At 54.7% G+C, this 57,671-nt stretch carries 49 protein-coding genes (2 of these 49 running past the window's edge); 27 read left to right on the top strand and 22 right to left on the bottom strand.

Features of this window, described 5'->3' with window-relative positions; genetic code table 11:
* The 6 genes from tkt to L1D43_RS13445 form a co-directional block, all read left to right on the top strand.
* Window positions 1–1,742 carry the 3' portion of a transketolase gene (gene tkt, locus L1D43_RS13470; RefSeq protein WP_239852338.1) on the top strand. It extends 253 nt beyond the left edge of the window, so the window shows 1,742 of its 1,995 coding nt (coding positions 254–1,995); the start codon falls outside the window, past its left edge; it ends in the stop codon at window positions 1,740–1,742.
* Window positions 1,743–1,869: 127 nt separating this feature from the next.
* On the top strand, window positions 1,870–2,886 hold the full coding sequence (epd, locus tag L1D43_RS13465; protein WP_239852336.1) for an erythrose-4-phosphate dehydrogenase: 1,017 nt from the start codon (window positions 1,870–1,872) through the stop codon (window positions 2,884–2,886).
* 102 nt (window positions 2,887–2,988) lie between these two features.
* A complete protein-coding gene (locus tag L1D43_RS13460) occupies window positions 2,989–4,164 on the top strand; it encodes a phosphoglycerate kinase (protein WP_239852334.1) in 1,176 nt (391 codons plus the stop codon).
* Window positions 4,165–4,318: 154 nt separating this feature from the next.
* Window positions 4,319–5,383, top strand: coding sequence for a class II fructose-bisphosphate aldolase (fba, locus tag L1D43_RS13455; RefSeq protein ID WP_041508528.1), 1,065 nt, complete (start codon window positions 4,319–4,321; stop codon window positions 5,381–5,383).
* A gap of 215 nt (window positions 5,384–5,598) precedes the next feature.
* Window positions 5,599–6,339: a DUF481 domain-containing protein gene (locus L1D43_RS13450; RefSeq protein ID WP_041508529.1), complete on the top strand. Its 741-nt coding sequence runs from the start codon at window positions 5,599–5,601 to the stop codon at window positions 6,337–6,339.
* Window positions 6,340–6,583: 244 nt separating this feature from the next.
* Complete coding sequence (locus L1D43_RS13445) at window positions 6,584–7,039, top strand: winged helix-turn-helix domain-containing protein (RefSeq protein ID WP_239852333.1); 456 nt, start codon at window positions 6,584–6,586, stop codon at window positions 7,037–7,039.
* A gap of 325 nt (window positions 7,040–7,364) precedes the next feature.
* Here L1D43_RS13445 and L1D43_RS13440 read toward each other — a convergent pair whose 3' ends face one another.
* Both L1D43_RS13440 and L1D43_RS13435 read right to left on the bottom strand, forming a co-directional pair.
* Entirely contained in the window at window positions 7,365–7,889 is a 525-nt protein-coding gene (locus tag L1D43_RS13440; RefSeq protein WP_239852332.1) for a hypothetical protein, read from the bottom strand.
* A gap of 11 nt (window positions 7,890–7,900) precedes the next feature.
* Complete coding sequence (locus tag L1D43_RS13435) at window positions 7,901–8,722, bottom strand: cytochrome c3 family protein (RefSeq protein WP_239852330.1); 822 nt, start codon at window positions 8,720–8,722, stop codon at window positions 7,901–7,903.
* Window positions 8,723–9,179: 457 nt separating this feature from the next.
* Between L1D43_RS13435 and L1D43_RS13430 the strand changes: the two genes are divergently transcribed.
* The 3 genes from L1D43_RS13430 (at window position 9,180) to L1D43_RS13420 (ending at window position 12,006) form a co-directional block, all read left to right on the top strand.
* Window positions 9,180–10,001, top strand: coding sequence for a helix-turn-helix domain-containing protein (locus L1D43_RS13430; protein WP_239852328.1), 822 nt, complete (start codon window positions 9,180–9,182; stop codon window positions 9,999–10,001).
* Complete coding sequence (locus L1D43_RS13425) at window positions 9,994–10,515, top strand: hypothetical protein (RefSeq protein ID WP_041508532.1); 522 nt, start codon at window positions 9,994–9,996, stop codon at window positions 10,513–10,515. The genes L1D43_RS13430 and L1D43_RS13425 overlap by 8 nt, the downstream gene beginning before the upstream one ends.
* Window positions 10,516–10,584: 69 nt before the next feature.
* Window positions 10,585–12,006 (top strand): hypothetical protein, encoded by a 1,422-nt coding sequence (locus tag L1D43_RS13420; protein WP_239852327.1) that lies wholly within the window; start codon window positions 10,585–10,587, stop codon window positions 12,004–12,006.
* A 498-nt stretch (window positions 12,007–12,504) separates the two neighbouring features.
* On the opposite strand, the gene L1D43_RS13415 is transcribed toward L1D43_RS13420, so the two are convergent.
* Both L1D43_RS13415 and L1D43_RS13410 read right to left on the bottom strand, forming a co-directional pair.
* The gene (locus L1D43_RS13415; protein WP_239852326.1) at window positions 12,505–12,954 is read right to left on the bottom strand and encodes a hypothetical protein; all 450 of its coding nucleotides are present in this window, start codon (window positions 12,952–12,954) and stop codon (window positions 12,505–12,507) included.
* 568 nt (window positions 12,955–13,522) lie between these two features.
* Window positions 13,523–15,700, bottom strand: a complete 2,178-nt coding sequence (locus tag L1D43_RS13410) for an OmcA/MtrC family decaheme c-type cytochrome (protein ID WP_239852325.1) — start codon at window positions 15,698–15,700, stop codon at window positions 13,523–13,525.
* Window positions 15,701–16,218: 518 nt separating this feature from the next.
* On the opposite strand from L1D43_RS13410, the gene L1D43_RS13405 reads away from it, so the two are divergent.
* Together L1D43_RS13405 and L1D43_RS13400 are read left to right on the top strand one after the other, a co-directional pair.
* Window positions 16,219–17,196 carry a LysR family transcriptional regulator gene (locus L1D43_RS13405; protein WP_239852324.1) on the top strand — a complete coding sequence of 326 codons (978 nt, stop codon included), beginning with the start codon at window positions 16,219–16,221 and terminating at the stop codon, window positions 17,194–17,196.
* Window positions 17,183–18,136: a LysR family transcriptional regulator gene (locus L1D43_RS13400; protein ID WP_239852323.1), complete on the top strand. Its 954-nt coding sequence runs from the start codon at window positions 17,183–17,185 to the stop codon at window positions 18,134–18,136. The genes L1D43_RS13405 and L1D43_RS13400 overlap by 14 nt, the downstream gene beginning before the upstream one ends.
* A 59-nt stretch (window positions 18,137–18,195) precedes the next feature.
* Here the strand turns inward: L1D43_RS13400 and L1D43_RS13395 are convergent, their stop codons facing one another.
* From L1D43_RS13395 to L1D43_RS13370, 6 genes are all read right to left on the bottom strand, one after another.
* Window positions 18,196–20,412 carry a PAS domain-containing protein gene (locus tag L1D43_RS13395; protein ID WP_239852322.1) on the bottom strand — a complete coding sequence of 739 codons (2,217 nt, stop codon included), beginning with the start codon at window positions 20,410–20,412 and terminating at the stop codon, window positions 18,196–18,198.
* Between the two features lie 84 nt (window positions 20,413–20,496).
* A complete protein-coding gene (locus tag L1D43_RS13390) occupies window positions 20,497–21,099 on the bottom strand; it encodes a TatD family nuclease-associated radical SAM protein (RefSeq protein WP_239852321.1) in 603 nt (200 codons plus the stop codon).
* 150 nt (window positions 21,100–21,249) lie between these two features.
* Window positions 21,250–24,387, bottom strand: a complete 3,138-nt coding sequence (locus tag L1D43_RS13385) for an efflux RND transporter permease subunit (RefSeq protein ID WP_239852320.1) — start codon at window positions 24,385–24,387, stop codon at window positions 21,250–21,252.
* Window positions 24,387–25,601, bottom strand: coding sequence for an efflux RND transporter periplasmic adaptor subunit (locus tag L1D43_RS13380; RefSeq protein WP_239853221.1), 1,215 nt, complete (start codon window positions 25,599–25,601; stop codon window positions 24,387–24,389). The genes L1D43_RS13385 and L1D43_RS13380 overlap by 1 nt, the downstream gene beginning before the upstream one ends.
* 236 nt (window positions 25,602–25,837) lie before the next feature.
* Window positions 25,838–27,058, bottom strand: coding sequence for an ATP-dependent RNA helicase SrmB (gene srmB, locus L1D43_RS13375; RefSeq protein WP_239852319.1), 1,221 nt, complete (start codon window positions 27,056–27,058; stop codon window positions 25,838–25,840).
* Window positions 27,059–27,147: 89 nt separating this feature from the next.
* Window positions 27,148–27,879 (bottom strand): methyltransferase, encoded by a 732-nt coding sequence (locus L1D43_RS13370; protein WP_239852317.1) that lies wholly within the window; start codon window positions 27,877–27,879, stop codon window positions 27,148–27,150.
* Window positions 27,880–28,336: 457 nt separating this feature from the next.
* Between L1D43_RS13370 and brnQ the strand changes: the two genes are divergently transcribed.
* The 4 genes from brnQ to recJ all read left to right on the top strand — a co-directional run bounded on the left by brnQ (window position 28,337) and on the right by recJ (window position 33,451).
* Window positions 28,337–29,668 (top strand): branched-chain amino acid transport system II carrier protein, encoded by a 1,332-nt coding sequence (brnQ, locus tag L1D43_RS13365; RefSeq protein ID WP_239852312.1) that lies wholly within the window; start codon window positions 28,337–28,339, stop codon window positions 29,666–29,668.
* A gap of 82 nt (window positions 29,669–29,750) precedes the next feature.
* Complete coding sequence (gene xerD / locus L1D43_RS13360) at window positions 29,751–30,662, top strand: site-specific tyrosine recombinase XerD (RefSeq protein ID WP_239852311.1); 912 nt, start codon at window positions 29,751–29,753, stop codon at window positions 30,660–30,662.
* Between the two features lie 219 nt (window positions 30,663–30,881).
* Window positions 30,882–31,607 (top strand): bifunctional protein-disulfide isomerase/oxidoreductase DsbC, encoded by a 726-nt coding sequence (gene dsbC, locus L1D43_RS13355; protein ID WP_239852309.1) that lies wholly within the window; start codon window positions 30,882–30,884, stop codon window positions 31,605–31,607.
* 119 nt (window positions 31,608–31,726) lie between these two features.
* Window positions 31,727–33,451 (top strand): single-stranded-DNA-specific exonuclease RecJ, encoded by a 1,725-nt coding sequence (gene recJ, locus L1D43_RS13350; RefSeq protein WP_239852307.1) that lies wholly within the window; start codon window positions 31,727–31,729, stop codon window positions 33,449–33,451.
* Window positions 33,452–33,586: 135 nt separating this feature from the next.
* On the opposite strand, the gene L1D43_RS13345 is transcribed toward recJ, so the two are convergent.
* Complete coding sequence (locus tag L1D43_RS13345; protein ID WP_239852305.1) at window positions 33,587–34,471, bottom strand: DMT family transporter; 885 nt, start codon at window positions 34,469–34,471, stop codon at window positions 33,587–33,589.
* A gap of 579 nt (window positions 34,472–35,050) precedes the next feature.
* Here L1D43_RS13345 and L1D43_RS13340 point away from each other — a divergent pair.
* Both L1D43_RS13340 and L1D43_RS13335 read left to right on the top strand, forming a co-directional pair.
* The gene (locus tag L1D43_RS13340; RefSeq protein ID WP_239852303.1) at window positions 35,051–35,893 is read left to right on the top strand and encodes a hypothetical protein; all 843 of its coding nucleotides are present in this window, start codon (window positions 35,051–35,053) and stop codon (window positions 35,891–35,893) included.
* 275 nt (window positions 35,894–36,168) lie between these two features.
* Window positions 36,169–36,396 carry a DUF4279 domain-containing protein gene (locus tag L1D43_RS13335; RefSeq protein ID WP_345773714.1) on the top strand — a complete coding sequence of 76 codons (228 nt, stop codon included), beginning with the start codon at window positions 36,169–36,171 and terminating at the stop codon, window positions 36,394–36,396.
* An 871-nt stretch (window positions 36,397–37,267) separates the two neighbouring features.
* On the opposite strand, the gene L1D43_RS13330 is transcribed toward L1D43_RS13335, so the two are convergent.
* Both L1D43_RS13330 and L1D43_RS13325 read right to left on the bottom strand, forming a co-directional pair.
* Window positions 37,268–38,425, bottom strand: coding sequence for a membrane dipeptidase (locus L1D43_RS13330; RefSeq protein ID WP_239852299.1), 1,158 nt, complete (start codon window positions 38,423–38,425; stop codon window positions 37,268–37,270).
* A gap of 132 nt (window positions 38,426–38,557) precedes the next feature.
* On the bottom strand, window positions 38,558–39,229 hold the full coding sequence (locus tag L1D43_RS13325; RefSeq protein WP_239852297.1) for a type 1 glutamine amidotransferase domain-containing protein: 672 nt from the start codon (window positions 39,227–39,229) through the stop codon (window positions 38,558–38,560).
* 110 nt (window positions 39,230–39,339) lie between these two features.
* On the opposite strand from L1D43_RS13325, the gene L1D43_RS13320 reads away from it, so the two are divergent.
* Window positions 39,340–40,221: a LysR family transcriptional regulator gene (locus tag L1D43_RS13320; protein ID WP_239852295.1), complete on the top strand. Its 882-nt coding sequence runs from the start codon at window positions 39,340–39,342 to the stop codon at window positions 40,219–40,221.
* Here L1D43_RS13320 and L1D43_RS13315 read toward each other — a convergent pair whose 3' ends face one another.
* Window positions 40,222–40,806, bottom strand: a complete 585-nt coding sequence (locus tag L1D43_RS13315; RefSeq protein ID WP_239852293.1) for a TetR/AcrR family transcriptional regulator — start codon at window positions 40,804–40,806, stop codon at window positions 40,222–40,224.
* Window positions 40,807–40,818: 12 nt separating this feature from the next.
* Window positions 40,819–42,243: a coniferyl aldehyde dehydrogenase gene (locus L1D43_RS13310; protein WP_239852291.1), complete on the bottom strand. Its 1,425-nt coding sequence runs from the start codon at window positions 42,241–42,243 to the stop codon at window positions 40,819–40,821.
* Between the two features lie 250 nt (window positions 42,244–42,493).
* Between L1D43_RS13310 and L1D43_RS13305 the strand changes: the two genes are divergently transcribed.
* From L1D43_RS13305 to L1D43_RS13295, 3 genes are all read left to right on the top strand, one after another.
* On the top strand, window positions 42,494–42,871 hold the full coding sequence (locus L1D43_RS13305) for an STAS/SEC14 domain-containing protein (RefSeq protein WP_239852289.1): 378 nt from the start codon (window positions 42,494–42,496) through the stop codon (window positions 42,869–42,871).
* A 400-nt stretch (window positions 42,872–43,271) separates the two neighbouring features.
* Entirely contained in the window at window positions 43,272–43,703 is a 432-nt protein-coding gene (locus L1D43_RS13300; RefSeq protein WP_041508556.1) for a universal stress protein, read from the top strand.
* Between the two features lie 100 nt (window positions 43,704–43,803).
* Entirely contained in the window at window positions 43,804–44,247 is a 444-nt protein-coding gene (locus tag L1D43_RS13295) for a universal stress protein (protein ID WP_239852287.1), read from the top strand.
* Window positions 44,248–44,343: 96 nt separating this feature from the next.
* Here the strand turns inward: L1D43_RS13295 and L1D43_RS13290 are convergent, their stop codons facing one another.
* The gene (locus L1D43_RS13290) at window positions 44,344–44,922 is read right to left on the bottom strand and encodes a TetR/AcrR family transcriptional regulator (RefSeq protein WP_239852285.1); all 579 of its coding nucleotides are present in this window, start codon (window positions 44,920–44,922) and stop codon (window positions 44,344–44,346) included.
* Window positions 44,923–45,054: 132 nt separating this feature from the next.
* Between L1D43_RS13290 and L1D43_RS13285 the strand changes: the two genes are divergently transcribed.
* Window positions 45,055–46,095, top strand: coding sequence for an alkene reductase (locus L1D43_RS13285; protein ID WP_239852283.1), 1,041 nt, complete (start codon window positions 45,055–45,057; stop codon window positions 46,093–46,095).
* Window positions 46,096–46,196: 101 nt separating this feature from the next.
* Here the strand turns inward: L1D43_RS13285 and L1D43_RS13280 are convergent, their stop codons facing one another.
* A complete protein-coding gene (locus L1D43_RS13280) occupies window positions 46,197–48,368 on the bottom strand; it encodes a TonB-dependent siderophore receptor (RefSeq protein WP_239852281.1) in 2,172 nt (723 codons plus the stop codon).
* A 270-nt stretch (window positions 48,369–48,638) separates the two neighbouring features.
* On the opposite strand from L1D43_RS13280, the gene L1D43_RS13275 reads away from it, so the two are divergent.
* Window positions 48,639–49,637: a zinc metalloprotease gene (locus L1D43_RS13275; protein WP_239852279.1), complete on the top strand. Its 999-nt coding sequence runs from the start codon at window positions 48,639–48,641 to the stop codon at window positions 49,635–49,637.
* A 4-nt stretch (window positions 49,638–49,641) separates the two neighbouring features.
* Window positions 49,642–50,031, top strand: coding sequence for a hypothetical protein (locus tag L1D43_RS13270; protein ID WP_239852277.1), 390 nt, complete (start codon window positions 49,642–49,644; stop codon window positions 50,029–50,031).
* Between the two features lie 29 nt (window positions 50,032–50,060).
* On the opposite strand, the gene L1D43_RS13265 is transcribed toward L1D43_RS13270, so the two are convergent.
* Genes L1D43_RS13265 through L1D43_RS13250 form a run of 4 tightly spaced genes read right to left on the bottom strand, consistent with a single transcriptional unit; the run spans window position 50,061 to window position 53,557 of the window.
* A complete protein-coding gene (locus tag L1D43_RS13265) occupies window positions 50,061–50,822 on the bottom strand; it encodes a sulfite exporter TauE/SafE family protein (RefSeq protein WP_239852274.1) in 762 nt (253 codons plus the stop codon).
* A 43-nt stretch (window positions 50,823–50,865) separates the two neighbouring features.
* Entirely contained in the window at window positions 50,866–51,420 is a 555-nt protein-coding gene (locus L1D43_RS13260) for a DUF924 family protein (RefSeq protein ID WP_239852272.1), read from the bottom strand.
* 19 nt (window positions 51,421–51,439) lie between these two features.
* Window positions 51,440–52,990 (bottom strand): PH domain-containing protein, encoded by a 1,551-nt coding sequence (locus L1D43_RS13255; protein WP_239852269.1) that lies wholly within the window; start codon window positions 52,988–52,990, stop codon window positions 51,440–51,442.
* 3 nt (window positions 52,991–52,993) lie between these two features.
* A complete protein-coding gene (locus L1D43_RS13250) occupies window positions 52,994–53,557 on the bottom strand; it encodes a PH domain-containing protein (protein WP_239852265.1) in 564 nt (187 codons plus the stop codon).
* Between the two features lie 145 nt (window positions 53,558–53,702).
* Here L1D43_RS13250 and L1D43_RS13245 point away from each other — a divergent pair, with 145 nt between their 5' ends.
* A complete protein-coding gene (locus L1D43_RS13245) occupies window positions 53,703–54,002 on the top strand; it encodes a winged helix-turn-helix domain-containing protein (RefSeq protein ID WP_275659150.1) in 300 nt (99 codons plus the stop codon).
* 28 nt (window positions 54,003–54,030) lie between these two features.
* Here the strand turns inward: L1D43_RS13245 and L1D43_RS13240 are convergent, their stop codons facing one another.
* Window positions 54,031–54,354: a DUF2956 domain-containing protein gene (locus L1D43_RS13240; protein ID WP_239852264.1), complete on the bottom strand. Its 324-nt coding sequence runs from the start codon at window positions 54,352–54,354 to the stop codon at window positions 54,031–54,033.
* Window positions 54,355–54,541: 187 nt separating this feature from the next.
* Between L1D43_RS13240 and L1D43_RS13235 the strand changes: the two genes are divergently transcribed.
* Both L1D43_RS13235 and L1D43_RS13230 read left to right on the top strand, forming a co-directional pair.
* On the top strand, window positions 54,542–55,852 hold the full coding sequence (locus L1D43_RS13235) for a short-chain fatty acid transporter (RefSeq protein WP_239852262.1): 1,311 nt from the start codon (window positions 54,542–54,544) through the stop codon (window positions 55,850–55,852).
* Window positions 55,853–55,961: 109 nt separating this feature from the next.
* Window positions 55,962–57,671, top strand: the 5' portion of a protein-coding gene (locus L1D43_RS13230; protein WP_239852261.1) for an ABC transporter transmembrane domain-containing protein. Its footprint extends 120 nt past the window's final position; only the first 1,710 of its 1,830 coding nucleotides appear in the window; the start codon lies at window positions 55,962–55,964; the stop codon falls past the right edge of the window.

Here is a 57,671-nt window from a genome sequence, read left to right as displayed (position 1 = left end):
ATGAGCTAAAGAGCTTCCGTCAGCTGCACTCTAAGACCCCAGGTCACCCTGAGTATGGTTACACCCCAGGCGTTGAAACTACTACGGGTCCTCTGGGCGCGGGTATCAGCAACGCCGTAGGTATGGCGATTGCCGAGAAGACTCTGGCGGCGCAATTTAACCGTCCTGGACACGATATCGTTGACCACTTCACCTACTGTTTCCTAGGTGATGGCTGTCTGATGGAAGGTATCTCTCACGAGGCCTGTTCACTGGCGGGTACCCTAGGCCTTGGCAAGCTGATTGCCTTCTGGGATGACAACGGCATCTCTATCGACGGTCACGTCGAGGGCTGGTTCACCGACGATACCGCTAAGCGTTTCGAATCTTACGGCTGGCACGTGATTGCCGGCGTCGATGGTCACGACAGCGACGCGATTCGCGCGGCTATCGAAGAAGCTAAGTCTGTTACCGATAAGCCAAGCATGATCTGCTGCAAGACCATTATCGGTTTCGGTTCACCAAACAAGTCTGGCAGCCACGACTGTCACGGCGCGCCACTGGGCGATGCCGAAATCGCTGCGGCTCGTGAGTTCCTGGGTTGGGAGCATGGTCCATTCGAGATCCCTGCCGACGTGTACGCAGGTTGGGACGCTAAAGAAGTGGGCGCGGTTAACGAGTCTGCCTGGAACGAGAAGCTTGCTGCCTATGAAGCCGCTTACCCAGAGCTGGCTGCCGAATATAAGCGCCGCGTGATCACTGGCGAATTGCCAGCCGATTTCGAAGAGAAGGCACAGGCCTTCATCAAAGAGTGCCAAGAGAAGGGCGAAAACATCGCCAGCCGTAAGGCATCACAAAATGCCATCGCGGCCTTCGGCGCAGCCCTACCTGAACTGCTCGGCGGCTCTGCCGACCTGGCCGGTTCTAACCTGACCCTATGGTCTGGTTCTAAGGGTATCCAGGAAGATCCTGCCGGTAACTACATCTACTACGGTGTGCGTGAGTTCGGTATGAGTGGCATCATGAACGGTGTGTCACTGCACGGTGGTTTCATCAACTACGGCGCGACCTTCATGATGTTCATGGAATACGCCCGTAACGCGGTACGCATGTCTGCACTGATGGGCATCCAAAACATCTTCGTTTACACCCACGACTCTATCGGTCAGGGTGAAGATGGCCCGACTCACCAACCGGTTGAGCAGCTGGCAAACCTGCGCATGACACCAAACATGATGGTATGGCGTCCATGTGATGCGGCGGAAACTGCCGTGGCATGGAAGATGGCTATCGAGCGTCGTAATGCGCCGACTTCACTGGTGTTCAGCCGTCAGGGTCTGCCTGCACAGCCACGCACCGAAGAGCAACTGGCTAACATCGCCAAGGGTGCTTATGTGTTGCAAGACTGCGCCGGTACACCAGATCTTATTCTGATCGCAACCGGTAGTGAGGTGCAGCTGGCACTGGATTCAGCTAAGGCGCTGACCGAGCAGGGCAAGGCGGTACGTGTGGTGTCTATGCCATCTACAGACGTGTTCGACGCACAGGACGCAGACTACAAGGCCTCTGTACTGCCAGCTTCTGTCACCAAGCGTGTCGCCATCGAAGCGGCTCACGTCGACTACTGGCACAAGTATGTCGGTTTCGACGGCGCTATCGTCGGCATGACCACCTTTGGTGAGTCTGCACCAGGCGGCGCGCTGATGAAGCACTTCGGCTTCACAGTGGAAAACGTGGTAGCCAAGGCTAACGCCATACTATAAGGCATTGCCACCAAGGGCGTAGGGCAAGCAGTTGCCCTATGCCATGATGACTCGGCTTATCGATGACGATAGGCCGTTGTCGCATAAGAAGCCTATCTCAGGACGGTGTTAGGAGTGGAAGCAATTAATGATTAAAGTTGCGATTAATGGTTATGGCCGGATTGGCCGCTCGATTCTTCGTGCCCTCTATGAGTCAGGCAAGCGGGATCAGATCCAGATTGTCGCCATTAATGAACTTGCCAACCCCGAAGCCATGCTTCATCTGACCCAATACGATACTACCCATGGTCGCTTTCAGTCTCCCGCGTCACTCGACGCCAATACGATGACCATAGGGGATGACCATATCCTGCTGCTGCATGAGGAAGATGCCGAGAAGCTTCCCTGGAAATCTCTGGATATCGATATCGTGTATGAGGCCACGGGTGCCCTCATCGACCGTCAGGCCTGTGAGGCCCATATCAAGGCGGGCGCCAAACAGGTGCTGATCAGCCACCCCTCATCCGGCGACGTAGACGCCACCATAGTCTATGGCGTGAATCATCAAGATCTCAAGGCGGAGCATCAGGTGGTCTCCAACGCCTCATGCACCACCAACTGCCTGGTGCCCATTATCCAGGTGCTAGACCGTGCCTTTAAGGTGCGCAGCGGCGCCATCACTACGATTCACTCGGCGATGAACGATCAACAAGTGATCGACGCCTATCATGACGACCTCAGACGTACTCGCGCGGCGGGGCAGTCGATCATTCCGGTCGATACCAAGCTGGCCAGAGGGATTGAGCGTATCCTGCCCGAGATGAAGGATAAGTTTGAGGCGATATCTGTGCGCGTGCCGACAATTAATGTGACTGCAATTGACTTATCGGTCACCTTAGATAAACGTGTCGATATCGATACAGTGAACCAGGTATTATCTCAGGCGGCAAATGGCTCATACCAAGGGGTTGTGGGCTATACTAATGCGCCATTGGTATCGTGCGATTTTAACCATGATCCCAGATCCAGTATCGTCGACGGCACCCAGACGCGGGTGAGCGACGGCCATCTGGTGAAATTACTCTTGTGGTGTGACAACGAGTGGGGCTTTGCCAACCGTATGTTGGACACCAGTTTAGAGATGATAAAGGCCGTAAGAGCCTGATTTGAATGTTTTTAGCCTAGTGCCGGTGAAGCGTCCCGGCGGTGGGAAATCCAGTTTTGCTTTAACTTTTATTTTTAACTTTAAACTTTAAGGAAACGTGAAATGGCGATTATCAATATGTCAGCGTTAGATCTTCAGGGCAAGCGCGTGCTTATCCGTGAAGACCTCAATGTCCCTGTAAGCGATGGTGTGGTCACCAGCGACGCGCGTCTGCGTGCCTCTCTGCCAACCATCAAGCTGGCGCTCGAGAAAGGCGCGGCCGTGATGGTGATGTCTCATTTGGGGCGTCCGACCGAAGGCGAGTACAACAGCGAGTTCTCTATGCAGCCGGTTGTCGATTACCTGGACAAGGCGCTGGACTGCCCGGTACGTCTTGCTAAAGACTATCTCGATGGCGTAGAAGCCAATGTCGGTGAAGTCGTGGTATTCGAGAACGTGCGCTTCAACGTGGGCGAGAAGAAGAACGACGAGGCGCTGGCCAAGAAGCTGGCCGCCCTGTGTGATGTCTATGTAATGGATGCCTTCGGCACCGCTCACCGCGCTCAGGCATCGACCCATGGTGTCGGCCTGTATGCCCCTGTGGCCTGCGCCGGTCCGCTATTGGCCGGTGAACTGGAAGCCCTGGGTAAGGCGATGGACAACCCGGCGCGTCCTTTGGTAGCCATCGTGGGTGGCTCTAAGGTATCGACCAAGCTGACCGTGCTCGAGAGCCTCTCTGGTGTGGTTGACCAGCTGGTCGTGGGTGGCGGTATCGCCAACACCTTCATCGCCGCAGCCGGTCACAACGTGGGTAAGTCCCTCTATGAAGCAGACCTAATCGACGAAGCCAAGCGTCTGGTGGCTAACGCCCAGAGCCGTGGCGGCGATATCCCAGTCCCTACCGATGTGGTTGTGGCTGGCGAGTTCAGCCCAACGGCGAGCGCGACCCTTAAGCCGGTCGATCAGGTGGCTGACGAAGACATGATCTTCGATATCGGTCCCGACAGCGCCGAGGCACTGGCCGAGATCCTTAAGAATGCCGGCACCATCGTCTGGAACGGCCCTGTAGGCGTGTTCGAGTTCGACCAGTTCGGTGAAGGCACCAAGCGCATCGCTCAGGCGATTGCCGACTCTTCTGCCTTCTCTATCGCCGGCGGTGGCGATACCCTGGCGGCGGTCGACAAGTATGAGATCGCCGACAAGGTCTCTTACATCTCTACCGGTGGTGGCGCCTTCCTGGAATTCTTGGAAGGTAAGGAACTGCCTGCTGTGGCTATGCTGGAAAGCCGCGGCGAATAAGTAAAAAAGATAATTAGTATTATAAGAAACCGCCGATAGTCGGGCCGCATGGAATTGCAGGTCCTGCTATCGGTATAAAAATCTGTCCAAACGATAGTGACCTCGGTGGTTAAGCGGGCTGCGCCCGATGACCACCCTATTATTGGAGTTAAAAATGGCCTTAATTTCCCTACGTCAACTGCTAGACCATGCCGCAGAGCACGGATACGGCGTTCCCGCGTTCAACGTTAACAACCTGGAGCAGATGCGCGCCATCATGCAGGCGGCAGAAGCCACAGACAGCCCGGTTATCGTTCAGGCGTCAGCCGGTGCACGTAAGTATGCTCGTCCTCAGTTCCTTAAGTATCTGATGGCGGCGGCGCTCGAGCAGTACCCAGATATTCCTGTGTGTATTCACCAGGATCACGGTACTCACCCTGACGTGTGTCAGCGTTCTATCCAGCTGGGTATGTCTTCAGTCATGATGGACGGCTCGCTGATGGCCGATGGTAAGACACCGGCTACATACGAGTACAACGTCGACGTGACCCGTAAAACTGTTGCCTTCGCCCACGCCTGTGGTGTGTCGGTAGAAGGTGAGATCGGTTGTCTGGGTAGCCTGGAAACTGGCCAAGCCGGTGAAGAAGATGGTGTTGGCGCCGAAGGTATCCTGAGCGAAGAGCAGCTGCTGACTACGCCGGAAGAAGCGGCGCGTTTCGTGGCCGACACTCACGTCGATGCCCTGGCTATCGCTATCGGTACCAGCCATGGTGCCTACAAGTTTAGCCGTAAGCCTACCGGTGACGTGCTGCGTATCGACCGTATTAAGGAGATCCACGCGCGTATCCCTAACACTCACCTAGTGATGCACGGTTCATCTTCTGTGCCACAAGAGTGGCTGGAAGTGATCAACCAGTATGGCGGCGCCATCCCTGAAACTTATGGTGTACCACTGGAAGAGATCGTCGAAGGCATCAAGCACGGCGTGCGTAAGGTTAACATCGACACTGACCTGCGTCTGGCCTCTACCGGTGCGGTACGTAAGTTCCTGGCGGAAAACCCAAGCGAGTTCGACCCGCGTAAATTCCTTAAGGCCTCTATGGAAGCGATGGCAGACATCTGTACCGTACGCTACGAAGCCTTCGGTGCGGCTGGCATGGGCTCTAAGATCAAGCCTAAGTCACTGCAAGCCATGTACAAGGCATACCAGTCTGGCGAGTTAGATCCACAGGTGAACTAATTCGGTTTGATAGCCATAGGTAGTTTGACAAAGGCCCGCCATTTCGGCGGGCTTTTTTATGGCCAAAGCGCAATAAAAAGTAAGGACTAACTCTCGCCGTTAGGTGAGTGGCTAGTTCAAAATACTGCAAAGGCAAGTGCAATTTTCATTTCTGTGCGCCGAATGATACTATTGCGCCAATTTTTAAGGGACTTAGATAAATAGGTAAACAAATAATGAAAAAACTGCTGACAGCCACGGCCATCCTGATGGCGGCTCCTTTTGCTGCCCATGCGGGTGCCGATTTTGTTAAGGGTGACAGAACCTTTGCCGCCGACGCCGAACTGGGTGCGACGGTTACCACAGGTAACACAGAGACGACCTCGCTCAAGGGCCGTCTGGACATGAAGCACGAGCTGGGCAACTGGGAAAACCAGTACCTGTTAGAAGCCCTCTATAAAGAAGATAGCGGCGAAGAGACGGGTAAGCGCTATTACGGTCTGGTACAGGGCAACTACAAGTTCAGCGACGTGAACTATATGTTTGCCAACGCCAACCACGAGATCGACCCATTTACCGGTTTCGATTCTAAGTCTACGATTTCTGCCGGTTATGGTCACAAGTTTGTCGATACCGAGAAGACGACCTTAGCTATCGAAGTGGGTCCTGGTTACCAGTACAAGCGTCTGGACGATGAGAGCGCCGCCGAAGCGGGTTATGACACCGAAGATAGCTGGGTGGCACACGGCGTGATGAACTTCGAGACCGAGATCACCGACAACTCTAAGTTCAAGCAGCTGTTTGTGGCCGATTATGGTGAGAGCCTGGAAGGCCGCTCAGAGACTTCTATCACGGCCAACATAGTTGGCGCGCTGGCGATGAAGTTTGCGGTTATCGTGCGTTACAACAGCGAGCCGCTGGACGACAAGAAGAGCACTGATACCGAAACTAACATGACCCTATTGTACTCTTTCTAATAGGGTTTTTATTGGATTCAAGAGACGCCTTTCGGGGCGTCTTTTTTTTAGCTGAAATCAGCCTGAAATTAGGCCTAGGCCAGCTTAAATCTGTATCGGGATGTATCATAATTATTTAAATAATTTAATGGGTTATGTGCTGATTGTCACGAAAGTCGCCGGGCTTAAGTGTCACACTAGCAAAGAGACGATAGCCAGGTTTGGCGTCGTGATTTTTGTGTGATTCCCTTAATGTGAGACCCCGATGCAAATAGGTTGCTGTTGGTTTGAGCCGTCTCAGTCGACGCTGTCAAATCAAGACAATGACACCAGCTGGCGTATGCCGGGTGCGGAGTTTGCCGTGCTTAAACTATTGACCGAGCGCCGTGGACAGGTGATGTCCAATGCCGACCTCTTGGCCTGCCTGCCAGCGGAGGAGGCTAACATGGCGCGTCTGGTGCAGGCGGTGGATCGCATTCGCTTCTTTCTCGGTAGCCCGTCGGGCAAGTTGCTGGAGTCGGTGGGCGATCAGGGTTACATACTGCACGTCAAACTCTCACCTCACCGCGAGCTGTTGGGCAGCGGCCCAATTCGCCGCATGACCAAGCAACAATATATCCTGCTGATCTCTCAGCTGTTGCTGCTGTTTCTGCTCATCTATTCCGTATTTGAGCCCTCCAACTATCTGCCTTCCCTCGGCGAACTGCTCGGCGAACAATAGCCTCCTCCCGATCTTTGGTTAGGCCGGTTCATGCCCATACTCATACTGATGTTTAGTCTAGATGCATAGTCTCAGCCTTGGCTGACACGGGATGCTTTCTAATACCAATCACAGTAAATATGGGATCAGAAATAGCGCAGAAAAAACGCTTGAGAACAAAGCAGGATTTTTAGATAAGTAGTTATTCTACAATTAAAAATACTAATACAGTTATCGAGCGTTTTAACAAGCTAGAATGATCAATTATTTATTACGATTGGTATAAAATCGGGACGTAAAAAAAGGGCCACACGCCAGGCGGTGACCCTCAAAGTGGTGCAGTGGGTTAAGTGGAGGGGAGCAGAACCAATTCGTTGGTCGCCTTGGCACCTTTTATCTCGATACCGACCTTATATTCCTTTACCGAACCAGGCGCCGTGTTGGCGTCCCAGTTTAGATCGGTTGCATCGAAACTGTACTGACCCTTGTCAGTCTCTGTTAGCACGCCCTGGCAGTCGCCTTCGGCGCTGTCACACAGATAGCTCTGGGTCACGTGCCAGTGTTTCCAAGCCTTGGCGTTAGATGACGCGCTCGTGCTGTCGGGGAAGCCGAAGTAGACGATGCGATAATCCTTGGCATTGGTGATGGCCAGGCCGTCAGCATCCTTCAGGGCAAAGTTCAGTGCGCCCGTTGCGCCGTCAAACTCGGCCAGGGTCAGGTTGATGGCTAAGGCCTCACCGGCATCTATGGTGTCGGCAACCGGCGGCGGAGTAATGTTACCGCCGTCGTCCTTATCATCGTTGTCGTCGCTACCGCAGCCGCCGCAGATAAGCGCCGTTGCCAGTAGGGCAGTTAATAACTTCTCATTCATGACCTGCTCCTTTAGTTAAAGTGGCCGGTATGGCAAGTCGTACATTCCATGTCAGACTTCACGCTGGCGGCGCTGCCCATGGTGGTCTCTACGCCGTGACAGCTTTGACAGCCTTGGGCCTCGCTTGAAGGCTTTGACTCAGGTAGTGCTGAGATATCTTCGCCTGCATGGGCACGGTTAAGCAGTTCGACTAGATGATAGGCCACAGAGGCCGACAGACGCTTACAACGCTCGCCCTTCTGGCTGAAGGTGAAGCCGGAGGCCTTAGACCAGTTACTGATAGAGGAGTGACACAGGATACTGTTGGCAATCGATGACTTACCGACCAGGGCCGTCTTCTCGGCGGTAGAGCCGATACCAGCCACGAACTCGTCGCTTGAATAAGGCAGCTCGGTCACCTCGTAGTAGCGGAAAGAGGCACCGATCACGGCAGAGTTTTGACCGTTGATGTCGTCTAAGATGTTGACCAGCATGCCGGTGGCGTTGTTGTTACCACACACTGTGCCCTGGCCCACGATACCCGCCCAGCCATAACCGGCCAGCGCCGTTGGAATTGTCTTAAACTTGTCGGCGTCGGCGCTGCTTGAGTTAGCCAGCATGGTCACTAAGGCGTAGAACACCTGGTGCATACATCCGCCGCCTGTCTCATAGGCCAGCTTGGCCGTCGCCATAGGATCGAGTGGAACATACTTGAGCTTTTCACCCAGTTCTAGTTTGTAGTTGCCTTGCTCGTCGGTGGCGGCGAAGGCCGATGTGCCCATTAGGGTAGCGCCTGCCGCGGCGGTGCTGATGCCGATGATTTGGCTAAGTGCTTGGCGTCTATTGATGGTCATGACAATGTCCTCACTTGGATAGATGTTATTTTTGTTGTTGGCGTGGTTAAAGGGATACGCCGGTTTGAACTTGGGGTCAGTGTGGTCCGAGTAGATTGCAAATAGTGTGATTTGGGCTGGATGAAGCCTTGGGACAGATGAGCATCTGCTGGCAGGCGTTTTTTGGGTGCCTTGCATCGATTTGTTCAATTAATGCGTTGACTTGGTATTGTTTGGCACGATTGCGCTGTGGGCTAGATCACCTTATTTGTAACATTCATGTTAATTTGCGGCTTTCGCGTGGCGATAAATAATGGGCCTATGGACGTGAAGAAGAGGGCAGGGATCACATAGCTTATTATTCCCTAGCGATTGTAAGGGCATTTTTTAGATGAGTTTCGAGGAGATAGAGGGGATCACAGATTTTTTTACTGCGTTTGCATAAGCTTATTAGCAATGAAACGACAGAGTAACAAAGATGCAACTGGGTGATTGCCGATTCGACAGACATGCTGGCGTGCTCACCAACGAGCTGACGGGTGAAGAGTGGCATCTACCGCGCGCCGAACTGCAGGTGCTATCGCTCCTGCTGGCCAATAGCGACAAGGTGGTGGCTAAGCGCGTCTTGGGTGCCGGGGATGACGAGCATCCGCCGCTAAGCGACTCGTCGGTGGCGCGGGCGGTGTTTATGTTGCGCTCCTTCCTCGGCCCGCTGCATGAACATATGATAGAAACCGTCAAGGGCAAGGGCTATCGCCTGCGCCTGGATAGCGCCGTGCCATCAAGCGTACATCATGCCGATAACGCGCCTGCAAAGGGAGAGCTCCATGGTGTGGGCGAGCGCATCGAGGCGGTTTTAGCCTGGCTGTTTGGCAAACGCCATCGCTGGATCAAGCTGTGGATAGGGCTGATCGTCCTGCTACTGGGCGCTTTGGTCTCCTTGCAGCTCTTCTCTTCGGTGAATCTCGAGGTGCAACATAGCGAACCCTATCTGCGCCACGGTATCACCCTGGAGTCGGGGCAGAAGATGATGTTTATCAGCTACGCCAAGTCCAAGACCAATAACACCTCTTTGCTGCGCCTGTCGGAGAAGATGTCTCAGGCGTTTGAGCGCTGTGAGTCTTCGCCCTGGAAAGAGGTCTATATGTCGCTGTCCCACGACAAGCAAGTGTTTAACATCACCATGCGAGGCGAGAAGATGGGGCAGTCATTGGTGCGCAACCTTAAGTTAACCGATTACAGGCAGCAGAAGCGGTTTATCTCCGAGGCCTGGTTTAAAGAGGTATCTCTGTGTGAATAGAAAGGTACTGTGGGCGATCAATATTATTGTGCTGGGGCTGCTGGCGATAAGCATCACCATCAGTTATCGCTATCTCTATCCCAGCGAAAGCATCATGCTCAGCTGTAGCTCCGAGCTGTTCGATCGCCGCGACGAGGCTCAGGCCGAGGGACGTCACTATCTGCTGGTGGATATCATGGCCAAGAAGCAGCAGGCGCAGATCAACTATCGCTACTTTAACCTCGACGGCACTTCGGCGGGCACCATACGCATGCAGGGCAGCTTCCTCGATTTCGATAAGGCCAACGGCCGTTATCACTTCTCGGTAGAGACCAAGGAGGAGATAGGTACCGAATCGGCCGAGACCATGCCAAGGCATATGCAATATCTCTCCTATATCAGCTCGTTTAACTTAGACAGCAAGGGGATGCATAACCTCTCCATCGAGACATTGGAATTAGATCCCCACAGGGACTATGCGGTGGTATTATTCCAGCCGAGTAATACCGTCTGCGGTTGCCGTATAGTGCAATAGTCGCACTTAGGCTATACTCAGGATGTGCATTTCTAAATTACTGAAATAATTCTATTATTCTGAGGTTTTGTGTCTAAGGTCAATATCAAGCAGGAAGAGTCTCTGTCGATCAAGTTTACCCATCAGATGAAGGTGGGTGACCATAGGCGGCTCGACCTCTATTTCTTTCTGCCCAAAGAGATGGGGATCAATCCCCAGAGCCTTGACGAAGAAGAATATTATCATGCGGCCATCGCCGGCCGACGCTCCTATTACTCCTCAGGCTTGCATCTGCCGCTGGTGCAGGGGCGTTTCATCAGTCAGAAGAAGCGTACCGTCGAGGAGTTCAGACTCTACCTCAACCTGTTTGCCTATCAGTTTGCCGTGGCCATCGAGACCGACAGCAAGGAGCTGGCCCAGGTGGAGGATGTGGAGCAGTTTTATGCCTCCCTCAAAGATCTCAGCGAGATCGTCACTCAGCTGCTGAAGAAGTTTCGCCGTAACGAGCCCAGCGACCCTAAGTGGAAGCACTACTTCGAGAACGCCGACAACTACCTCTCCTGGTTCTGTGAGCAGCGCCTGTTGAAACTCATGTCCCACGCGCCCCGCAGCAGCGACTACAGCGAGGTGACCGAGGAGGTGATCAACCTGTGCCGCAGCGAGAGCAGCTATCGCGACAGCAAGAACTATAACTCCTCCCAGACTCTCAACGATCCCAACCGCATCTCCAACAAGATGTTGCTGCTGCGCCGCCTGATCCAGCAAGGGGTTGTGTTGAAAGAGGAGCAGAAACGATTAGGTGTGGGCCTGAAGAAGATGACCACGGGGATCGCCACCGCCTTCGTGATGTTGGTGGTCTCGTCGCTCATCATCAAGGCCCAGGGGATCTTCAGCGGCCTCACCATGGCCTTGGTGTTCACCCTGGCGGTGATCTATGGCTTTCGTGAGATCTTCAAGGAAGATATTCGCAACGCCCTGTGGCGGGTGATCCAGAAGGGCCGTCCCCGCTGGAGCCGCATCCTGCGTGATACTACCAGCCAGGCGATGATCGCCAGGCAGCATGTGTGGATAGACTTCATCAAGTCTAAGGATCTCCCCGAGGAGATAGACGAGATATTGAAGCGCCGCCACAGCCAGAATAAGCTGGACGCCGACATACTGCACTATGGCATCAACTCGCGTATCGCCAGCAAAGACTTCCTCGCCGGCTACTCCACCATACAGGAGCAGGTGAACTTCAGCCTGGCTCCCTTCGCCCGCTACCTGGAGCGCGGCAAGGCCAAGATCTACAAGGAGGCCGATGGCAAGATCAGCAGCGACTCGGTAGAACGCCGCTACCAGATCAACCTGGTGCTTTCCCTGCAGGAGGGCCGCAAGCCCCCCCAGTTTGCCCGCTACAAGATCACCATGAACCGCTCCATCATAGTGGATATCAGCGAGAGTGCCATGCCAGATGGCGTAGAGGGGATAGGGTTAGAACATGATGAGGAAGGCGCTAGTCCAAGCGCCTAGATTTGGGTTGGGGTCTAGTCTGGCTGATTTTGATTTGAATTTAGCTAGTTGTAGCGTTAACCATCTTTGTTTTGAATTGCCTGCGGAAGGTGCAGTGCATGGATGCACCAATGTCGCGATCACATGGATGTGAATGAGCGACCTTACGTGCAGATACGCCTGTGAGACGCCGCAAGTACATTCCCTGTAGGCTCTACCGTGACATCCCTGTCACGGAAGCTCACCGGCGTATCTACACCTAGTTATTCATCTCTTCGATTTAGCCGCATTTGATCTTTGCAATTGTTCAAGTTAAGCCATTTTTGGACATTTCCGAGTTAAAGCCTTAACTCTAACTTGTCAGTTTCGGATAAAAATTTCTAAGGGCTAACGCCGCGTTAAGTGCTGAGCAACGCTACCCCCTACCTAAACCATTGTGCCGTAAACACTAAAACTGAATCAAACGGAGAATACCAAGCGTTGGGAATCCGCCTTAAACGCCTTATTATACGAAACTTGCTACATGTTTAAATATTTCTCTAATTTACTGCTGAGAGATTTGACGGCTTCAACTGACCAGTTAACTACCTCTAGAGACTCTTGTGCCGCTTTGCTGAATATTTCAGGGCTGGACTCAAGTTCTTTACGATGACCTTTGAAAGCTTTTACCTTAAATGACTTTTCGTGCAGTTCATTGAGCAATTCGTAAATTGATGCATCTTCTGAGAACAAGAATTTGGCTGCTTCCTTTTTCTCGATGAAGTCCTTGTGAGTTTCTGAGGTAACACCATCGCCTATTAGTTCTTGGTAAAACTTTAACGTAGCCGTATATACCTCAAATCTCTTATTGTAGAGATCTAGTTTGAGTTTCTGACGGTTAGTTACTAACTGTTGATACGTAATATAAGCTAAAAACAGCGCCATTAAGACTGCAAATATGTAGTCTTTAAAAATTTCTAAGATATCCAATTATTAACTCTTAACTAAGTAAATGATGAGCTCATACCAACGCCGCATTCAGCGGCTTGGTAAGCCTCTAGAACAGTAGACACTTTGTAGCATTACTAAAATTAGGTCAACAGTCCAATACCAATCAAAGCTAGTTCAGCCATACTAAACAAGGAATGGGGCAAAAATAATCCAGCCTTTAGATTCGCTACTCGCGCCAAATACCGCTAAATCGAAGAGACGTTGGATACCCAGTGTAAACACGATTTTGGCCTTCGAAATCAGGGATGATTTCGCAGAGCCCACAAGGAAGTGCTCGTGGCGAGCCAAAATAGTGTTTGCACGCTCCCCGCCGGACAGGCGTTAGATTGCCACGAAGGTGCAACCTTCAACTCGCATTCCAACAACAAACCCGGTAGACGCTACAACATAGAAAACCCGCTTGAGGAAATGCATCCAGCTGCCATGCCGGGCGCTCCCCCCCCTATCCGCTAAACAAAAAGTTTAGCGGCAAAAAAAGGCACCCGAGGGTGCCTTTGACATTGCAGGGTGGAACTCGGTGCTCGGTGAGGGCGAGCACCTTTGGGTCTTACAGTTGATGACCGTGAGCGTGCATCAGCTTCTCAGGTGTATGGCAGGTCGCACAGGCTTCGCGTGCCGCCTTGGCGCTGGCCTTGTCGGCACCTATGTAGGCGCCGTTGCCCTCCATATGAGCCACGGCCGCCTCAGAGAGATACTTCTGGTGACAGCTCATGCAGGCTGCGGCATCGGATGAGGCATACCAGGTCGCTACCGGGTTGACCGCAGGGTCGTTGCTCTTGCCTGGGATGAAGCTAGGTACCGTATGGGCTTGTCCTGGGTTACGGCCCAGTTCAAAGCCGTAGGACAGGCCGCCCCAGCCTTGCTCGGCCGAGTGACAGGTCATACAGTCGGTCTTTAGCAGGGTGCCGCTGCCGCCATGACCATTGTCGTGGCCTTTTGCCTTGTGGGCCTTGTACATAAAGCTGGTGGACTTCATCTCACCCCAGGCAACGGCGTCACCGTTGGCGTCTTCGACCGCGCCCAGCTTCTTGTCATTGGTGTGGCAGGCGATACAGTTGACGCCGTTTGAGTCGTGATAGAACTCAAAGCTGTGGCAGCCATAGCAGCTTTGACTGTCGATGATGGCGCGGCGATCGGCCACCACGGCTTCACTGTCATCAAGCACGGTGCGTAAGGCATCGGTCTGCACATAGGCAGGGTAGGCGTTGTCGGCATCGCAGCTAACACGGTTGCCGCTGCCTTCTGCAAAGCAAACCTTGAGTACAGGCAGGATTTCCAGCGAGCGTGAGGCGATGTCGGCTGGGAAGTTCATCGCGACCTTTACACTGACGCTGTTGTCAGCATTCCAGGTCGCCTTGGTGGGATCTTTGATGTCGATACGGCGCTGGCTGTAGGGCGACTGATCATAGTCGGGATAATCTTTGTCGACGTCCCAGCTGACCACCATGTAAGGCTTGCTGTAGCCAAGCTTGTAGACCTCTTGCTGACTCACCAGGTTACCGGCTGGATCTGTGATGGCCATGTCGAAGCTGATTTCGTTGGCGGCAGAGATGGCGACCTTGCTGATGGTGACATCATAGTCTTTGGCTGCCTGATAGGGCTTGGCATGATCGCCATGCACCGCGGCGCTATGACAGTCGGTGCAGCTCAGCGCCGGGTTCTTGTCTGACTGATGCTGGGCTGGCGAGTCGGTATGACAACCAGTACAGGCGTTGGCATTGGCGTTGGCGAGCCAGAGATCTTTGTCTGCCAAGTTGTCATCTTCGACATGACAGGCCGCGCAGTCCATGAAGGGTTTTGTCGGGAAGGCAGGGTAGTCGAAGGCATGATCGCCACCGTAGCCGGCGATGGTGTATGGCATGGGCACCACATTGCCATCTGCGTCTTTACCTTCACGGTGTGGCCCCATATGGATGGCATGGACCATGTGCCCAAACTCGACAGAGATGGCATTGGGATCTGTGACTATACCGTTATGACAGGCCTGGCAGTTTTCCAGGTCCAGGCGACGTCCACCGTGTGCCTTGAGGCTATCGGCTTGGTGGCAGGTGTAGCAGGTCTGCATGGTCACCAGCTCTCGGCTCTCTATGCCTTCGCTGCCATTGGTGGAGGGGATCCAGTCGAAGTGAGCATTTTCGGCCAGTTCATGGCCTGAGTCATATTCGAACTGCATCTCGATGGCGATACGTTGGGTCAAGTCAGGGTTAAACTCGATACCGGCGGCATCTTCGGCGGTGAGCAGGTTGGTATTAAAGGTGTAGGTGTAGCTGCCGTCGTTATGATCGACTAGGCATTCGATACAGTCTTTAATCTTCTCGAAACCTTGCTCAAAGGTAGTGCCGTCGTCGTTGGTGGTGTCGTTGAGCAGGGATATCCATTGTTTCAGGTCGCTGCCTTCATGGGTTTGCAGCTGTGCCAATGAGAAGCGGAAATCGTGAAACGGATTCTCACCAGTTAAACCAAACAGGCCTACGCCTTGGCGGTTTTCCAGCTCAAAGTCGACGCTTATGATGCCGTCGGCATAGCTTGCCTTGTTGATATTGGCGATAGCCTCTTCTGCCATGTCAATATGTAAACCGACGGCGCCAGGTGTGCCCGGTGTACCGGGTTGACCATTTTCACCGTCGATACCATCTTTTCCATCATTCCCATCTCCACAGGCCGACAGCATCATTGCCGAAGCGATAAGTGCCGCCAGTGTGGTTGTTTTTGTTGTTATCATCATTTTTTCTCCAAGATAAACCACTGGGGTATAGCCAGGAGAAATGTTAAAGAAGCGGGCTTTTGTCAGATATGAAGCACATCACCTTAACAATAAAGTTTTCAGTTGTATAAAATACTGCCTAGCTTGATGTTTGCTTGGTGTTTGCTTTGCTGGTGCGCCTGTTTTTAGTGCGGTGGTCTGTTTGGCTTGCTGTTACCAGTGAGGCATCTCGATTTTTAGAAAGTGGAACTCTCATATTCATATTATGCAAATGGCAAAAGTGAATTTTATCTTCAGAGGTCTATGTCTATCTATCATCATGTTTAATATGAAGTATTCTGTTTTTATGGTGTCGGGTTATTCCCGGCTGTCGGTTATCTGTGTCAGAGAGGCATGGCGTTTTTCGATGTCACATATTTAACAAATGCACGGGGGAAGAGATAAAACTTTGCACTGCATAAACGTAATGCCAGGTGACTTAGCGTACATTAGCTAACGGCACTTAAGCCTAATTTAAGGGCGATTCTTCAAGGAGAGGCATGAGCAAGATTAATACTAATACCCTGTTCAATATTAAAGTGTTTGTCTTACTGTTTGATACCTTAAATGCCACTGAGGTGGCCCAGCAACTCGGGGTGGCATCTTCCAAAGTCAGCCGGAGTTTAAAGGCATTGCGCCACTCCTTCGATGAACCCTTGTTTGTCCGCAGGCAGCATGGTTTCGAACATACGCCTTTTGCCCAGAGTATCTATCCTCACCTGAAGCAGATGTTAGCCCTGTCTGAGGCGAGTCTCTCCTGCGCCAGTAAAGATACCGAGCAGTCTCATAGCGAGCTGACTATTGCCTGTCCGCCCCCTATTTCGCTAAACCTGTTAAGTTATCTTCAGGACAAGGCCTCGCAGCTTAAGCAGCGTTATACCTTCAATATCAAGCCTTGTAGCAATGATATCGACAAGCTGCTTATTCGTCAGAATGTGGATTTAGCCATTACCCTGAGGGCATTTAATTCTGAGCGTCTATCGTCTGACTTTGTCGCGCGGGCAGACGCCTATGTGCTGGTGGGCAACCAGCAGCATCCGATTTTTTATCACGAAGCCCGGGCGGATATTGAGGCTATGCTGCAGTATCCCTATATAAGCTTTAACGGTCATGAGCTGGAGCAGGAGCATGATCCGCTTACCCTCTATGCACTAGACCATGGATTGCCCATTAACCTAGTTGCTAAGGTCTGTTTGCTGTCGGATCTCATGATTCAGCTCGAACGTAGCGATGCATTAACCCTTATCTGTTATCGCGATGCGGTCGCCTTCCTATGTGCTAAGGCGAATCTGTCGGCCCTGGCGTTGCCAGAGGATCAAAACAGGCTACTCAATCGCCGCGCCGATGGTCATCGCCACTACTTAACCAAGCTGAGGGAAGGGGGGAATAGGCCGCCATGGTTGGAGCAGGAGATAGCTTCCTATATCCAGGGGAATGTCATTCTCAACTGTGAAGGAGCTGGCTATGCCAAAGGATAAGCTGCTGGATATTTCCTTAGCGACCATAGAGATATTCTGCCAGGTGTATGTGAAGAAGAACGCCATCGAGGTGGCAAATCATTTAGATCTGTCACAGCCCAAGGTGAGCCGTGCCCTGGCGGCACTGCGCAACGTATTCGATGATCCTTTGTTTATTCGCAGGGAAAGCCAGTTTCAGGCGACAGACAGGGCCCACGACCTATACCCTCTGTTTAACGAGATGCTGGCGTGTCGTCAGCAGGTGGATCTCTTGATGCGAGGTGTGACTGGGGCGGTTCACGACCATGTTGAAATCGCCACCGTGCCTCAGCTGGAGGTCAATTTAACCCAAAGCGTTAAGCAGGCCGCCTATCGTGTCTTTGATAGCGAGTTGATGGTGAGCACGTCCGCCTGGGGCGAGTTAACCCAGCAGCAACTGCTCAACGACGAGATCGCCGCCGCGATCTGTTTCGTGCGGGCAAATGATCGCGCCATCTTGTCTAAATCCGTTATTCAGCATCGTGGTGGCTATCTTGTTGCCAGGGAAGATCATCCCATCTGGTCGGCGCCCAATGTGGATAACATGATCAATTACCCCTTGGTTAAGCTCAGAACCATGCCGTTCCCCGCCAACAAATCGCCGCTGGGAAACTATGCCAAGCGAGTCGGGAAGCAGCTAGAGATCTATGCCACGGCGCCCGACTTGGGTAGTGCGGCCAACAGCCTGCTAAATTCAGATGCCATCATTATCATCGGCGTGAAGGGAGCCGTAAACTTCCTGAGAAACATCAAAGGGCTGCGCGCACAGCAGATAGAGCTTGTGCAGGACAACATCATCTTGGAAAACTTCAGCCACCCCACAGTCTATCTATGGCTAAGGCTCGATGCGAGTGGCAAGGTGACGACGCCATTTTGGCTGCAACACTGCCTGGAAGATTACATCCTTTCCATGCATCAGTAATGCTGATTCCGTCAGGCGTCTAGTGTGGGCTTTCATTTTGCCGCGTTAGTCTTGCTGCGTTAGTTTTGCCGCGTAAACGCCTGGCAAATATTCTGTTCGCCTATCTGCTTGGCGCGCTTGAGCGCCACCTCGGCATTACTCAGGTACTGCTCCAGGTTCTGGCCCGTCTGGTAGCTGGCGATCCCCATGCAGATCCCCGTACCCAGGCCTATCTCGTTGAGACCATTTAACGACTTCACCGCGAAATGGTGGGCATCGTCCGAGTTGGTGTCGGGCAGGATGACGATCAGCTTGCCCAGCTGCCAATGGGACATCTGGTAGTTGACCGGCAGGGTTCTGAGGATATGGATCTCCACCTCGCGCTGACGATTCTCCAGCTGACCTATGTCGCTCATGTGGCTCAGCATGCTCTCGGCGGTGATGTCGATCAGCAGCAGGCTGGAGTGCTCGCGGCTGGTGGCACTGAGAGACTTAAAGTAGTCATCCAGATCCCTGAGGTTGACTAAGATGGCGCTGCGGTGAGGGATGAAGTCGCCCGAGTCCTGCAGCAGGGCACGCTTCTGCGCCTGTTCCAGGGTACAGACGATATGTTCTATCTCACCGGCGGCGTCGAGGTGGCCCTTGAGGGTCGCCTGCAGGCAGGTGTTCTCCTTGCTGTTGGGGTCGCAGAGGATCTGCCCCTTCCAGCTGCCCTGCAGCAAGATCTGCTGGGTGATCCTCGGCCATTGGGAGCTGAGATCGTTGTTGAGCAGCTCGGTGAGGTTCTTGCCCTGAATATCATGGATGGAGACCAGCTGCATGAAGGCCTGGTTGGCCAGCTCCAGCATGCCGTTGGCCTGCACCAGGGCGCAGGGGATGGCATTGTCGTTCAATAGCTCGTTGAGCTTGGCCTGATGCTGGGCCTTTCTGAGCTGCGACACATCCTCGAAGGTCACCAGATAGTATTTCTCCTGACGGCTGCGGCGCGGCGAGCTGGTGACAGTGATGGCCAGATGACTGCCGCCGGGTGAGTCGAAGTCGATGACCCCCTGCCACTTGTTGTTGGCCTCCAGCTGGGCGGCGACCTCGGCGTACTGCTCATTCTCGAACTGCAGGATGCGTTGCAGGTTACGATCTTGCAGCTCGTCCAGGGGCAGGCACAGCAGCTCGGCGGCCTTCTCGTTGGCGGTCATTACCCGGTTCTTGTCGTTGATGATCACGCAGCCGATATCCTGGTGGAACAGGCGGTGAGCCAGTTCTATGCTGTATTCCCGCGAGCGCTGGCCGATGCGATAGGAGTGGCTCAGCAGGATCAGCGCCAGGGCCAGCAGGGTGAGTACCACGGCACCGACGATTAAGATGTTGCGCCACTCGGAGAACAGCTCGGCGATGGCGTCGTTGCGCACATAGGAGACTAGGTAGTATTCCCGGCGCGTCTCATACTGAGTGGTCAGCTCTATCTTGAGGTAGACGAAGGTGGCGTCGTCGCCATGGAACTGGCCGAAGTTGCTCATGGCCATCTTACGCCACAGCGCCGGATAGGTCTGACGCAGGCTGCCGCCCATGGTATCCGGGATGCGGTTGATGGTCGGCTTGCTCTCGGCGCCAGCGTACAGCAGCCCCTGGGTATCGAGCATCATGAGCGGCGACTCGGCGCTAGAGTAGGCGGGCTTGATGCTTTTCAGCATACGAGTCATCGACTGATAGGTCAGCAGGTAGCCGCGCACGCTCTGATCGGGATTCTCAAGCCAGGCCAGCTGATAAAGGTAAGGCTCCAGCTTGCCCTTGATGGGGGTAAACTCCAGCGGCGAGGTGTAGACCTCGTTGCCGCCCATGTTGCGCGCTCCGCCCAGTAGCGAGGGTGGCAGCGGGTCACGGCTAAAGTCGTTGGTGGTGGAGAACTTATACTTGCCCTGGGGATCGAACAGGGCGATATCGAGCAGCTCGGGGATGTTGCGTATCATCACCTCCCAGCTTTCCTGTAGCTTGCGTTGACGCACCTCGCTGGGAATGGTCAGGTAGCGCTTGAGCAGCTCATCGTTGGCAAACATCTGGGTACGAAACTGCTGGAAGGAGACCTTGTCGGCGATCAGGGTGCCGACAGATTGCAGCTCGCTGTATCTCTGGGTCGCCCAATCTTCCTGCAGGCGGCGCTCGCCCAGGGTGATGATGACGTTAGTCAGAAGCAAGACGCTGATCAGCAAGATGATGATCTGGGTGACCACCGAGAAGATGCGTTGCGCAGACCAGTGCAGGCCCTGTCCGGCGATCAGTTGTGGTTGTTTCTGCGTCAGCATTGCAAGCGGTGTTTCCCGAGTGATTTTGCGGCTATGTTAGCATGATTTTCGCCGCAGAACACAGTCGGTTACAAACCGGCAACGCTAGCCGACGACCCCAAGTTTTCTGTGTTTAAATTCAGCCTTGGCCTCACTGACCAGCTCACGGCAGCGGTCGATATCCACACCTTGCAAGCCCTCGATGGCCGACACCTGCACCTGCTCGATATAGTTTGGTGCTTGGCGGATAAAGTCCCACAGCGCCTGATAGGCCCCCTTGAGCTTGGGCTGGCAGTGTGTGAGATAGGCCGCCTCGGTATCGGCGTTGAGGGAGATGGAGAGGGCATCGACCACCAAGGAAAGCTCAGGCAGTATGTTGCGCCGATGAAACAGGTTGCCCAGACCATCCGTGTTGACCCTAACCCGGCCGCCGCGGCGCTTGATCTCCCTTGCCACCTCGAGCAGGGTGGCCAGGTTGAGCGTCGGCTCTCCATAGCCGCAGAACACATATTCGTCGAACTGACTGACCTCGCCAAGCAAAGGGATGATCTCCTCGCTCTTGGGTTGATGGTCGAGATCCAGCTGATACTCATGCACCTGCTTGCTGCCGTTATGCTTGGGGCAGAACTGGCAGCGCAGGGTGCAACGTCCCGTGATGTTAAGGTAGCGGCTGTTGCGAATATCGTAGACTAAGGTGGACTGACTCATGGCTCTCACGGGTAAGCTGTGGTGAACAAGCCCCTGGTAGGGCGGCCTGCAAAGGTGATGGCATGAGTCTAGCGCGTTTGACGCGGCGAAAACGTCAGCTGGATCAAAAAGGGAGGCTTAGCCTCCCTTTGAATTTATCTCCACCGTCAATCAGGACTGTTCGCCCTCGATGCGATAGCCGCGGGGTTGCCACCACCAACGGAAGAGGCGTCTGATATCGTTGAGAATGATATAGAGCACGGGGACCAGTACCAGGGTCACCACAGTCGAGAAGAGGATACCGAAGGCCAGCGAGGTGGCCATAGGGATCACTATCTGCGCCTGTAGGCTGCGCTCTAAGATGATAGGCACCAGGCCGACGAAGGTGGTCATAGAGGTGAGGATGATCGCGCGAAAACGATAACAACCTGCGTCTATGGCGGCCTCTTTCAGCGGCAAGCCCTGAGCGCGGGCGCGGTTGACAAAGTCCACCAGGATCAGCGAGTCGTTCACCACCACCCCGGCCAGCGCCACGATACCACACAGGCTGAGGACGCTCATGGAGAGCCCCAGGATGAAGTGGCCGAACAAAGCGCCTATGATGCCAAAGGGGATCACCGACATGATGATCAGCGGCTGGCTGTAGGACTTGAGTGGAATCGCCATCAACGCATAGATGGTGAACATGGCAAAGAAGAAGCCCTGAATTAGGCCAATCATGGCGCTTTGTTCATCGGCGCTGCCACCATCGAGTGTGGTGGAGATGTGGCGATACTTGCTCTCGAGATAAGGCAGGAAATCCTTCTGGATCTCGGCCACCACCTTAGAGGGCTCGACCACGTTCTTGTTGGCGTTGGCGACCACAGTGATGGCGCGGCGGCCATCTACACGGGTGATCGACGAGTAGGAATCACCTAGCTCTATGTTGGCCACGCTAGAGAAGGGCACAGAGGTGCCTTGGGGCGTGCGGATCATCATGTTTTCCAGATGCCCCAGGGTGCGGCGCTGCTCGAGCGGGTAGCGCACCATCACCTTGACCTCTTCCTTGTTGCGCAAAATACGCTGGGCCTCATAGCCGTAGAAGCCGTAACGCACCTGACTGGCCAAGTCCGACAGGGTCAGCCCCAGGGCCTCGGCCTCGGGTTTGATCGCCAGGCGGATCTCGTGGCTACCCGAGGAGTAGTTATCCGAGATGTCATACACCCCCTCGTAGGTGCGCAGCTTCTGTTTCAGCTCGTCGGCGGCTTGAGAGAGCTGCTCCAAGTCGCTCGAGGTGAGCCTGAAGGAGATATCGCCACCGGCGTCATTGGTGCTGGCGTTGATGTTGAGCTTCTTCACCGAGATCAGCTCCGGCAGCGCCTTACGCCATGCATCGGCGATGGTGACGCCGTCCACGTCCCTGTCCTCGCCCTTGGTCAGCTCGGCGAAGATGAAGGCCGAGGTACGCGAGCCCATGTTGATGAAGCTGTGCTTCACCACAGGATAGCCGTACTCGTCTTCCATCTGTTCGTTCATCACATAGAGGGCGTTCTCGATCTCCTTGACCACCTTTAGGGTGTTGGCCTCAGAGCTGCCCACATCCATCTCCAGTCTCACCTGAATGAAGTCGGATGGGATATCGGGGAAGAAGACCCAGCGCACCTTACCGCTGGCGACCAAAGCCACCGAGAGGATGAGCACGCCCACGAAGGTGGCGACCACATTGTATCTGTGCTCGATACAGCGGCCGATGAAGGTGCGGTAGTTATGATGGATAAAGTGTTGCACCTTGTTGTTGAGCGCCATCTTAGCGCGCACAAAGCGGTTGGGATTAGGGTTCGGGCGGCGCGGCTTAAGGTGTGCCAGGTGCGCCGGCAGGATAAGCTTTGACTCCACCAGTGAGAAGGCGAGACAGAGGATCACCACCAGGCCAATCGATTTCCAGATGATCGCCATGGGGCCGGACACCATGAGCATGGGAATGAAGGCGGCTATGGTGGTCAATACGCCGAAGGTGGCGGGCATGGCGACCTTGTGGGCCCCCTTGATCACATTGTCCAGCGAGTGGCCGTGGCGCTCGATCTCCGTATAGGCGCTCTCGCCGATGACGATGGCGTCATCCACCACTATCCCCAGCACCAGAATAAAGGCGAACAGGGTCAGCATGTTGATCGAAAGCGAGAAGGGCTCCAGCGGCATGATCAACATGGCGCCGAGGAAACAGACCGGCAGACCCAGCATTACCCAGAAGGCCAGACGCAGATCGAGGAAGAGGGCCAGTATGATAAACACCAACAAAGCACCGTAGAACATGTTCGACAGCATCATGTTGAGACGGCCCTTGAGGTAGTGGGTCAAGTCGCCCCAGGTATCAAGCTGAGCGGTTGCCGGTAGGGTGGCTCGGCGCTCCTCCACATAGGCCTTCACCTGAGAGGAAATATCCAGCGCGTTCTGATCGTCGACGCTCAGCACCTCTATGATGGCCGCGGGCTTGCCGTTGAAACGGGTATATTCCAGACGCTCCTCGAAGTCGTCGCGTATGTTGGCCACCTCGGGCAGCATGATGCGGCTGCCATCTTTGCGTGTCTTGACCACTATCTTGGCAAAGTCATCGCCCGTGTAGGCCTGGCCCTTGGTGCGCAGCAGTATGTCGCCATCCTCGGCGCGAATCGAGCCGCCGGGCAGGTCGATGGAGGAGTTACGCACCGCCATCGCCACGTCGGCAAAGCTCAGGCCGTACTCGCGTAGCTTGTCTTCCGATACTTCTATGCCTATCTCATAGTCGCGCACACCGGTAACCTGGGCACGGGTAACGGCGGGCAGGGCGGTGATCTCCTCGCGTATGCTCTTGGCCAGCTCCTTCATCTCGTGCAGGTTCATGTCGCCATACACAGAGACCCAGATGACGTTGTTTTCCGGCTTGATGCGGAAGATGTTGGGCTTCTCGATATTGTCGGGGAAGGTGGCGATGGCGTCGATGCGCAGCTTGGCCTCATCGAGGATATCCTGGGCGTCGAAGCCGTCCTCGACCTCAATGGTGACATTACCGGCGCCTTCGCTGGCGACCGAGGTCACCTTCTTGATGCCGCTGATGTCCTGGATAGCCTCTTCGATCTTGATGTTGATCCCCTCTTCGATCTCCTGGGGAGCTGCGCCGGGATAGGCCACGGAAATTTGCAGATAGTTTAGCTCGAAGGAGGGAAAGACCTCCTTGTTGATCAGCAAGGTGCTGAACAGGCCGCCGATCAACAGCGCAAACATCAAGAGGTTGGCCGCCACGCTGTTGCGGGCGAACCAGGCGATAATGCCTTTGTGGGTATTGGTCTCCATTACTGCTCACCTGCTGCCACTAAGGTCTGCTGTTCATCTTCCTCTTTGTCCTTGCTCTGGGACTTGTCCTCTTCGCCAATCACCTTCACCAGCTGGCCGGTGGCCATGTTGTTGATGGTGGTGAGCGAGATGCGCTCGCCATCTTCCAGGCTGTCCTTGATATAGACCTTGTCGATATCGCTGCGCACCACGTTAACCTCACGCATCTCAAGCGTGTTGTCGTCCCGCACCACGGCGACCTGATGATCCCTGACGATATAGCGAGGCAGCTTGACGACTCCCTCGACGGTGCGGCCCTTGATGATGGCGTTGACGAAGCTACCGTATTTCAGCGGCAACTGGCCTTCAGTCTTGTTCTGTCTTAAGTAAGGGTCTTTCACCTCGGCCACCAGATAGACCATGCGGTTGTCGGCGTCGATCACCCCTTCGCTGCGCACTATTTGGCCTGTCCAGTTCACCGTGCGGCCCGCCAGCTCGGCGCTCAGGGTCACCTGAGTATCGGGATTGTCGATAGATTCTAGGTAGGCCAGCTCGTGGTTGGCCAGTGGCAGACGGATCTCGGCGATGCGGGTGTCGTACAGCTCGCCCAGGTTAGTGCCCAGGGTGACATACTGGCCCAGATCTACGTTGCGAGACTTGATGATGCCGTCAAATGGTGCGCGTATGGTGGTACGCTCCAGGTTGCGCTGGGCACGCGCCAGGGCCGCCTCGGCAAATTTGACGTTGGCTTGCTCTTTCTTGAGCTGAGGCACACGCAGACCAAGCTCGGGCGGTACGCCGCCGTCGTAACCCTTCCAGTCCTCTTTGGCCACCTCGCCGCGGGCGATCTCCTCATCCAGCGCCGCCTTGGCCTGGGCCAGGGTGGCCTGAGCCTGCATCAGATCCGCCTCGTAATCCGAGGGTTCGATCTGCGCCAGCATATCGCCGCGCTTGACTATGCCACCGGCGACAAACTTGTCCGAGATGGTCAGCATGCGTCCCTGCACCTCTGTGACCAGCTGGGTCTTGTTCTTGGGGAGCACCACGCCGTAGGAGGGTAGGTTTAATGAAACGGTTTCACTTCGTACCGGCATCACATCCACTATGGGAACCGGCATCTCTTCCTCTTTCTGCTCTGGGGCTTCCTGAGTACTCATCAAGAGGGCGGCAAACAGGCCGAATACGATCAGGATGAGAAAAGGGGGGAAAACTCTTCGTAGGATAATTTTTATCATTGACTTCATGCTATTCCGTGCTGAGCTGAATGCCCTATAAATTACCAGAGTCTCCTCTGTGCGCAAAAGTCTTTTTGTAAATAAATTGTGTCAAATTTACTCTGTTAAACCAATTTAACATATTGAAAATCAAGTGAAGCTGGTGAGGTTTGCTAACGACTTGTTAATTTTTCATAAAAAAAGCGTCCCAGGGGACGCTTCATTGTCGAGACGGCGGGCGTTTGGTAAGCCTAACGCTAGCGTTTCTTCTTGCCCTTCTTGGGGCTCTTCTTGTCGCTGCTCTTCACCTTCTTCTTGGTGGGCACCTTAGCTTCCTTATGCTTAGGGCGCAGCGAGTCGATCACCCGGCGTTTCAGCGGCTGCTCGATATAGCGCTCGATCTTGGCCACCACGCGCATGTCGTGAGCCTCCACCAGAGAGATGGCCGTGCCCTTGTTACCGGCGCGACCGGTGCGACCTATGCGGTGTACATAGGTGTCGGCCGAGCGCGGCATGTCGAAGTTGATCACATGGGTAATGCCATCGATGTCGATACCGCGGGCCGCCACGTCGGTGGCCAGTAGCACGTTAACCTCGCCCTTGGTGAACCGGCCCAGCGCCTGAAAGCGCGCCTTCTGCTCCATGTCGCCACGCATGAAGGCGCAGTGAATACCTGCCTGTTGCAGCTGACCTTCCAGGCTGGCTACGACCTCACGGGTCTTGACGAAGACGATGGCGCGGCTGACCTCTTCACGCTTGAGGATGTCGCACAGCAGGGCAAACTTATGCTCTTTGTCGTCGGCCAAGTGCATCCATTGATGGATCTTGGCCTTCTCGCTGCGAGGCGGCTTGGTTTCTATGGTCACAGGATTGGTCAGCAGCATCTCGGCGAAGCGACTCACGCCGCCGCCTTCCAGGGTCGCAGAGAACAGCATGTTGTGCTTACGCTGCTGCGCCTCGATGGCGATAGACTGCACCGCGGAGGAAAAACCCATGTCCAGCATGCGATCGGCCTCGTCGAGTACCAAGATCTCCACCGATTGGGCGTCGAAGAGTTGCTTGTCCAGATACTCCATGAGACGGCCGGGTGTGGCCACTAGAATATCGATATTTTCCTTGAGCGCCTGCTCCTGCGGAGCGTAAGGCACACCGCCTGTGATGATGGCGATATCCAGCCCAAGGCCGGTGGCCAGGTGGCTGGCGTATCTGTGTACCTGGCTGGCCAGCTCACGGGTTGGAGCGAGGATCAGCACGCGCGCTTGGCCCGAGTAGCGGCGGGGGAAGTCCAGCAGATGTTGCAGCGCCGGTAGCAGGAAGCTGGCGGTCTTGCCTGTGCCTGTCGGTGCCCTCGCCAGGATATCTTTGTGCTCCAGGGCTAGGGGAATCGTCTGTTGCTGGATGGTGGTCGGGGCAAGATGGCCCATGGCCTTGAGCGACTCGAGCAGGGTGTCGTCAAGGTGGAAATCTTCAAATTGCATGCGCTGCGTCTCTCTAAATAATAGCGGCGCATTATACACCCAAACCTGAGTAAAGTGCGAGGCCGCTCGCCTTGCGTCATCGCCGCGCCTTAGAGCTTGAGATAGAAGGCCTGGGTTAGGGCGACCATCGCCTCGCTGTACTCCCCGGAGGCCGTGCGTATGCTGAGGCTTTCTGTCTTAACCTCTGTGCTCGGCGCGTCGTGGCTCAGGCATAGCAGGTGGCGCTGAGGCGCCTTGGTTGGGGTAGTGGTGATATCGACCCTGGCATGGAGCGCCAGCTCGCATTGGGGGAGCAGCGACAGGAACCTGTCCAGGCTGGCAGCCGGCAGGATTAGACTCGCCTGACCCTTTGGGGCCAGCAGGTGCTTGATGGCCCTTAGTAGGTCTTCGAATGCCAGGCTGTCTGTGTGTCTGGCCTGGGCGCGCTTGTCGCATTGGGCCTGAGGACCGTTATCGAAATAGGGCGGATTGCAGAGGATATGATCAAACTGAGCCTGAGTCTGAGTCTGAGTCTGAGTCTGAGCAAGAGGATACCAGTCCAGCAGATCTGTCTGGGTTAGCGTGATGCGATCGCGCCAGGGACTCTGGTCGATGTTGTGCTGGCAGTCCTGCGCCGCAAGTCTATCTATCTCCAACGCCTGTATCATCGCCTCGCTGCGCTGGGCCGCCATCAGGCTAAGCAGACCACTGCCCGCGCCGATATCCAGTATGGTTTTGGCCTGAGCAAGTGGGGCCCAGGCACCGAGCAGGACGCCATCTGTGCTGACGGGCATGCCGCAGTGGCTGTCATCGACGTGAAATTGCTTGAAGGTAAAGGGCATGGCCTGACGTTTGGGGATAGAAACTCTTGGGGCGCATTGTACGTGATTGCGCCAAGGGCAGAAAGTCCGCTGTTACAGGGGCGCAAAACAGTGAATCTTGCTAGGGCTAAATGTTGCCTGGTGTGACGAGTGAAAACAGTGTGTGGCGAGTTTGTTAAAATTAGGCTCTCATTTGCGTCGATCTGTCGCCCTAATCTTGTGTCTCATTAACCTTTTTGCTAATAGTAGGTCCTCTTATCGGGGCTGAAAGCCTTGATTTGAGCCAGGTAAGCCAGTTTGAATGCATTTTTAGCGTTAGTTAATCCTGCTGTCGTTCAAGAAGTAGCCAAGAATGGGCTAGATTTACCACGGAGACGTGTAATAAGAAGTTTACACGCAATGAAGGTCGCGGTCATTAGCCGATAATTTCCACTAAGCGATTAAGATCATTATACAAAGCAGATTAACGGGGCGTTGTGTGCAGAATAATAAATTGAGTATGACGGATACATTGGGCTTAGGTTTCATGACCTTTGCCTTCTTCTTGGGGGCGGGTAACCTGATCTTCCCGCCACTGGCCGGGTTCCTTGCCGGTGAGAATATGTCTTGGGCCATGATTGGCTTCCTGCTGACGGCGGTGACCCTGCCGTTGATCACCCTGATCGCCGTGGCGAAGGCCAATGGCAAGGTGATGGGCCTGCTGCCGCCGCTGGCCGCGACCATGTTGGCAGTCGCCATCTATATCATCATAGGCCCGGCCTTTGCGGCGCCCCGCGCCGGTCTCGTCGCCTATGAGATGGGTTACAAGCCCTTCATCGAAAATGCCGAGGCGAGTTTTGAACTTGCCGGTGTGGTTTTCACCAGCTCACAACTCCTCTACACCAGCATCTTCTTCGGTATCGCCATGCTGCTGTCGCTGTTTCCCGGCAAGCTGCTGGACAGCGTGGGCAAGGTGCTGACTCCTATCATGATCATCCTATTGATGGGCCTGGCGCTCTCTGTGGTGATCCTGCCGGGCGCCGAGGTGGCGCCAGCCGTAGGCGATTATCAGGCGAACCCATTAACCAAGGGGATCATCGAAGGCTATAACACCATGGATACCCTGGCCTCGCTGATCTTCGGCATGCTGATCATCGATCTGCTGCGTAAGAAGGGCGTGGATTCGCCAAGAGAGCAGACCAAGTACCTGGTGCGTGCGGCCTTTATCGCCGCCGGTGGCCTGGCGTTTGTCTATATCTCGCTATTCTATCTGGGCGCGACCGCCGGTGACCTGGCCGTGGGCGCCGATAACGGCGGGGTGATCCTGACCAACTATGTGAATCATCAGTTTGGTGCCTCGGGTCAGCTATTGCTGGCGGCCGTGGTGACCCTGGCCTGTCTGACCACGGTTGTCGGCCTGGTGTCTGCCTGCGCAGAATACTTCAACGAGTTGATGCCTCGCCTCTCCTATAAGCTGCTGGTGGTGGTGATGAGTGTGACCTGCGCCGTGGTGGCGAACGTAGGCCTGGCGCAGCTGATCAGCATCAGCATCCCTGTGCTGGTTACCATCTATCCGGTAGCCATCGCCCTGGTGGCCGTGACTTACCTGACCGAGCGCTTCGCTCAGCCTGCCTTTGCCCACCGCATGGTGCTGAGCGTGGCCCTGGTATTTGGCATCATCGACGGCCTCAAGGCTGCGGGTGTCGACATGAGCGTGTTCGATGTGATGCCACTGTCGGCTCAAGGTATGGCCTGGTTACTGCCGACGGCAATTACCATTTTTGCCTGCTTAGTGGTCAAACGCCCGAGCGGCGAGGCGGTACTCAATTGATGTCGTTTACGCCCATAGCGTAAGATAACGGTGTTAACTCTGAGAGTTAGCACCGTTTTTTTATCTGATAAGGAAGTGTTGCATGTCGGCTCAAGCTCAAGCCCATCATCTGGATCCTCTCATCGAGCCCTTTCTCGATGAGCTCTGGGCCGCCAAGGGGCTGAGCGATCACACACTGCAGGCCTATCGCAGCGACCTGAGTCACTTCGACCGCTACCTTCAAAAGCAGCGCTCCAGCCTGTTGTCGGCCAGTCAGGCCGAGGTGCGGGACTACTTGGCTCAAAGGGTCGAACAGGGTTTTGCCAAGACCAGCAGCGCCAGGTTGCTCAGTAGCCTGAGGCGTTTCTATAAATACCTGCTGGCGAAGAAGCTGATCGAGGTCGATCCCATGGCGATGATCAAGCCGCCCAAGCTGGCACGAAAGCTCCCCGATGCCCTGAGCGAGGCTGATGTGGATCGCCTGCTCAACGAGCCCAACCGGGAAGATCCCGTCGAGGCCAGGGACCGCGCCATGCTGGAGCTGCTCTATGCCAGCGGCCTGCGGGTATCTGAGCTAGTGGGGCTGACGCTGGATCAGATGAGCCTGAGACAAGGCGTGGTGCGTATCGTCGGTAAGGGCAGCAAGGAGCGTCTGGTGCCCTTTGGCGAGCAGGCGGGCGCCGAGATAGAAGATTATCTCAAGGCGGCCAGGTTCGAGCTGCTTAAGGGTAAGGCCAGCGATGTGGTGTTTCCCTCAAAGCGGGGCAACATGATGACTCGCCAGACCTTCTGGCACAGGATTAAGTTATACGCCCAGCGTGCCGGTATCTATGTGCATCTGTCGCCCCATACCCTTAGGCATGCCTTTGCGACTCACCTGCTCAATCATGGCGCGGACTTACGTGTGGTGCAGCTACTGCTTGGCCATAGCGACCTGTCGACGACCCAGATCTACACCCATGTGGCTAAGGCCAGACTGGCGCAGCTGCATCAACAACATCACCCCAGAGGCTGATCTGAATCAGAGAAATGCCCCATGAATGCGCTAAAGTGTGGCGGCCATTGCGATTATTCGTTTGCTTTAGCGACCGTGAGCATGTAACTTTTCTGCCTCAAGGCCGGTCTATAAAAATGACATATTGGTCATAGCAAGTTTTAGTAACAATTTAGGTTGGAATACCGGCAGCCTAATTTGCTTTAATGCTATTAGCCCTAACACCCTATAGGAATTCTAATGAAGTTTACCCGAGCGCTCACCTTAGTTGTTGCCATGGTGGCCACGCCCCTGATGGCGGCATCGAATAACGTGGTCGACAATGGCGACCAGTTGAAGCAGAAATTAACAGACACCTTAGGCGTAGAGGTACAAAGCCTGAGTCAGTCTTCTATTCCAGGCTTGTATGAGGCGATCACTAACCGTGGCGTACTCTATATCAGTAAAGATGGCAGCAAGCTGTTTCACGGCAACCTGTATGATCTCGATAATGGCATGAAGAACCTGACCGAGGCGGCCCTGGCTGGCCCGCGTATGGAAGCGATCAAGCCGTTCGAGCCGAACATGCTGGTCTACAAGGCCAAGAACGAGAAGCATGTGGTCACCGTATTTACCGATATCACCTGTGGCTACTGCCGTAAGCTGCACAACCAGATTGATCAGTACAACGATTTAGGCATCACTGTGCGTTACCTGGCCTTCCCGCGTCAGGGCATACCATCGAAGAACGCCACCGATATGGAAGCCGTATGGTGCTCGGCCGATCCGCTTAAGGCACTAACCGATGCCAAGGCGGGCAAGCAGATCAGCGGCGCCAAGTGTGACGCCAAGATCGCCCAGCAATATAACCTGGGTCAAAGCCTAGGCGTAAATGGCACACCTGCTATCATCCTAGAAGACGGCACCATGATCCCGGGCTATCAGCCGCCCGAGCAGCTGATCCAGGTACTGGATCGCATCCAATAAGTCGCTAACGCGCGAAAAAAGGTGAGCCACGGCTCACCTTTTTTTTGCCCATCTTTTGCTGTGTGTTCAGCGCTGGCTTTGTTATGCTAGCGGCAAGATTTTTAAAGGTTGTTTGAGTCGTGATCCATAAGATAGTGCGCCGCCCCAAGGTAGATGACAGCCATCTGCCGAATCATCTTTCCCCCATCTTAAAGCAAGTCTACGCCAGCCGAGGCTGCACGGCGGACGACTGCGAGTTGGCGCTGGCTAACCTGTTACGCCCCGATACGCTCATGGATGTGGATAAGGCCGCGGCCATCATCGCCGACGCCATGGCCAAGCAGCAATCGATACTGATCGTCGGTGACTTTGATGCCGATGGTGCTACATCCACCAGTGTCTGCCTGCTAGCCCTGAGGATGATGGGGGCGACCAATGTGGATTACCTCATTCCTAACCGTTTCGATTACGGTTATGGCCTCAGCCCTGAGATAGTGCAGGTGGCGCAGCAGATGGGAGCCGAGCTGCTGATCACGGTAGATAATGGCATCTCTTCTATCGAGGGCGTTGCGGCGGCCAAGGCGCTGGGGATGCAGGTGGTGATCACCGACCATCACCTGCCGGGCAAAAGCGTGCCTGAGGCCGACGCGATAGTGAATCCTAACCAACTGGGCTGTAGTTTCGCCAGTAAGGCGATCGCCGGGGTCGGGGTGGCCTTCTATCTCATGTCGGCCCTGCGCGCCGAGCTGCGCAGTCGCGCCTGGTATCAGGCACAGGGCATACAGGAGCCCAATCTCGCGAGCCTGCTGGATATCGTTGCCCTGGGCACAGTGGCTGACGTGGTGTCGCTCGACACCAACAACCGCATCTTGGTGGACGCCGGGCTCAAGCGGGTAAGGGCGGGGCGTTGTCGTCCTGGGATCACCGCGCTCCTCGAGGTCGCCAAGCGCAACACCTCACGCATCGTGGCCTCTGATTTTGGTTTCGCGGTCGGCCCCAGGCTAAACGCCGCCGGCCGTCTCGATGAGATGGCTTTGGGGGTCGAGACCTTGCTGTGTGACGACATGATGCGTGCACGGCGCATGGCGAGCGAGCTGGATGGTCTTAACGCCGAGCGGCGCGAGCTGGAAACCGGCATGCAGCAGGAGGCACTAAAAAGCCTGGAGAGCCTGTCTCTTAATGAGGCTGAGCTACCCTGGGGGATCGCCCTCTACCAGCAAGACTGGCATCAGGGGGTGATAGGTATCTTGGCGTCGCGGATCAAAGACAAATACCACAGGCCGGTGATCGCCTTTGCCGAAGCGGGGGAAGGCGAGATCAAGGGCTCGGCTCGCTCTATTAAAGGCTTGCATATGCGCGACCTGTTAGAGCTGATCAATGCCCGTCATCCTGGAATGATCATCAAGTTCGGCGGCCACGCCATGGCGGCGGGTCTGTCGCTGCGCGCCGGTGAATTCGCGCGTTTCGCCAAGGCCTATGATGAGGCGGTGCGTGAACTGTTAGCGCCCGAGCAGTTGACTGGCGAGATAGTCAGCGACGGCGATCTAAGCCCTGCTCAGCTCAATATGGCGCTGGCCAGAGAGCTTCGCAGCGCTGGTCCTTGGGGGCAAAATTTCCCCGAGCCGATATTTGATGGCGTGTTTCGTATCCTGCAGCAGCGGATTGTGGGTGAGCGTCACCTCAAGTTAGTGCTCGAGAGTGAATGCGGCCAGACCATGGTCGATGCCATCGCCTTTAACGTGGATCTCACCACCTGGCCCGATGCTACCATTCAATATGCCGAAGTTGCCTATAAGCTGGATATCAATGAGTTTCGTGGTAATGAGAGCCTACAGCTCATGGTGGAGCAGATCGAGCCTAAGTAGCCTTGTCATTAAGGCTGGTGCTTACTTTGCCGACAGGCGGTATTTTTTGAAATAGCATCTGATGGCCTTATTCTTGATACGCTTTTGGCTTTCGGCCACGTCCTGTCGCTGAGAGTCAAAGGCGTAATAATACCCCTATTGTTTCTTCGATTTGACTTCATTGCTGGCTCTATTGCCTTGTTTACTCATGACAAACAGTGCGATGCCGCCGAGGACGGCGATGGAGGCGACGAGGAGTCTCGTGGTCATGGCTTCGCCGAGCCAGATAAAGCCGCCGAAGGCGGCAATCACAGGTACGCTAAGTTGCACCGTCGCGGCGGTGAGGGCCGATAGTGAAGGCAGCACAGAGTACCACAGGGCATAGCCCAGCCCCGAGGCGAGGGCGCCTGATGCCACGGCATAGCCAATACCTGTGATGCTGATATTCTGTGAATGGGTAAGCAAAACCAGAGGCAGCAAGGCCATGGGGACGGCGCGGATAAAATTGCCCGCCGTGGCCAAAGTTGGGCGCTTAGTGCCGCGACCTAGCAGGGAGTAGATGCCCCAGGAAACCCCGGCGATTATCATCAGCACGGCGCCGAGTAGGGGCGGAGCACTTACGCCGGGGAGCACGAGCCAGACCAAGCCACCGCCCGCCAGCATGGCTCCCAATACCTGTTTGCGATTTATCCGTTCGCCCGCCCATAAACCGTAGAGGATCATGGTGATCTGCACCGCACCAAACAGTAATAAGGCGCCTGTCCCTGCGCTCAGGCTGTTGTAGGCAAAAGAGAAGGCAACCGCGTAGCCAAATAGCGCCGCGGCCGACAGCCAGTTGCCGCCAAGGCCGCTTGCGCGAATCTGACGCGATGCGATTAGCCCGAGTACCAGGGCGCCGGAGGCGATACGTATCAGGGTGAAGCTGGCCGCATCGATACTGTCTGTCGCCAATGCCTCACGGCAGAAGAGCGAGTTGGCCGCGAATGCCAGCATGGTGACTGAGGTGAGTAACAGTAGGCGTAGCCGTGAAAGTTCGGGCATGGTTAACCTTATGGTTGGGGGGGGAGCGAGTCATATTCGTTATTTATTTCAGTGTATCGCGGGATTGACCGTTTGCCACGGTGTTGAGGGTTAATGGTTTGGCATTCAGCGGTATAGGAGTTTATTGAGTGAATTGAAGGTTGAACCTTCATGGTTATCTATCACCTGCGGTGGGCTTATGTGCAAACACGTTTTTGGCACGCCACGAGCATCCATGTGGGCTCTGCGAAATCATCCCTGATTTCGAAGGCCAAAAACGTGTTTACACTCGGTATCTAACGTCTCTTCGATTTGACTGCATTTATTGCCGATAGACAGGAAAACTTAGTGCATCTTAGCCACTTTGTTTGCTATAGGTGGCAAACTGAGTGAATGAAAAAATCATTAATTTCATGCGTTTAAATTTAAGCTCGCTAGGTGGGAGGTTTGGAAAAGCGCATGCACGTTTTTCTGGATGGTGTATTTGAAGTAAAGGTGATAACTTCTTTACAATACAATCAGTTAACAATGCGCGTTTCACTACTTTAATGACGTAAACGCGCATGCGCACTTATAAGCTGTTAGCTTTCAGGAGGTATCGTGGAAAGAGTTCCCGTTTACTTGGATAGTAATGTCATCATTGATATGGCCGATGGGCGAGAGAACGATCTCCTTGGGTTAGTCATGAGGAGCATTTATGAAGGACCATACTGTTATCCATTTTCCGCAGAGCAAATTTCTGAAATTACAGACAACGAAAGGCAAGCTAGAAACGAATCTAGGCTGATGCTGTTATCTGACATAAGCCGTAATGTTTATTTTGAACATAGTATCAATAGTCTTCAATTTCGTACTGAGTCTACTACGCAGGTTTATGGAACGATCAACGAAGTGTCATTATCTCAAAATTGGGAAGCTGATTTTGACAACTTTATTTCGTTCGAGCAGCAGTTAGAGGCTAGAACTGCTTATGGTCTATCAACGGATGACCTAAATAATCTATCAGCTGAAGAAGCAATGACCAAGATAAACTCGGCACTATCAAATTACGAGTATGAGCTTGAAGAAGGACAAATAGATCCTCCTAGATCGCTTGACGATATGATGGATTACTCTGAACAGAATATGCGAGAGCATTTCTCCCAGCTATGGGCGTCAATGGGCACAAATATAGAATCTCAGCTTCGGAACGGTAAATTAGTTAGTTTGTTTTCATTGATTGATACATTCGGCTTCTGGAGTGACTCAAAGAGGACGTACAAAAAAGGTTCTCGATTAGCTGATAGTCGTCACGCATTCAACGGGTCCTATTTTAAGTGTGTAGTATCGAGGGATAAACGGCTTCTAAAAAAATCAGAGGCAGCATATAAGTATTTAGGCATTACGACACAATGCTTTCATACAGATGAATTCAAAGCGCATTTATATGATTTGCTTTCGTAACAAAGCCTGGCACAGCGACGGTTTTTCCATTGCGGCTTCGCCTCCACTACAAAACCGCGAGTGTTGGCGGCGTTAGGTTTCAAGGAGTATTCAGTGAATACCAATGAGGGGAGAGTATATTTTGCTTTAGATGGTGATGATTTTGATCCTGATGAAGTGACCAAATTTATTGGAATAGAACCAACTTCAATAATGAGGAAGGGTAGCAAAGCTGGCGGTAAACTACCGAAAAAAGTTCTTGGACTGTTTCTACTGAAGACGTTGTTAACGAGTACATTGATGTTTTCGAGATGGCCACTGAAATCGTCAATATACTTAAACCTAGAAAAGAGCTGATTATTCAGGCGATTGAGAAGTTTAAAGTTAAGCCAAGATTAGAGGTTGTTCTTTGGTTTTCTATTAACGAAGAGCACTCAACACCTGCGATTGGCTTTGAAACAGAAACGGTATCTTTTTTAGGTGAAATCGGTGCATTCATAGACATAGATACGTACAAACATTAAAAGGTAACAAGAGGCTCCACCGGACACATTTTGGTGTGTAGTGGTCAATTAAAACTGATGACTTTATCTAACATACATGAATTTGCCAGATAAAATGGACTTAGTCGCACTGAAGCTCAGGCCCTATAGAAGCCGGCTGTTGATTGGTTTATTGGCAAGCCTAGTACCGATATTAAAGTTTATGGTTATCCCTCTGATCAATGGAATCGAACCTAGTGAAAAGGAAATTAAGTTTGTTTTTCTTAGTGGATTGGTCTTGTTCTGGTGTTTTGGGTTGTTGTTATTAAGCTTTGACTTTGGAGATAAGAAGAGAAGTAGGTTTTTTCCTACATTTAGTGCTTTAGGTCGCTGGTATGGGGCAATTTTTATCTTTGTATGGCTTGGTATTCTTACTTGCTTAAGCATTATTATACCGGTGGTGTTGATTGTAAGTTAGCTCTGCCATTAACTAGAGCTTTTGTTGTCCATAGACATTTTAATTTTGAATCCGTGAGTTAAAGCCAATTATCTCACAAGCTTGTATCCAGAAATTTTCCATTAAGGTCAAATCGAAGAGACGGATAACTGGGTGTAAACACGCTTTTGGCCTTCGAAATCAGGGATGATTTCGCAGAGCATCCAAGGATGGACTTGCTGCGTGCCAAAAGCGTGTTTGCACAGTAGGTCGTTCATTCACATCCATGTGATCACGACATTGGTGCCTCCATGCACTGCACCTGCCGCAGGCAATTGATACACCATGCTGTCTTGGTTAAAGGATGCCTTTCATATACGAAATCGGGTAGATGTTCTAAAAGGAAACTTTAAGAAAGCGTCATTAGGCTGGCCGCTAACCAGCCTAGGTAAGAGTAACCAGCCTGGGTCAGAGGGACTAGCCTAGTACCTCGGTCAACACCCGCTGCCAGTTCCCGCCCATGATCTTGGCGCGATCGCCGCTGCTGAATCCGGCGTGGGATAGGGCGGTGTCGATGCGCTCCATGCGCTCGATATGGTTAAGTGCGGGGATCACCACGTGCTGAGGTTCGTGGTCGAAGCCGAGTACACCCCGTGCCCGCACGCTGTGCCACCACTCGATATATTGTTTCACCCCTTCGGCGTTGTCGTTGCCTAGCTTGAGCAGATTTTCATGACCTCGCAGCGGATAGTCGTTGGCAATTGCCACGGCATCTATGCCGCCTACCTTGACCACGTGCTTGAGCTGCGCCAGGTAGTGCTCAGTAGTGGGTGTGTGATCGGTGGTGAGCCAGAAGGTCATCATGAAGACGCCGAACAGGCCGCCGGTGTCGGCGATAGCCTTAATCACCGCATCGGGTGAGCAGCGGGCGTGATTGACAATGGCGCGCACGGCGCCGTGGCTCTGCACTATGGGCGCGCGGCTGGCCCTGGCGCTATCTAGTGCCGACTGAGGGCTGGAGTGGCTGACATCGAGCAGCATCCGCTTGCTGTTGAGCTTGTCGATTAGCTGATGGCCGGCCTGGGTGAGCGGTAGGTTGAGCCCCTGCTTGCCGTCGTTGTCCAGTGCGCCGCCGCTAAACAGGTTGCCATAGTGGTGGGTAAGCTGCAGTACCCTAAGGCCGCGCTCATAAAACTCATCCACCTGATTGAGATCTTGATTTATGCTCTGCTCGACGCAGTCGGCGCCCTGAATTTGAAAGAAGACGGCAGTGCGCCCGCTTTCGTGGGCGGTCTGAATATCTTTGGCGCTGCGCCCCAGTATCACCTTGTCTGGGTTGGCATTGACCCGCTCTAAGGCCTCGCCGATGCTCTTGACGCAGGCATTGTAGGTGCGCTTGTAGTTGGTGGTGCCATCGGCCTGTTCTATGGCCTCGATGGCGGAGATATCACACAGGTAGGCATCGAGCTTTGAGGCGTGCAGATCGGCTAAATCTTCGGGCAGAAAAGAGAGGCCATCGATATAGAGGGGCTTCCCTACGGTTTTAGCCCAGCCATTCAGGGGCGAAAACTGAGTTAACAAGCCCGCTGCGGCCAAGGCTTTGAGTAGCTGACGTCGCTGAATTTCTACAGGCATGTTGTGCTCCCTTATGATGAACCCGGCAAACTAATATGAATTAAGTTGCTGATACTAACATCAAAAGAGTGAACCGTGGAGCGCTGGGTGACACTCATGGCCATCGTAGTGACCATGAGTGCCTGCCTGGGATTAGGCGAAGTGCGCGCCAATGGCCTTACCGACTGCGCCTGCACTGGCGGGGTTTTGTCCCGTGATAAGCCTGTCATCCTCGATGACAAAAGCGTTCCAGGGTTGCACCTTGTTATAGCGCTTGGCACTGCGGGTGAGGGCTTCTTCGAGCAGGAAGGGGATTTTATCGATAGTACCGTAGTCGACCTCTTCTTCGCGGGTAAAGCCGGTAACAGACTTATCGGCAATGAGTTTTTGCCCTGTGCTCAAGGTGATGGGGAGCAGGCCAGCAGGCCCATGACAGACCGCGCCTATGATGCCGCCATTTTCGTAGTGCGCAGCACTGAGACGAGCAACCTCTTGGTTATGAGCTAAATCCGACAATAGACCAAATCCGCCGGGGTAGTAGATGGCGCTGTATTCTTGGATGTCGATCTGTGAGGCTGGAATGGTGTTGTTGACCCGGCTGATGAAATCGGCGTCTTGCAGCATAGAGGCGTTAATCTCATCGCCTTCGATATCTGTGCCATACAGTGGTGCCTTGCCGCCGTTAATTGACACCAGATCATAATCCAAACCTGCGGCTAACAGCTCATGCAGGGCGTGGGTGAGTTCAGGGGCGAAGGTGCCGTTGGCCTCATCGGTATCGCCTAGGGTCGCGTGGTTTGTCAAATAGATAAGTACTTTTTTCATGATGCAATGTCTCTGTTACTGAAAGTGGACTCATTGTAATTCTTCCCCTGTATGGCGATAATCCTGCTTAATGGCAAATTAATATTGTTATATGGCAATAATGGTGGTTCATGGATAGCTTTGAGGGAATTGTCGAATTTGTAGCTGTTGCCGAGTCTAACGGTTTTTCTGCGGCGGCTCGTCAACTGGGACTTTCTACCAGTCATGTCAGTCGTCAGGTGGCAAGACTCGAGGCGCGTTTGGGCTGCGCCCTGTTTGCGCGTACTACACGCAGTGTCAGTCTGACTCAGGCCGGGCAGGGCTATTATCGTCAGTGTCAGAATCTGTTGGTGGGACTTAGGCAAGCAAATGAGGAGGTGACTCAGCAGCAGTTGCAGCTAAGCGGCACGCTGAGAGTCAGTGCCGCAGGTGCCTTTGCTGAGCAGTATATTGCGCCGGTATTGATTGACTTTGCAAGGCAGCATCCAGCGTTGACGATAGAGATGGACTTCAATAGTCGTATGGTCAATTTTGTCGAAGACGGTATCGATTTCGCCATTCGTTTTGGGGCGCTTAAAGATTCGGGGCTGGTGGCGCGTAAGCTGGCGAATCGAGACATGATGGCCGTGGCCAGTCCTCAGTATCTGGCTGAGTTTGGCGTTCCCAAGACGCCGCAGGATCTTAGACTGCATAGTTGCATCATCTCGAACAATGATCACTGGCTGTTCCAGCAAGGGGATGGCGAGCTGAGCATTAAGGTCGAGGGACGTTGGCGCAGTAATAATGTGCCTGCCGTGATTGCGGCGGCAGAGCAACACCAGGGTATCGCCTACCTGCCCAAGAGTAGCTTTATTGTGCCGCTAGCCAAGGGCAGTCTGGTACCTGTATTGTCCTCATACTGGAATCGGGGGATCACCAGCTGGATTGTCTATCAAAATCGTCGTTTCTTGCCGATGCGGGCGCGAATGGCTATAGACCATCTGTTAGCACACTTTGCCGATTGGCAGGAGTGATTACCGCGCGGCCATCGCATTCCAAAACAGGGCGAAGCTAGCGGTGCGCTGCTCTTCATCCTGCCAGCGTTCTGGGTGGTCGGCGAAGTAGCGGGTGGCGGCCAGGTACTGGCCGTGACAGTTGTCCTGCATCAGATCCTGGGGGAAGTCGGCAAGCAAGCCTTGTGCCTGACCCTGGCGGATAAGCGCGCCGATGAAGCCTAAGATGCTGTGCATCGCCTGATCGCGTACCGACTGTTCGACCGTCGGCGACATAGAATAGAGCTGAAAAAAGGCCTGTTTCAGCGGGTTGTCTATGGCCCAACTGAGCGCGGCAAACCAGAGTTGTTCGGCATCTTTCTTGAGATCGCCACGCTTATTTACCGCAGATTGTATCGCGTCGGCAAACTCCTGCTTGACGCTGAGAAACAGCTGCTCAAGCAGCTGCTCCTTCGAGGGGAAGTGGTGAAACAGGGTGCCAGTAGCCACCCCCGCCTCCCGTGCTATGGTGGCGGTGCTGGTGCCATGAAAGCCCTGACTAACGAACAGCTGCAGGGCGGTATCCAGAATAGCCTGTTTCTTGGTGCGTTTGCTACCGGCTGTCATCCGCGGCGCCCCTTAGCGTAAAAATAGCTTCATCAGCATACGCTGGATGGCAGTGCCGTAAGGCGGGTGCACCAGCTTGCCCGTGTTCAGCTTGCCGCGGCTTAGTATGGTCTTGGCATGGCTAAAGGTGAGGAAGCCCTCTCTGCCATGGTAGTGGCCCATGCCCGAAGGACCTATGCCACCAAATGGCGCATCGTCCGCCGCCACATGAAATACGGTCTCGTTGATGCACACACCGCCCGAGTGGGTCTGGTTGAGTAGACGCTGTTGGGTATCGCTATCGAAGCTCATGATATAGAGCGCCAGCGGACGAGGGCGGTCATTCACATAATCGATCGCCTGCTCCAGGTTGTCATATTCGATGATGGGCAGCAGTGGGCCGAAGATCTCCTCCTGCATCACCCGCATCTGCTCGTTTACCCCAGTTATCAGCTGCACCGGCAGTTTGCGGCTGCCGGGTGCCATGGTTTCGCCGCTGGTGGGGGTGACCCTGGCACCGAGGTCGACGGCATCTTGCAATACCGCCTGCAGGCGGTCGAACTGGCGTTGGTTGATGATGGCGCCGTAGTCCGGGTTCTGACCTATTTCACCATACATCTGCTTGAAGCGCCTGATGAAGGCCTGCACGAAGGCCTCGCTCTGCCCCTTGGGGAGCAGCACATAGTCGGGGGCGACACAGATCTGCCCTGCGTTGAGGCACTTGCCGTAGATCATCCGCTCCACGGCGGTATCCAGCGGCATATCCGGGGCGATGATCACCGGCGACTTGCTGCCGAGCTCCAGGGTGACCGGGGTGAGGTTGTCGGCGGCGGCGCGCATCACATGGCGGCCAACCGTGGTGGAGCCAGTAAACAACAGGTGATCGAAGGGTAGCGCGGAGAAGGCGGCGGCGACCTCGGCCTCACCTTCGACCACGGCCACCTGGGTTTCGTCGAAAATCTCGGCCAACATCTGCTTGAGTGCCTTGTTGGTCTCAGGGGTGAATTCAGACAGCTTGAGCATGGCGCGGTTACCGGCGGCCAGCGCTGTGATGAGGGGGCCGATGGAGAGCATCACGGGAAAGTTCCACGGCACTATGATGCCGACCACACCCAGAGGCTGATACTGCACCTGTACCTTGGCGGGCGCCAGCAGTATGCCCGCGTGGCGACGGCTGGGCTTCATCCAGTCCTTGAGCTTCTTCAGGGTGTAGTTGATGTTGTTGACGCAGGGCATGATGTCGGAGATGCGGCTGTCATCAGGAGATCTGTGGCCATAGTCGGCATTGAGGGCCTCGACGATCGCCTCTTGATGGCTTAGCAGTGCCTGCTTGAGGGCGATAAGCTGGGCCTCGCGTTGCTGCCTAGAGGGGGCGCCTTGCTCACGGAAGCTGGCCTTCTGCCTCGCCAGCAATTGGTTGAGGTCTTGGCCGACATCTAGGTTGGCGGGCATGTTCATTGTGCTTATCCTCTATTGGTTACTGACGTTGAGCGTTCGAATGTTGACGTCTCTTCTGCCAAGCCGGATCTGGAGTCAGATGGTCAAAATACAAAACCGACTGATTAGTCGGTCTAATGTTAGGGGGTAAAACCGCCCAGGTCAAATATTGTTCGATAGCGGTGAAAAGTGTGATCTGGATCAAGCGGGTGGAGGGGCTGGAAACCTAAAATGAAGAAGGCAATTTTAGGCTGGATTACAGGAGCTTGATATGAGCAGCAATCTACATGGTATCGCCATAGGCATAGAGCGCAGTCAGGATGATTTCTACCTCGCCTTCAAGGCCGTCGGTAAGTTGACCCACGAAGACTATGAGCAGATGACGCCGCTGCTGGAGTCTGCCCTGGCGGGTATAAAGGCGCCGGAAATCGTGGCCCTCATCGATATCACAGAGCTCGATGGCCTGTCGCTGCACGCCGTTTGGGATGACCTTAAGCTGGGATTGAAACATGGCAAGGAGTTTAAGCGGGTGGCCATCATAGGCGCGGGAGATCTGCAGCAGTGGGCGACCCGGGTCGCTAACTGGTTCACTCCGGGCGAGTTCAGATTTTTCGAGGATAAACGCGATGCGCTCGAGTGGCTGTGTTGATGCTTGTGACGGGTGTCGTATGCAGTGAAGCAGAGGCTGCTTACAGCATCTTGCCAAGGTCTGTTACCAGCGGGAATAGATGACGAGAAGGGCCTGCAATATAAGCGATTTCTGTCAAGCCTGTGTCAATTTTATCCGCTATGCTTAAGTAAAAAGAGAATGCCGATAGCGTTGGGGCCTGTTGGCCTTTCCTGTTTGTTTCTGCGGTAGTTTGTAGACGTTTAATTAAAGGCGGAGTCAGTGAGGTTATTTTGCTACGCCAATCTGTGATAACGCAGGAGAAATGTCCTACAAGGGCTGCTTAAAAGGGGCGTCTAAATGGCTCGCGTGGTCGGCGAAATGTGTCTAGAGAGAACAGAAAATAAACCTGAAAGCATAATAGGTCCTTAAGGAGTAACAGATGAGAAGTGGTCAAATTTTATGCCCGACAGATTTTTCTGAAACGGCTTCCCATGCCCTGTCTTACGCCATCGAGATGGCCAATCTGTATCAGGTGGGATTTCGCTTACTCCATGTGGTCGAGCAGCCGATGGGGGATGAGAATTTTCAGATCCTCGCCATCACGCCGGAGGAGCTCGCCCAGTCGATGGAAGATGCCGCCGCCGAGAAGATGAAGTCCTTGCTGGCCAAGCTCGATAGCAAATTACCTATCGAGACCATGATACGTCGTGGCGATCCCACCACAGAGATCTTAGCCGAGGCCGAAGAGAGTAATGTCGGCATGGTAGTGATCGCCAGCCATGGCCGTAAAGGTTTGTCTCATTTTCTGCATACCAATGTGGCAGAGGCAGTGGCTAACCGCGCCAAGTGCCCAGTGCTTGTCGTCAAATAGTGCAGGTCTCTAAGCTGACCGTCGGCCTATGGTTGAGGGTGCAGCCTAGTTGTCGTGTCTGTGACAGAGGGAGACGAGCGCCTGATTTGAGGAGGTGAATATGCGTACCCGTCAAATATTATGCCCAACGGATTTTTCCGAGACGGCATCACACGCCTTGAGTTATGCCATCGAGATGGCGACGCTATATGGCGTGGATCTGCGTATCGTTCATGTGGTGAGTGAACCCTACGGCGCCCATAACTATGGGATAGTGGTTGAGAGTCAGGAAGAGCTGGAGCAGCATCTGCATGCCTATGCCAACGGTAAGTTGGGTGAGATTGTCAGGGATGCGCAGATTAAGATGCCACCCCATCTCAAGGTGCACAGCGAAGTACGTACCGGTGGCGTCTTGGGCCAGATACTGCTCGATGCCGAAGAGTACGATGTGGGTATGATAGTGGTCGCCAGTCATGGTCATACCGGGCTGTCTCACCTGCTGAACCCGAGCGTGGCCGAGGAGCTGGCCAACAAGGCCAAGTGCCCCGTGATGGTAGTGAAATAGCCTGATCCTTTCTGTTTGTTTTAAAGCAGTTTGAGGGGGCTTAATACAAGTCATAGCCAGTGCAGGCTAGTTCTTCTACACAAATTGGCTAAGGCGTTAGCATCGGCAGGTATCTTGATGAAGCTGAGCCGCCAGGGCGTGCAATACCTCTGGCGCCGGCTTGGTATGGGCAAAGGTTCTCAGCCCATAGACGCCCATGATGAAGTAGCGAGCCAGGTGTTCAGGGTCCCCCTGAAGTTCTCCCTTATCGACAGCCGAGCTAAATTGCGCCGCAAGCAGCTGCTGCCAGTCTTCCAGGTGCTGCTTGATGGCACTCTCAATCACCTCATCCTGTTGTGCCACCTCATTGAGCGCCTTAGTCAGCAGGCAGGCCTTAGGTGTGCCTTGGCACTGACACTCATCGACTACGCCGGCCAGATACTGTTTGAGCTGCTCAGGGAAGGGGAGGGATGAGCCGAAACAGGCGGCAAGTTCGTCTCGTCTGTCTTGCCCATATTGTTCGATTACCGCCAGCAGCAGGCCGCGCTTGTTGTCGAAGGCGCAGTAGATGGAGCCAGGGTGTAACCCTGTGGCCTTGGTGAGATCTTGCATACTGGTCTTGGCGTAGCCCTTGTCGATAAAGGCATTCATGGCCTGTCTCAGTACTTGTTGGCGATCAAATTCGGCGTTGCGCATCTTGCTCTTGTAGCTGTTTGCTTGGGTGGTAAATGAGATTGTACTTAATTTTGAATGTACGTTCAAAAAAGATCTTGAATCATTTTTCGCCTGGGAGTATCTTGAACGCTCATTCAAGATAGAGAGCCGATTATGACAGCCGATCTGTTTCAGCCTTATGCGCTTAACGCCAGTATTACCCTTAACAACAAGATTCTGATGGCGCCCCTTACCCGTTGTCAGGCCGACGATGATCTGGTGCCAACCCAAGCGATGGCAGACTACTATGCTCGCCGTGCCGATGCCGGGCTTATCATCTCGGAGGCGGTGATCATTCGCCCCGATGGTCAGGGCTACCCCAATACCCCGGGCCTGTTTACCCCAGAGCAGATCCAGGGCTGGCAGAAGGTAACCAGCGCGGTACATGCCAAGGGCGGCAAGATCTTCGCCCAGCTGTGGCACACGGGCCGGGTGGCGCACTCGCACTTCTTCGGTGGACCAACCGTGGCGCCGTCGGCGGTAAAGATTGAAGGCACGGTACCGCGTCAGCGCGAACTGGCCTACGAGATCCCTAAGGCACTGACCGGTGAGGAGATAGCTCAGCTGGTGGCCGACTATTCCCAGGCGGCGGCCAATGCTATCGATGCCGGTTTCGACGGCGTCGAGATCCATGGCGCCAATGCCTACCTTATCGATCAGTTCCTGCATCATGACAGTAACCGTCGCGATGATGAGTTTGGCGGCACGCCGGAGAATATGGCGCGCTTTCCGCTGGCCGTGGTGGATGCCATCATTAAGCGTATCGGCCATGATCGCACCGCGCTGCGGGTGTCGCCGGGCGCCTATGTCAATATGCAGTGTGATAGCCGGGATCGCGCCGTGTTCGACTACTTCTTAAAACAGCTGGAGTCGCGCCAGTTAGCCTACCTGCACGTGGGGATCTTCGACGATGCTTTGACATTCGACTATCTCGACGGACGAGTGTCTGACTATGTGCGCGCCCATTACAGCCAGACCCTGGTGGGGGTAGGCAGTTACAGCGCCGAGACTGGGGCACAGGCCATTGCCGATGGCCGTTTCGATCTGCTGGCGATAGGTCGTCCCTTTATCGCCAACCCAGACTATGTGGTCAGGGTACGCGACAGGCAGCCGCTGGTGAGTTACTCCGATGAGATGTTGGCCGAGTTGGTTTAAATCGGCGGGTATTTCAGTGAAACAACAAAAAGGGCATATCGCTTCGGCGACATGCCCTTTTTAGTGTGCTTTTCTTAAGCCCTTTTGTTGATGGACTTAGATCAGATCTTCCAGCTCAGGGTGGCGCTGTAGTTCGCCGGCGCGCCATAGAAGGCCTGAGCCCAATAGAGACTGTTGAGGTATTTCTCGTCGGTCACATTGTTGGCGTTGAGGCTCAACTGAAGGTTGTCGTTAAACCGATAGCGGGCCATAAGGTCGACGATGGCATAGGCATTCTGGCGGGTGACGATCGCCTCGCCCGCATTGTCGAATCCCTCGCCGACCACCCCTTGATTGCGGTAGATATCATCCTGCCAACGCATGTTCATGCCCACCGAGAGGCCCTCTATGGCGGCCACATCATAGGTGGCGGCAAACTTGAGCAGGCGACTCGGCGTGTAGGCGGCTACCTTCGCGGCGTTCTCGTCATCGCCATCTATGTCGAAGTCGGTGAAGCCCAGGCTCAGGTTGAGGCCATCGAACACCTCACCGGCTACCTCTAACTCATAGCCCTTGCTGTTGATGCCATCGGCCCCTATGTAGCGTTGATCGCTTGGCGGCAGAGCAGCTGTGCGGGGATCCGGCACCGCCAGGTTGACCTGCTGGACGTCGAAGTAGGCCAGGCTGGCGATCAGGCGGCCGTCAAACAGCTCGCTCTTAAGGCCTATCTCCTTGCTCTCGCCCGTTACTGGGGCCAGTAGGTTGTCGTCGATATCCTTCTCGATTTGCGACTTGAAGGTCTCGGTATAGCTGGCGTAGGCCACGAGTTCAGGGGTGATGCGATAGACGGCGCCCAGGTAGGGAATGAACTGGCTGTCTTCTACATCTTGCACCTTGGCATAGGAGATCCCTTCGGCCTGCCACTTGTTGAAGCGGCCACCGGCGATGAAGTGGAAGCCATCAAACAGGTTGAAACGACCGGTAAAATAAGCGGCCTGCTGCTTGGCACCGACATCGCTGCCACGAGGCTTATCGGCAAACACAGGTTTGGGCGTGTTGCCGTCCCAGGTGTTGAGATCCGGCATGGCCGGGAAGCCGTTACCCGTGGTGTAGTCGTACAGCGAGCTGTCGATGTAGTCCACCTTGGCATAGTTTACCCCGGCCACCAGTTGGTGCTCGCGGCCAAACAGGCTGACTTCACCGTCAACATAGATATCGACCAGATCATGGCTCTCGTCTAAGTCATATTCGCTGCCGTAACCCGTGAGGCCCAGGCCGGTTTCTCTGTCTGGGGTACCGTAGACGTAGAAGAGCTCGGTGTCTTCGTCTGTGCTCTTGTGGGAGTAGGTGGCACGCAGGCGCCAGTCATCACCGAAGTAATGGCTCAGCTCCACGACGGTATTGTGCTTGATCACCTGCCAGTTAGACCAGTTGGCTGAGGTGTTGGTGGATCTGTCGTAGTGGGTCGGGCTGCCGTCTGTGTAGTAAAGCGGCAGGGCGCCCCAGTTGTTGCCGGTGGCATCGTTGTTGATGTAGCTGTGACTGACCGACAGGCTGGTGTCGTCGCTCAGGTTAGCCTCGATGAAGGCATAGAGTACGCTCTTGTCTGTCTCGTATCGGTCGAGGTAGGAGTCTTTCTGCTGCTTCACCGCTACCACTCGGGCGGCGAAGGTATCGTTGAGGCGGCCGCTGGCGTCCGCCTCGATTCTGGCGTTGTTAAAGCTGCCGTAGCTCGCCTGGAGCTTGAGCTGATTGTCGGCCGTGGGACGCTTGCGGATAAAGTTGACCGTGGCCGAGGGGTTGCCCACGCCCGTCATCAGGCCGTTGGCACCGCGGATCACCTCGATGCGATCATAGATGGCGGTATCTTCGTCGGCATGGTTGTTGCCCGACGTCAGTGGCAGGCCGACGCCGTCGATCTGGAAGTTGGTGATGTCGAAGCCGCGGGCGGTGTAGTAGGTGCGGTCTGTCTCGATGCGCTCGACATTGATGCCCGTGGCACTGTCCAGGGCGCTATTGATGTCGTTGAGCTGGAAGTCGTCCAGCTGAGCATCTGTGATCACTGATACCGACTGAGGAATATCTATGATGGCAAGGTCTAGGCGTGAGGCGCCGCCGACCGAGTGGGCGTTATAGCCTTGCACATAGCGGCCGCGAACCTCGATCTTCTCGATCTCTTGATCACCCCGTTGGTTGTCTTTGTCTGCTTGAGCAGTTTGATCTTCTGCGTGGCCTGGCATGGTCGCCATGCTCAGGGCGCAGAAGATAGCGAGCGAAATAGGCTTAAGTTTCATGATCTGTCGTCATCTTGGCAAAAGAGGAATAGTGAGGAGCGGTGCAAGGCCGCTGGGGACTTGGCACGCCAACCAAATTAACGCAACAAAGGATATACAAAATAAGCAAGATTTTAAATGGGAATGGTTATCATTTACTTTTGTATCGAATGTAAAGGAAAGAGTCAATTTTTAAGCCTGGTGGCCGCGTTGGCCTTTGCGTTAGCAAGTTCGTCGACTTTTTCTATACTCAGTGATGTGACTTGGATCAGATTTTAAGATGAGGCTCCCATGAGAAGAAGCGTAATAAGAATAACTGGTTTGCTACTGATGTCGGCAAGTGCCCTGGTCTTCGCTGGTCAGGCGCTGGCCGGTCAAGAGCAGGCTAAGACGAGTTCGACTCCGGCCTTCGACCATGCCAACGGTAACGCCGCATTCTTGCGCTGCGGTACCCGTACCCCCTCGGATCTCGAGGTGCGCATGCTAAACGAACACCTCAAGACCCTGAAGAAGCCTGATGGTGTGGGTAACGGCAATGGCGGTGGCAACGGCAACGGCAACGGCGGTGGTGGCGATGGCGGCACAGGCGGTGACTACAAGGCCGTAGGGTATAATATTCCCGTCTATGTCCATCTCATTCTAAGTAGCAACGGCGACGGCGATGTGTCTGGTCTGGTTGCGGATCAGATGAGTGTACTGAACAACGCCTTCTCTGGCGCAGATGGCGGTGGTGGTTTCGATACCAAGTTCAGCTTCACCTTGATGGGGACAACAACAACAGAAAACGATGCCTGGTATACCGCAGGGCCAGGTAGTACGGCCGAGAAGGCGATGAAACAATCCCTTCGCATGGGCGGCGCCGACACGCTTAATATCTATGTCTCTAATCCAGGCGGCGGCCTGCTTGGCTGGGCGACCTTCCCCACAGATTATGCCAGTAACCCTAGCGATGATGGCGTGGTGATCCTCAATCAATCGCTGCCCGGAGGCACTGCTTCGCCGTACAACGAAGGCGATACGGCTACCCATGAGGTTGGTCACTGGCTGGGCCTGTATCACACCTTCCAGGGGGGCTGTAGTCTTGGCGATCAGGTAGCCGATACCGCGGCAGAGCGTTCGGCGGCCTATGGCTGCCCAACGGGACGCGATACCTGCAAACGGGATGGCGGTGAGGATCCCATCTACAACTTCATGGACTACACAGACGACAGCTGCATGTTTGAGTTTACTCCGGGTCAGTCCGAGCGTGCCGATATCTTAAGCGGCGCCTATCGTTGGCCAAGTAACTAGCCTCATGACAAATCCCATGCTGAAACAGGGCCTATGGTGCATCGCCATAGGCCTTGGTTTGTGGGGAAGTCCTTGCCTGGCGGAGCGGTTGCGTGCCCCAGACTTTGTGCCCTGTGGCCGTGACCAGCTGACTTCATGGCAGGGTGAGGTGTTTAATTATCACAGGAGCGAGACTCAGCTAGCCTTCGGTATTCGCACCGTCGACGGCACCCTGGAGCACCTGGATATCGCCTATCGTCTTGAGCAGATGCGGCTAAATGGCGGACTATTTACCCTGCCTGACTGGAAACGGCTCGAGCTTTCTCCCGGCGTACTCAGGCCCTCGGTGCGGGTGAGAGTGTGGCGCTGCGATAACGCCGGCGCCATCAGCTTCATGATCGATTGGCTCGAGTGATCCAGCCAGAGCCCTTAATCGCTAAGCTCTTAGTCGCTAAGCATAGCGGCGACACTGCCGCAGAGTGTCATCAGAAACAGAAACCACTTGAGTACCTTGGGACTGACCTTGATGGCTAGCTTGACCGCTAGGTGGGCGCCCACCATGGTACCTGCCGCCAGTATGAGTCCGGGAACCCAGAGGATCAGATCTTCCTTGATAAAGATAAGCAGGGAGGCCAGGGTGAAGAACAGGGTACAGAACACCTTGAGGGCATTTGCCCTGACCAGATCATATCTTAGGCTGCCCGCTAGGGCGGCCAGCAAGACGAACCCCACCCCCGCCTGCACGAAGCCGCCGTAGATCCCGGCCAGGGTCAGCCAGAACCAGGACTTAGGCGTGTCTTTGACTCTGTTGACCGGGGTGCCCAGCTCGGGGGCTATGATGGCGGGGCGCACTAGAATGATGAGCGCCATCAACAGCATGGTGCCCAGCAGTAGGGGTTTTATCAGCGTACTGGGGGCGTAGGCGGCCAGGCCTGCACCTATGAAGCCGCCGACTATGGTTGGCACCAGAATCGGCCCCTTGTCATCCGTATCTAGCTTGCCATGTTTGTGAAAGCCCAGCATGGCGGTGATCGATTGCACCGTCACCCCGACACGATTGGTGGCATTGGCCACCTCGGCGGGCATGCCCATGACCATCAGGGCTGGCAGGGTAAGGTTAGAGCCGCCGCCGGCCAGGGTGTTGATGATGCCAGCCAAGAAGCCGGTGACGACCAGCAGCAGGCCGTAGGTGAGGGTGATCTCCATGGGTACTCCTTACGCCCTAATGGGGAATGACTCGCTGGATAAGTTAGAAACTCGAGCCAGGTTCGGCGAGAAACGCCAGCTCCTCGTCGGTGGACTTGCGCCCCAGAATCGCATTGCGATGGGGATAGCGGCCGAAACGGTCGATAATCGCCTTGTGGCGCTGCTCGAATGCCAGGTTATTCTCGGCGCCCTCGCGGTTAAAGAGGATCAGTGCCACCTCGTGAATTGCCTGGGACTCGCTGTGCATGTAGGGCATGTAGAGAAAGGGCACCTGTTTAGGTTGCAGTTGCTTATCGATACCGGCCGCTACGGCTTCCTGAGCCAGGGCCAAGGCCATGGGATCGGCGGCGAAGGCCTCGGGCTTATCCCGGTAGATGTTACGGCTAAACTGATCCAGTAGGATGATCTCCGCTAGGCGTCCCTGTGGTGTGGTGCGCCAGTGATAGAGTTCGCCCTGTTTTGCCTGGGTGACTAGCTCGCCGAAGCGGCGGGCTATTGTCTGGTCGAAGGCGAGATCTTTGATAAACCAGGCCTTAGGTTCGATCTCCTCGAACCAGAAGCGAATAATTTCGTCTGGCGTATGGGCTATCCTGTTCATGTCTGCTCCTTATCTCCACCTATATCCAGTTTTTCGGATCTTGCCTGGTCAAATTTAACGCGGTTTCGGCGATCAATCTAGCCTCTTTCAGGGGAATATAGGGGATCACTAAGGGGCCTGAGGCTAGTCCTAAGTGCAGGTTAGCCAATGACTTACGCCTCTGCCCCGGTGTCTGTGATATACAGATATCTTGAGTCTTACTCAGAGGTACCAGTCGCCAGGTTTGTCCCAGAGCGCCTGTGTGGATCCAGCAGTCGTCGCCCTCCAGCTGATAGCCCCACTGTCGATAGTTGAGATAGAGGCCGACAAGCGCCACCAAGGTGAAGCCGGCAAGGAGTTCGGTGAAGGGGTTGATGCCGACGATTGAGGTTATCACTATGGGGAGCAGCATCAGCAGGGCGGCACGGCGCCAAAACCAGCCGATATCTATCCCCTGATAACCTGTGGGTAAGGCATTGGCCTTGGCGGCCAAGTTATCTAATCGCTTGAAGGCCTGTGGGATCTCATCTTGGGTCATGCTGGGGATCAACAGATGACGCTTGCTCAGCTGCTCAATCTCATTGCCCTTCACCTGTTCAAAATGCACCGTCCAGCGGCCGATTAGCCGGCCTATGGCGGGTTGTTCGAAGCGTACCAGCTGCACCCTGTGTAGGCGCAAGGCATCTTGTTGCTTGGCCAGTATGCCGCCGGTTCTGTGTAGCGTGCCTTGGCGCAGGCTGAGGCGATAGGGATAATACTTAAGCACGGCCGAGGCGATGGAGATTAACGAGAGCAGCAGGGCGAGTAGTGCCAATGCGGCCAGCACCGCCAGGATTTGATAGACAAGCCCGGTGGCGACGTTGGCCTGATACCAGTGCCAGACCCCTTGTACCAGGCTGTTCTGCCCCAGGGATTCCCAGTCTACCTGGCCTATGATGGAGCCCGAGATCAGTGACAGCCAGATGAGGTTGTTCTGATAGAGGCCGAAAATTAAAAGAGCCTTGAGATCTTTGGCGACCACTAGGCCTTCGCCGCGGCGTCCCGATTGGTCGGTGTTGGCCGCTATGGTCTGACGGTCAGCCTGAATCGCCTCATTGTGCCCCCCAATTGATTCGCTGTCGTCCTTAATTGCTTGAGACGGAAATAGCTGTTTCTTGAGTAACATGGCTTGACGGTAGTTAACCGCCGCCAGCACTGCCTCATCTTGCTTGGAGCCAGCCGTTTCCACCACCAGGCTGTAGAGACCTAGGGGGCGAAAGTAGAGGGGCTGCTCCAGGCGCACGTTTTGGATCTTATTGAGTGGGATCTCGTGCGCGCGTTTAAACACTAGCCCCTGGCGTATCCCCAGCTTGGCATCACTGAGCCGGTATCTGTATCTGGCCCACTGCAGGCTGGCATAGGTGAGTGTGATGAGTATGACGCCAAGGCCGACCAGCAGCACCCAGGGAGAATTAAAGCCCTGCTGCCAGCCGGTATAGACCAGGGGGATCAGGGCATAACCATTGGTGAGTATCTGTTTCAGGCTGCCAACGCTGAAGCTGACTATTGACCAGGGAGACAGGCTCGCCCATTGGGCGAAGCGCATACTCATGGGCTATGCCTCATCTTCGCCGGTGGCTTGTTTTTGGGAGGCCTTGGCTAACAGGTGCTTGCGCAGTGGCTCCGCCGTGTCATCGCCCAGACCAGGCAGGCTGATCTCGGCGCTACCACTGCCGGCACTGAAACACTTGAGGGTGTGCTGACGAAAATAGCGTTCCAGCGGTCCCTGAGACAGGCTGACATGTTGTAAGCGGGTATAGGGTAGGGCGATCTTCTTATGCCAAATCAATCCCTTCTGCATGATGAACTCGTGATCGAATACGCCATAGGCGAAAGAGAGGGCGTAGCGATAACGGCCGTAGCTAACAACGCCCGCCAGGACAAGCAGCAGAGTCACTAGGGCGATGATCAGGCTGCCGGGCAGGTTGAGTAGTATGGCGGCCAGGGGCGCAATGATGAGCAGCGGCGTGAAGATCAGCAGATTCTCTATCTGCACCTGATGCAGATAGGCCCGTTCCAAGGGGGTCAGAGGCACTTCGTCTATGCTGATCCAATCCGGCTGCTCCAGTCTATGCCGGGCCTGCATTGAGGCCGAAGCTTGAGGAGTCACATCTTCCATTTGTTATCCTGCTAAAGTTGGCAATTGACTGACTATAACATCTTTCCTTTGGCTGTCAGCCATTTGCGTCTGTATGAGATGGATCTTTTATGTTACAAGAGTATAAAAAATAATAGTGATAACAAGTTAGAGAAGAGAGGATGTCTTGAGCGCTGAGTTATCTAAGCAGAAAATCGCCTTCCTGAGAAAGCTCTACCTGGCCCATATGATCGACGGTGAGCAACACAACTTACTGTCGTTGAACAAGGCCACCTCTATGCCACGCCGCACCCTGCAAGATGCGATTGCCGCCATGGGGGATATCGGCATTACCTGCACCTTCGTGCAGGACGGCGAGCGCCATAATGCCGGTTACTATCGCCTCAATGACTGGGGGCCTATCGATAAGGCCTGGGTAGCGAGCCATATCGAGACCATCGCCCAGTCGTTAACGCCTAGCGGATAGTCTATTGAATAGTGCGAATCTGAGAGGCTTAGTGATTTAGCAGGTAGAAGCCGATAAAGCCCAACCAGCTGAGGGCCAGTAGCAGCCAGGGCAGTTTGCGGCTTGTCGGCGTCTCTTGGCGCGGCTCACTCTGTTGTTCGAGGGGTTGACGCTGCTTTTCCTTCAAGACTTGTTTGCGCTGCTTATCCCTGTCTCTGGCCTTACTCTTCTGGCGCTTCTTATATTCGGCGATCCCTTTCTCTATCCCCTGGGCGATAAGCTTGGTCTGTTCCTTGGTTTGCCCGGGTTTCTGGGTGGCCTTGGCAATTTTCATCGCCTCATCTTTGGTTTCGTTGGAGATCTGCTGCGCCATAAGGTCATTAAGCTGATGAATGATGGCCTCACTATAACATGAGTCGCCCGCTAGGGTTACGGACCTTGTTTGCTGGTATGTCCTTCGCCCCTATACCATAGTATGAGTATGATTTAGTTAAGTTATCGCTTAACCTGTCTGTGGCAAATTCAATCAATAATAATACCCTGCTATCAAGGACAAGATCATGCTCAATAAGGCCGCAAAACCTCTGGTCAAGTTGGTCGACCGCTATCTGCCCGACCCCTATATTTTCGTGTTACTCCTCACCCTGCTGGTCTTCATTGCCGCAATGCTGGTGGAGCAGCAGAGTCCGTTGCAACTGGTTACCTACTGGGGCCAGGGATTCTGGGCCCTGCTGAGTTTCTCCATGCAGATGTTGCTGGTGCTGGTGGCCGGTTATATGCTGGCCAGCTCGCCGCCCATTAAACGCCTGTTAGATGGCATCGCCGCCCTGGCCAAGAGTGCGCCCCAGGCGATCATCCTGGTGACGCTAGTGTCTCTGCTGGCCAGCTGGATCAACTGGGGCTTCGGCCTGGTGGTGGGCGCGCTGTTTGCCAAGGCGCTGGCGCGTCAGGTGAAGGTGGATTATCGACTCTTGGTGGCCAGTGCCTATTCGGGTTTCGTGGTCTGGCACGGCGGCCTGGCGGGGTCGATTCCCCTGACCATAGCCACCAAGGGGCATTTTGCCGAAGATAAGATAGGCATTATCCCTACGGACACGACTATCTTCGCCGGATTTAACCTGGCGCTGGTGGCGATCCTCTTCGTGCTCATCCCCTTGGTTAACCGCTTCATGCTGCCGAGCCAGGAGGAGAGTATCTATGTCGATAAGGAAAAGTTAGCTGAGCCCGAGGTCAAGACAGAGGCTGTCACCCGCCCGGCGGATTACCTGGAAAACAGCCGGTTGCTGGCCTGGGCCGTGGGTGGTGCCGGCCTAGTATATCTGGGGCAATACTTCTTCGCCTCAGGGGGCAAGCTCAACCTGAATATCGTCAACTACTTGTTTCTGTTTCTCGCCATCATATTGCATCAGACGCCCCGCAGCCTGCTGACCAGCCTCAATGAGGCGATTAAGGGCGGCGCCGGCATAGTGATCCAGTTCCCCTTCTATGCGGGGATCATGGCGCTCATGGTGCAGTCTGGCCTGGCACAGAGCATCTCCTCAGGTTTCGTGGCCATCGCCAGCGCCGAGACCCTACCGTTCTGGAGCTTTATCAGCGCCGGTATCGTTAATATCTTCGTGCCCTCGGGTGGGGGCCAGTGGGCGGTGCAGGCCCCCATCATGTTACCGGCGGCCGAGGCGCTGGGCGCAGATGTGGCGCGTATCGCCATGGCGGTGGCCTGGGGCGATGCCTGGACCAATCTCATCCAACCCTTCTGGGCCCTGCCCGTGCTGGCGATCGCCGGGCTTAAGGCGCGGGACATCATGGGCTTCTGCCTGATGCAGCTGATCATCACAGGCATAGTGATCAGCATAGGCCTGACCTGGTTCTAGTCAGCGCTCTGTTGAACCTGAATGAGGTGACAAACAAAACCCGCTTTTCCCGGCGGGTTTTGTTATTCTGTCAGCCAAGTGTCGCGCGCTGACTAAAAGGAATGCCAGCTTGTCTCAATCTCTCTCTTCCGCCGTACCTCAGGACAGGAAACCCAGTCCTAAGCGGTCGGTTTTGCCCTGGATCGGCAGTTTCCTGCGCCCCTATCGTGGCAAGGTGATCGCCGCCATAGTGTTTCTGTTTATCGGCTCCCTCGCCTGGCTGTCGCTGGGCCAGGGGGTACGCCTCATGGTGGATGAAGGTTTCCTTAGGGAAAATAGCGAGCGCCTTAACGAGATCATCTTGCTGGTGATAGGCATCACCGCCCTGAGCAGTTCGGCCATCTTCTGCCGCTTCTACCTGATGACCTGGCTGGGAGAGCGGGTAAGCGCCGATATCCGCCTCAAGGTGTATGACCATCTGCTCAAGCTGTCGCCCGGTTTCTACGCCAGGCTGCGCACCGGCGAGGTGATCTCCCGCTTCACCGCCGATGCCACCCTGTTGCAATCTGTGGTGGGCTCCAGTCTCTCCATGGCGCTGCGCGCCAGCGTTACCGTAGTGGGCGGCCTGGTGATGATGGCGATCACCAGCCTTAAGCTGACCGCCCTGGTGCTGCTCGCCGTTCCCTTGGTGCTCGGGCCTATCTTCTTCTTTGGCCGCAAGGTGCGCGAGCTGTCTCGTAAAAGCCAAGACAGGGTCGGGGATCTGGGGGCCTATGTGGATGAGTCGCTGCATGAGATCCATACGGTGCAGGCCTATTGCCATGAAGACCGCGACAGACAGCTGTTCTTCGAGCGGGTCGAGGCTGTGATGGAGGCGGCCAGGGGACGCATCAAGTACCGCGCCATACTCATTTCTCTGGTGATGTTTCTCAGTATCTTGGCCGTCGCCCTGATCACTTGGGTGGGCGCCAAGGATGTGATGAGTGAGGCGATCAGCCCGGGCGAGCTCTCTGCCTTCATGTTCTATGCCGTGATGGTGGCGGGCGCCGTGGCGACCATCAGCGAGGTGATCGGCGAGATCCAGCGCGCCGCCGGTGCGACGGAGCGGCTTATCGAGCTGGTGGAGACGCCTATCGATATTCCTGTTGCGCCAACTCCGCTAAGCCTGCCGAGCAAGGTGCGTGGCGAGCTGAGCCTCAAGCAGGTACGTTTCAGTTATCCTGTTCAGGCCAGTGCCGATAGTGCTGAGGGGATGGAGGCGCAGGCTGGCGTCGAGGTGATCCGTAGCCTGAGCCTGAATATCGCACCCGGTGAGCGGGTGGCCCTGGTGGGGGCGAGCGGGGCGGGCAAGAGTACCCTGTTCGAGCTATTGCAGCGCTTCTATGTGCTGGACAGCGGGGTGATCGCCCTGGATGGTATCGACATCGCCAGTCTGAGTCCGCAGCTGCTACGTCAGCAATATGCACTGGTGCCCCAGGAGTCGGTGATCTTTGCCACCAGCGTGCTGGAGAATGTGCGTTACGGTCGCCCCAATGCCAGCCTGGAGGAGGTGCAGGCGGCCTGTGTTGCCGCCCGCGCCGACGAGTTTATTGCTGATTTTAGCGAGGGCTATCAGACCTATCTGGGTGAGCGCGGTGTGCGCCTGTCGGGCGGACAGAAGCAGCGTATCGCCATCGCCCGGGCGATACTGGCGGACAGGCCGGTATTGCTGCTGGATGAGGCCACCAGTGCCCTGGATGCGGTCAGTGAGCAGAAGGTGAAGCAGGCGCTGGATGTGCTGATGCAGGGGCGCACCACACTGATCATCGCCCATCGCCTAGCGACGGTGCTCAACGCCGAC

The sequence above is a fragment of the Shewanella sp. Isolate8 genome, assembly GCF_022398495.1.
GTDB classification, from domain to species: Bacteria; Pseudomonadota; Gammaproteobacteria; order Enterobacterales; family Shewanellaceae; genus Shewanella; species Shewanella aquimarina.
Note: the sequence above shows the minus strand (reverse complement) of the source record. Positions and strands in the feature narration are given on the sequence as shown.

Excerpts from the sequence above, each read along its gene's own strand:
- epd (WP_239852336.1), top strand. The coding sequence starts at position 1,870 with ATGATTAAAGTTGCGATTAATGGTTATGGCCGGATTGGCCGCTCGATT.
- L1D43_RS13460 (WP_239852334.1), top strand. The coding sequence starts at position 2,989 with ATGGCGATTATCAATATGTCAGCGTTAGATCTTCAGGGCAAGCGCGTG.
- fba (WP_041508528.1), top strand. The coding sequence starts at position 4,319 with ATGGCCTTAATTTCCCTACGTCAACTGCTAGACCATGCCGCAGAGCAC.
- L1D43_RS13450 (WP_041508529.1), top strand. The coding sequence starts at position 5,599 with ATGAAAAAACTGCTGACAGCCACGGCCATCCTGATGGCGGCTCCTTTT.
- L1D43_RS13445 (WP_239852333.1), top strand. The coding sequence starts at position 6,584 with ATGCAAATAGGTTGCTGTTGGTTTGAGCCGTCTCAGTCGACGCTGTCA.
- L1D43_RS13440 (WP_239852332.1), bottom strand. The coding sequence starts at position 7,889 with ATGAATGAGAAGTTATTAACTGCCCTACTGGCAACGGCGCTTATCTGC.
- L1D43_RS13435 (WP_239852330.1), bottom strand. The coding sequence starts at position 8,722 with ATGACCATCAATAGACGCCAAGCACTTAGCCAAATCATCGGCATCAGC.
- L1D43_RS13430 (WP_239852328.1), top strand. The coding sequence starts at position 9,180 with ATGCAACTGGGTGATTGCCGATTCGACAGACATGCTGGCGTGCTCACC.
- L1D43_RS13410 (WP_239852325.1), bottom strand. The coding sequence starts at position 15,700 with ATGATGATAACAACAAAAACAACCACACTGGCGGCACTTATCGCTTCG.
- L1D43_RS13405 (WP_239852324.1), top strand. The coding sequence starts at position 16,219 with ATGAGCAAGATTAATACTAATACCCTGTTCAATATTAAAGTGTTTGTC.
- L1D43_RS13400 (WP_239852323.1), top strand. The coding sequence starts at position 17,183 with ATGCCAAAGGATAAGCTGCTGGATATTTCCTTAGCGACCATAGAGATA.
- L1D43_RS13395 (WP_239852322.1), bottom strand. The coding sequence starts at position 20,412 with ATGCTGACGCAGAAACAACCACAACTGATCGCCGGACAGGGCCTGCAC.
- L1D43_RS13390 (WP_239852321.1), bottom strand. The coding sequence starts at position 21,099 with ATGAGTCAGTCCACCTTAGTCTACGATATTCGCAACAGCCGCTACCTT.
- L1D43_RS13385 (WP_239852320.1), bottom strand. The coding sequence starts at position 24,387 with ATGGAGACCAATACCCACAAAGGCATTATCGCCTGGTTCGCCCGCAAC.
- L1D43_RS13380 (WP_239853221.1), bottom strand. The coding sequence starts at position 25,601 with ATGATAAAAATTATCCTACGAAGAGTTTTCCCCCCTTTTCTCATCCTG.
- srmB (WP_239852319.1), bottom strand. The coding sequence starts at position 27,058 with ATGCAATTTGAAGATTTCCACCTTGACGACACCCTGCTCGAGTCGCTC.
- L1D43_RS13370 (WP_239852317.1), bottom strand. The coding sequence starts at position 27,879 with ATGCCCTTTACCTTCAAGCAATTTCACGTCGATGACAGCCACTGCGGC.
- xerD (WP_239852311.1), top strand. The coding sequence starts at position 29,751 with ATGTCGGCTCAAGCTCAAGCCCATCATCTGGATCCTCTCATCGAGCCC.
- dsbC (WP_239852309.1), top strand. The coding sequence starts at position 30,882 with ATGAAGTTTACCCGAGCGCTCACCTTAGTTGTTGCCATGGTGGCCACG.
- L1D43_RS13345 (WP_239852305.1), bottom strand. The coding sequence starts at position 34,471 with ATGCCCGAACTTTCACGGCTACGCCTACTGTTACTCACCTCAGTCACC.
- L1D43_RS13330 (WP_239852299.1), bottom strand. The coding sequence starts at position 38,425 with ATGCCTGTAGAAATTCAGCGACGTCAGCTACTCAAAGCCTTGGCCGCA.
- L1D43_RS13325 (WP_239852297.1), bottom strand. The coding sequence starts at position 39,229 with ATGAAAAAAGTACTTATCTATTTGACAAACCACGCGACCCTAGGCGAT.
- L1D43_RS13320 (WP_239852295.1), top strand. The coding sequence starts at position 39,340 with ATGGATAGCTTTGAGGGAATTGTCGAATTTGTAGCTGTTGCCGAGTCT.
- L1D43_RS13315 (WP_239852293.1), bottom strand. The coding sequence starts at position 40,806 with ATGACAGCCGGTAGCAAACGCACCAAGAAACAGGCTATTCTGGATACC.
- L1D43_RS13310 (WP_239852291.1), bottom strand. The coding sequence starts at position 42,243 with ATGAACATGCCCGCCAACCTAGATGTCGGCCAAGACCTCAACCAATTG.
- L1D43_RS13305 (WP_239852289.1), top strand. The coding sequence starts at position 42,494 with ATGAGCAGCAATCTACATGGTATCGCCATAGGCATAGAGCGCAGTCAG.
- L1D43_RS13300 (WP_041508556.1), top strand. The coding sequence starts at position 43,272 with ATGAGAAGTGGTCAAATTTTATGCCCGACAGATTTTTCTGAAACGGCT.
- L1D43_RS13295 (WP_239852287.1), top strand. The coding sequence starts at position 43,804 with ATGCGTACCCGTCAAATATTATGCCCAACGGATTTTTCCGAGACGGCA.
- L1D43_RS13290 (WP_239852285.1), bottom strand. The coding sequence starts at position 44,922 with ATGCGCAACGCCGAATTTGATCGCCAACAAGTACTGAGACAGGCCATG.
- L1D43_RS13285 (WP_239852283.1), top strand. The coding sequence starts at position 45,055 with ATGACAGCCGATCTGTTTCAGCCTTATGCGCTTAACGCCAGTATTACC.
- L1D43_RS13280 (WP_239852281.1), bottom strand. The coding sequence starts at position 48,368 with ATGAAACTTAAGCCTATTTCGCTCGCTATCTTCTGCGCCCTGAGCATG.
- L1D43_RS13275 (WP_239852279.1), top strand. The coding sequence starts at position 48,639 with ATGAGAAGAAGCGTAATAAGAATAACTGGTTTGCTACTGATGTCGGCA.
- L1D43_RS13270 (WP_239852277.1), top strand. The coding sequence starts at position 49,642 with ATGACAAATCCCATGCTGAAACAGGGCCTATGGTGCATCGCCATAGGC.
- L1D43_RS13265 (WP_239852274.1), bottom strand. The coding sequence starts at position 50,822 with ATGGAGATCACCCTCACCTACGGCCTGCTGCTGGTCGTCACCGGCTTC.
- L1D43_RS13260 (WP_239852272.1), bottom strand. The coding sequence starts at position 51,420 with ATGAACAGGATAGCCCATACGCCAGACGAAATTATTCGCTTCTGGTTC.
- L1D43_RS13255 (WP_239852269.1), bottom strand. The coding sequence starts at position 52,990 with ATGAGTATGCGCTTCGCCCAATGGGCGAGCCTGTCTCCCTGGTCAATA.
- L1D43_RS13250 (WP_239852265.1), bottom strand. The coding sequence starts at position 53,557 with ATGGAAGATGTGACTCCTCAAGCTTCGGCCTCAATGCAGGCCCGGCAT.
- L1D43_RS13240 (WP_239852264.1), bottom strand. The coding sequence starts at position 54,354 with ATGGCGCAGCAGATCTCCAACGAAACCAAAGATGAGGCGATGAAAATT.
- L1D43_RS13235 (WP_239852262.1), top strand. The coding sequence starts at position 54,542 with ATGCTCAATAAGGCCGCAAAACCTCTGGTCAAGTTGGTCGACCGCTAT.